Source organism: Nitrospiraceae bacterium (assembly GCA_021373015.1).
In the GTDB taxonomy this organism is placed as follows: domain Bacteria; phylum Nitrospirota; class Thermodesulfovibrionia; order Thermodesulfovibrionales; family UBA1546; genus JAJFTJ01.
Genome location: JAJFTJ010000018.1, coordinates 1 through 57,671, shown reverse-complemented (window position 1 = coordinate 57,671; position 57,671 = coordinate 1). Strand labels below are relative to the sequence as shown.

The window sequence follows — 57,671 nt, the reverse complement described above, 5'->3', positions numbered from 1 at the left end:
ATAATTACGGGCCGATGATGAGCTATATTTCTGTTACAAAACCAGGAATTGCCAGAGGACCACATGAACATACCTATCAAACAGATTATTTTTGTTTTTTAGGCAAAGCAAGGTTGTTTTTATGGGATAACAGAAAAGATTCGAAGACCTATATGAACAAGCAAGTTATTGAAAATGCCGACGGGCTTACTGTAATTGTGCCTCCCGGTATTGTACATGCATACAAAAATATCGATACTACAGACTGCTTAATAGTTAATTTTCCTGACAAGCTTTTTGCAGGATGGGGAAAAAAGGAAGCAATTGATGAGATTCGGCACGAAAACATGCCAGAGAGTCCATACAGATTGGAGTAAATAAAAGCAATGAAAATATTAGTAACAGGCGGCTGCGGATTTATCGGTTCTAATTTCATCAGATATATTTTAAAAAAATATCCTGATTATCGTGTTGTGAATTTAGATCTGCTGACTTACGCAGGAAATCCGCAGAACCTTTTAGAGATAGAGAAAAACGAACGATATTCATTTATACACGGCAGTATCGAAAAAAAAGAGCAAGTGCTGAAGGCTTTGGATGGAGTTGATTGTATTGTTAATTTCGCAGCAGAAACTCATGTTGACAGATCAATTGCCGATGCTAACCCTTTTTTAATGACTAATATAATCGGTACTTACACCCTTCTCGAGATTGCTATGAAAAAATCGATTAAGAAATTTGTTCATATATCAACGGATGAGGTTTATGGCAGTCTGGGGAAAAGCGGCAAATTTACAGAAGATATGCCACTCAAGCCGAATTCTCCTTATTCAGCATCCAAGGCTTCGGCAGACCTTTTGATAAGGGCTTTTTACGAAACCTACGCATTCCCGGTTGTTATAGTAAGACCGTCAAATAATTACGGATATTACCAGTATCCTGAAAAATTTATTCCCCTAATGATAACGAATCTTTTGCTTGACAGACCGATTCCTGTTTACGGAAAAGGAGATAATGTAAGAGACTGGCTTTTTGTGGAGGATAACTGCAGCGGCATCGATGCAATAATCCATAATCCGCAGGCAGGCGAGATATACAATATCGGCGGAAACAGCGAGGTAAAAAATATTGAACTTGCAAGGATGATTCTTAAGATTATGGGAAAGAGTGAAAGCTGGATTAATTTTGTGAATGACAGACCCGGGCATGACTATAGATATGCGCTTGATAATTCGAAAATAAAAAAAATGTATGGCTGGAGTCCAAGAGTAAAGATAGAGGAAGGAATTCTAAAGACTGTCCAATGGTATAAAGACAACAGGAACTGGTGGGGACCATTAAAGACCCGCCTTGAGATGGAGAGCAAGGGTTTCTGGGGAAAAAAATGAAGATACTGATCACCGGCGCAAGAGGCATGCTGGCGTCGGATTTAATCCCGCATTTAGAACAAGCCCATGATGTTATCCCGTTCTCTGAATTTGAACTTGATATAACCGATCTGGACATTTTATCTATTAAAGCAAAAGAGGCCAAACCTGAGTTGATAATAAACTGCGCTGCTTATACAAAAGTGGACGATGCGGAAAAAGAAAAGGATCTTGCCCTTAATGTAAACAATCTTGGCGCAAAAAATATCGCGTTGATATGCGCTGAAAGAAAAATTCCTTTATGCCATATCAGCACTGACTATGTTTTCGACGGAAATAAGAATGCTCCATACAGCATATATGATAAACCTAATCCTATTAATTTTTACGGAAGAACAAAACTTGAAGGCGAACAACATATCCAAAATATTCTGAAAGATTTTTATATTATAAGAACAAGCGGACTTTACGGCATACATGGCGCAAATTTTGTATCGACAATAATGAAGATTGCCAAAGTACAGTCCAATATAAAGGTGGTGTCTGATCAAATTACCGCTCCAACATCCACGCTTAGTTTAGCTCAGGGCATTAAAATTCTGATAGAAAGCAGTAAGTTTGGACTGTATCATCTGACTGATGACTCGAAAGACGGTATAAGCTGGTATGATTTTGCAAAAGAAATTATTTCGGAGGCAGGCATAAATTCATCTGTAATACCTATAAGCACTGAAGAATTTCCAAGACCAGCAAAACGTCCTAAATACTCAGTGCTTGCAAATGATTCGATTAAAAATACTGTTGATTTTCATCAGATACAGCGTAAGACTGCTTTGAAAAAATTTCTAGAAATAAGAACATAGGCTTATTATTCATCTACTGCTTTATTTTACCGAACCTGTTAGACATGAACATTCCTAATATTATCATAGCCAGCAAAGCGTGTTCCTGATACCATGGTGTGTTAAATGAACCTGCTATTATCGGGACGCTCAGGCTTCCAAAAGCAGACAACCAAATCCATTCTTGGCTGCATAATTTTCGGGTTTTTATAAGCTCAATAGCAATTATTACGATAAAAAAGAGGAATGAAAATAAGCCAAAAATCCCTTCCTCAACCAGCTTGTTAAGAAAAATATTGTGAGCATGAGGCAGCTTATTCCATGGAAGCTTTGCAGGTTCCTTAAGCTGAAGTTCTTCAGTTTTAATGCTCGAAAAATTACGCGGACCAATACCAAACAAAACAGAGTCGCCGAGCTTAATTCTTTCAATTGCAACTTTCCAGAAAAAAACTCTTACATTATCATTGGGATCAAGTTTTTGTGACCGTGCCATTTCAATGGTTTTTTCATAAAATCTTTTTTGCTTGAAACTATCCGGAGAATAAACTGCCATGAGAAAGGCTGCTGATAATAAGATTGCCAAAGCAAAAAATAACATTTTCTTTTTTAATAGGAGTATCGAAACAAGCAGTGTTATGGCTACAGCCAGAATCGATCCTCGGCTTGCCATAAAAACTAGAGTAAAAATCATAGCGGCAAATATAATTAACCATAAAATTTTATTTGATTTTATTGGGGCTTGAGAAAAACCCTGCGGTTTAGTCGCTAAAATTGAGAATGGAATCATTAGAGCTATTCCAAGATAAATTGAAGATTGGGTTACTATTCCAGCAGAATGAAATTCCAAATATTCTCTTACTCCTTTGTGCGTTTCGTAAATACCCCAAATTATTGCCAATAAGACGCCTGAAGTTATGCAGATTGCTGATATGTACTGCTGTTTTTTTGAGTAGTTGTTTTTATATATGAACCAAAAAATACTGCACCATAAGATTGTGTCATTAAGCCCCTTGAATTGATTTTTATATGGAATATTAATCAATGTGCTTACTAATGAAGAAACCAGCATTAAGAGCAGAGGTATTTCTATTAATGAAATTTTATTAAAAGGAGAATTTTTAGAAGTAAACTTTCTGCATATCCATGTTAATCCGAAAAGCACTGCTGCTATTGTTTTGGGGGATTCCATTGTAGGAATGACAAAAAGCAGGATACAAAGAAAAATGAATTCTATTTTTTCCAAAAAGTTATCAATATTTTCAAGCTTCAATTTTAACAACCTCCAGTTATTATAAAGTTTACTTAGCAATGATCGAGCTGTATAAGCTCTCAATTTTATCAAGCATTATCTCATCTGTATATTTCTCATGTACAAGTCTTATTCCATTCTGCCCCAATCTATTTCTCAGCTCAGAATTATTTAAAAGTTTAATTACAGCTTCAGATAAACTTGATGGGTCTCTGGGCTCTACAGACAATCCGGTTTCCCCGTTAATTATAACCTCATTTATAGCTTTGATGTTGCTTGCAATAACAGCCTTCCCCATAGACAGAGCCTGAAGAATAGATTGAGGAACCCCTTCATTTGAATATGAAGGATGAGCAATGATATCCAGCGATGCAATTATCTCTGGGATGTCTTCTCTGTGCCCAAGCATGATAACATTATCATTAAGTGAGAGAGTGATTATCAAGTTTTTTATATTATTTAGTTGAGGCCCGCTGCCTGCTATGTAAAATTTAGTGTTGGGAACTGCTTTCAAAATAGCAGGTATTGACTCAAGGAAATACCTGTGTCCTTTCCAACTCCTTAAAACACCTATCATACCAACGGAAAAATCGTTTTTTTTGTTAAAAGACGGCTTTACTTTTTCCGGATCAAACCGATCAATATTAATGCCTGTCGGAATGGAAACGATTTTTAAAGGATTAAATTTATTGTTTTGAACCATCTGTCTTCTTATTTCTTCGCCAGTTGTAATAACAGCATCAGGCAGAATATTGTAAAGGAAACGGCTGAGAAAAGACCTGCTCACAGGAGTAGATAAATGGCGTGTTCTTATCAAGACTGGTTTTTTTGTTAAGAATTGGATTCCTGCTGATGCTGCCCAACTGTCTTTTGAACTGTGAGTATTGATTATTTGAGGGCTGAATTTTTTTATTATACGAACAAATTTTACTAATGAAAAAGGATTGGCTTTGCTGAAATCAGAATGATAAACCTCAAGTCCTGATTCTTTTGCCTTTTTGTAGATACAGCTCCATTCAGGCGCAGCTATTGCAACATGACTGCCTCTGCGAATCATTCCCAGAGACTCCTGCAGGATTCGTATCTCCTGCCCCCCCCATCCTGTTGATGCTTCTGTGTGAAGAATTTTTAACATTGGATACCCATTATTTATTATCAAATAATTTTTTATAGAAATTGTTTTATGTATAAAACCAGCCTGTGCTTAATTTTACAGGCTAAAATCTGACAAGGATTCGTTAGACGTCTCTGAATTGATTGCAGTATAATACACCATGCTGCAAAAATAATACATGCTGAATAAATTGTATACTGCTTAGATTTCTGGTAACTTTTAAGGATGCACAGTTCTGAATATTTATGATAAGCGGAAATATATTTAAAGAATACGACATAAGAGGCATTGCAGGCGCAGAGCTTAATAAAGACAGTGCGTTTTTAATAGGCAGGGCATTCTGCTCTTTCTTAAAACAATTAAATTCCGAGGCACATTCAGTCAGCGTGGGCAGGGATGTCAGATTAAGTTCCGAGGAACTTTCTTTAGGTTTAATTGATGGAATAACTTCATCAGGAATTGATGTAATTGATTTAGGGGTCTGTCCTACCCCTCTCCAGTATTTTTCGCTTTTCCACCTTGATCTTGACGGCGGGGTTATGATAACAGGAAGCCACAATCCGCCTGAATACAATGGTTTTAAAATAAGCATTGGCAAAGATACAATCTACGGAGCAGATTTACAGAAACTAAAAAAAATAATTAATAAAAGCAGTTATATCGCTGGTAATAGAAAAGGTATGATAAAAAGATTCGATGTGATAGCTGCTTATAAGAATTTTGTATCAGAACATTTTTCATATTTGAACAGCAGCAAATTTAAAAAAATAAAAGTAGTAATTGATGCCGGCAATGGAACAGCCGGTGTTATAGCCCCTGAAATTATTGAGAAGACAGGGTGCGAGGTTATTCCTCTATATTGCGAACCTGACGGAAATTTCCCGAATCATCATCCTGACCCTACAGTAATCGAAAACATGCAGGATTTGATTGATATGGTTAAACGCACAAAGGCTGACATTGGGATTGGATATGACGGAGATGCTGACCGCATAGGAGTTGTAAACACTGCAGGAGAAATTATATGGGGAGACCAGCTCCTTGTAATCCTCGGTCGGGAGCTTTTATCCGAAAATCATGGTGCAAAGATAATAAGTGATGTAAAATGTTCTCAGGTTTTATTTGATGATATCAGGAAGCACGGCGGACTGCCGATAATGTGGAAGACAGGCCATTCGCTTGTCAAGCAAAAGATGAAAGATGAAGGAGCGCTCCTTGCAGGAGAGTTCAGCGGACATATATTTATTAAAGACAGATATTTTGGATATGATGATGCTGTATATACAACAATAAGATTAATCGAGATAATTAAAAAATCCGGTAAATCAATTGAAGAGCTTCTTTCTGATCTGCCGAAGATGTATTTTACTCCTGAGATCAGGCTTGATTGCGCTGATGATAAAAAAAAGACTGCTGTCGAGGCAATAACATCGAAATTTATTGAGTATAAAAAAACAGACACTTCACCGCATAAGATACTTGATATCAATACGATTGACGGGATAAGGGTTGTATTCGAAAAAGGTTGGGGATTGATAAGATCCAGCAATACCCAGCCTGTTATTGTTATGCGAATCGAGGCATTAGACGAAGACAGCAAGAATGCTTATGAAATATTTTTAAGATCGGAATTTGACAAGATAATGGAGGCTATGTGAAGGCATTACTGCTTGCCGGTGGAGGAGGAACAAGGCTCTGGCCGTTATCCAGAAAAAATTACCCAAAACAGTTCTTAAAGATCAATGGCGATAAATCTCTTTTAAGACAGACTGCTGACAGGCTTCTGCAAACAGTTTCTCCGGAAGATATCGTTATCCTTACGAACAGCGACTATAAGTTTTATGTAAAATCCGAACTCCCGGAATTCAATAATATTATTCTCGAGCCTGAGGGAAGAAATACTGCGCCAGCAATCGCCCTTGGCATGAAGTACTGCATAGAAAAACTCGGGGCTGCTGATGATGAAGTAATATTTGTGACACCGTCTGACCATATAATCAGACCTGAGAGGAAGTTTGCTAAATATATGAAGCTTGCCGAGGCTGCAGCGCGTAAAGGCTGTATCGTTACATTTGGAATTAAACCTGACAGGCCGGAGACCGGCTATGGATATATAAAAGCCAAAAAGCAAAGGACAAATAAGATTAATGATAATATTCTGGAGGTAGAACGTTTTGTGGAAAAACCGGATATCAAAACCGCAAAAAAATATATGGCGTCAGGAAATTATTTCTGGAACTCAGGAATGTTCGCCTTTACCATAAAAACAATGATGAATGAGATGAAAATGTATGCGCCTAAAATAATAAATCTGATGAAAAACCCTTTCGATAATATGATCAACGATTTTATTAAAATGCCTTCGATCTCCATAGATTATGCAGTTATGGAGAGATCTGAAAAGGCTTGCATCATTCCTCTTGACATCTATTGGAACGATATAGGTTCTTGGGATTCTGTATATGATCTTCTTGAAAAAGACAGAACCGGGAATGTTAAGATCGGCGAATCTATTTGTATAGACACAGATAACTCTCTTATCATCGGCAATAAAAAAATGCTGACGACTATAGGCATGAATAATTGTCTGATAGTCGAGACCGACGATGCTGTGTTGATAGCAAAAAGAGGAGATGCTCAAAAAGTAAAAGAAATAGTGAAAAAACTAAAAGACAGCAAGCGCAAAGAAGCTGACGAACATGTCACTACATACCGTCCATGGGGAAGCTATACAATTCTTGAAGAAGGCATAGGATATAAAATCAAAAAAATTATTGTTAATCCTTTTGCGAAACTAAGCCTTCAGATGCACAATCGCAGGTCTGAACACTGGGTTATTGTCAAGGGAACAGCAAAGGTGACTTTAGGCGACAGAGAAATGCTTGTGCATGAAAATGAATCAGCATATGTTCCAAAGACAACTCCTCACAGACTTGAAAACCCGGGAAAATCTTCATTAGAAATAATTGAGATTCAGAATGGCGAATATACAGGAGAGGATGATATTATAAGAATGGAAGATATTTATGGAAGGGAATCTTAGGAGATAAATATGAAACGAGCTTTGATTACTGGAATTACAGGGCAGGACGGAGCATATTTAGCTGAGCTTCTTCTTGCTAAGGGCTATGAGGTTCATGGAATAAAACGCAGAGCGTCTTTGTTTAACACTGACAGGATAGATCATCTTTATCATGACCCTCATGATAAAGGATTGAAACTCAGCCTCCATTATGGAGACCTTACAGATGCAACGAATCTTATAAGGATAATTCAGGAGGTTAAGCCAGATGAGATTTACAATCTTGCTGCGCAGAGCCATGTAAAGGTTTCTTTTGAAACTCCTGAATATACTGCTAATGCTGATGCCCTTGGCACATTAAGGCTGCTTGAAGCAATACGCATATTAAAGCTTGAACAAAATACAAAATTTTATCAGGCATCTTCATCCGAACTTTATGGAAAGGTACAGGAGATTCCTCAGAATGAAAAAACTTCGTTCTATCCCCGCAGCCCGTATGCAGCGGCAAAACTCTATTCATACTGGATAACTGTAAATTATAGGGAGGCGTACAATATTTTTGCGTGCAATGGGATTTTATTTAATCATGAATCACCGTTACGCGGTGAGACTTTTGTCACGAGGAAGATAACAAGGGCTGTTGCCCGTGTTGCTTTAGGTTTACAAAAAAAATTATATCTTGGCAATCTTAATTCAAAGAGAGACTGGGGACATGCTGCCGATTATGTTGAGGCAATGTGGCTTATGATGCAGCAGACTGAACCTGAAGATTTTGTGATTGCTACAGGTGAAACACATTCAGTCCGGGAATTTGTTGAATTGGCCTTTGCTGAAATAGGAGTGCATATAAAGTGGGAAGGCGAGAGTATAAATGAAAAAGGCGTGGTAAGGGCTGTTGATTCACCCTTAAATAAAATGTCTTTGAAAACAGGAGAAGCACTAGTTGAAATTGATCATAGATATTTCAGGCCTACAGATGTTGATATCCTTCTTGGCGATCCATCAAAGGCTAAGAAAAAACTTGGGTGGAAGCCCAAGGTTACCTTTATAGAGCTTATCAAGATGATGGTTGCTGCTGATATTGAAGAAGCAAAAAAGGATATGCTCTGCAAAGAAGAGGGATTTAAGGTTTTCAATCACAACGAATAAAGCTCGAATTTTGTTATTAATATTTCTTAATTTATAAATAATCTTAATAAGTTTTAATAATAAAAATTGTCTTGCTGTTAAACATGAGGAGAATATTTATGAAAAGCTTACTGATGAAACGCATACTTGTAACTGGCGGAGCAGGCTTTCTTGGGTCACACTTATGCGGACGGCTTTTAAACGATGGGAATGAAGTACTCTGTGTGGACAATTTTTATACAGGGCGCAGAGCAAATGTCGCCAGTCTCATTGCCAATCCATTTTTTGAAATTATACGACATGACATTTGTTTCCCTTTATATATAGAGGTTGATGAAATATATAATTTGGCATGCCCTGCATCTCCAGTCCACTATCAATTTGATCCTGTGCAGACAACAAAGACCAGTGTGCATGGCGCAATTAATATGTTGGGGCTGGCAAAAAGAATAAAGGCAAAGATATTACAGGCATCAACCAGTGAAGTATACGGAGATCCCAAGGTATATCCTCAAAAAGAAGATTATTGGGGGAATGTTAATCCTATAGGGATAAGATCTTGTTATGATGAAGGGAAGAGATGTGCAGAAACGCTTTTTTTCGATTATTACAGACAACATAGCATAAAAATAAAAGTGGCAAGAATTTTTAATACCTATGGACCGCATATGCATCCAAATGACGGCAGAGTAGTCAGCAACTTCGTTGTGCAGGCATTAAGGGGAGAGAACATAACTGTATACGGCAAAGGGAGCCAGACAAGAAGTTTCTGTTATGTTGATGATTTGATTGATGGATTGATTAAACTTATGGACAGCCCTGATGATCTTACAGGGCCTGTGAATTTGGGAAATCCTGTGGAATTTACAATCCTTAAACTTGCAGAGAAAGTTATCGAAATGACTAATTCAAAATCAAAGATAGTGTTTAACCCTCTACCTCCTGATGACCCTACACAAAGAAAACCAGACATATCCTTAGCAAAAGCGCAGCTTGGATGGGAGCCAATCATTAAACTTGAAGAAGGGCTGAGAAAAACTATAGATTATTTTGAGAAGTTTTTATAGGACAGATATTGATTTTTATTAATCTTGAAAAAACAATAATAGACATACTACCTGAATTTATCAGCCGTCGCATTAAGGGAAGAAAAAATCTGCAAAAAATCCTGGCAAATACCGGATGGCTTTTTCTTGATAAGGTTGTGCGGATGGGAATTGGTTTATTTGTTTGGGTATGGATTGCGAGATATTTGGGGGCAGAACAATTTGGAATTTTAAGTTACGCAATGGCTTTCGTAGCTTTGTTCGGGGCTTTTTCAAATTTAGGCATGGATGGAATTGTTGTCAGGGATATTGTTAAAGAGCCAGAACATACGAATGAAATACTCGGCAGCACATTCATTTTAAGGATCGTTGGAGGCTTATCCGCACTAGTTTTAACAATCTTGGTTATATCATTTATGAGACCCAACGATACACTGACAATCTGGCTTGTTGGAATTATTTCAATCGGTTTTGTTTTCCTGTCATTTGATACTATTGATTTGCACTTTCAATCACAAGTTCAGTCTAAATATACTGTTTATGCGAAAAATGGCGCTTTTATTATAGTTAGCATAATTAAAATATATTTAATACTAATCAAAGCTCCGCTAATAGCATTTGCGTGGGCTGCCCTGGCTGAGATAGCAATAGGTAGTTTGTTCATGACAGCTGTTTATCGAATTAATGGATATCACATATTAACGTGGAAGATAAATACTAGGATAATGAAAGAATTGATCAAATATAGTTGGCCTTTGATTCTTTCTGGTGTAATGATAGCAATCTATATGAAAATAGATCAGATCATTTTAGGCGATATGTTGGGCAATGAAGCAGTAGGGCTTTATGCTTCCGCTGTACGTATTTCTGAAGTTTGGTATTTCGTCCCTGGAACTATTGTAAGCTCTGTTTTCCCTTTTATTGTACATGCTAAGCATGAGGGTAAAGAGATTTATTTTAAAAAAATTCTACAGCTTTATAAAATTTTAATCTGGATTGCCTTAGTTGTAGCCATCATTGTTACATTTTTAGCAAATGATATTATCATGGTTTTATATGGTGCAAAATATGCAGGCGCTGGGACAGTCCTTGCAATCCATATATGGACAGCTGTATTCGTTTTCTACGGGGTTGGTAAAAATGTTTTTATACAATGCGAAAATATGCAATTTTTTAGTTTTATTTGTACTGTGTTAGGAGCTTCATTGAGCATTATATTAAATATAGTATTAATCGGTAGATATGGGGTAGTAGGTGCGGCAGTAGCTGCTTTATGTGCTCAGACATTATCTGCAATCGTTATCCCATCTTTTTACTATAAAGATAGAATTAGTGTAAAATTGTTTTTTAAGTCTTTTTGTAATATATCAGAATTATGGAAGATGAGAACATTATGAACAGCGTTAACCCTAAAATATTTATAGCTGGACACAAAGGGCTTGTTGGCAGTGCAATTTATAGAAATTTACTGACAAAAGGATATAGCAATATTTTTATCCGGCAGCGCTCCGAATTGGATTTGTTAAATCCAACAGATGTAAATAAGTTTTTTTCCACCGAAAGGCCAGACTGGGTCTTCTTGGCTGCAGCAAAAGTGGGAGGTATTCATGCTAACAACACATATCCAGCTGATTTTCTTCTGGATAACCTGAAAGTACAGAACAATGTTATTGAAAGTGCTTGGAAAAATGGCATTAAAAAATTACTGTTTCTTGGTTCTAGCTGTATCTATCCTAAAATGGCGCCGCAGCCTATAAAGGAAGAATATTTGCTGACTTCCGAATTGGAAACCACCAATGAAGCATATGCTATAGCGAAGATTGCAGGAATCAAACTTTGTAATGCCATGAACAGGCAATACGGCACTGATTATATATGTATTATGCCCACGAATCTTTACGGCTTAAATGACAACTACCATCCTGAGAACGCCCATGCTCTCCCAATGCTGCTGAGAAGATTTCACGAGGCAAAACTTAATGGAGATGAAAATGTCGTTGTCTGGGGAACGGGTAAACCACGGAGGGAATTCCTGTTTGCTGATGATCTTGCAGAAGCTTGTGTTTATCTAATGGAAAAATACTCTGCTGTTGACATTGGAGAAATGATAAATATCGGAACAGGTAAAGACTGTACAATTGCCGAATTGGCAAATTTAATAAAAGAAGTAGTAGGATTTAAGGGATCAATTAAGTTTGATACGACTAAGCCTGACGGAACACCGCAAAAGCTTCTGGATGTTTCTCGTATTCACGCGCTCCGATGGCATCATAAAACCTCTTTGAAAGAAGGTCTTCAAAAAACTTATCTGGATTTTCTTAACAATAGAGAGCTGAGAAGGTAGATGAAAATAGGTTTTTATATCCAGTGGTCTAAAGGTTCTTTGAATTCACGTGGTAACGTACTTGGGGATGAGCTTTTTGCTGAGTCAATGTGCAAGACGCTGCTGCAATTTCAAGGAATAGAATCATGCGAACTTTTTGCCCCTAATTATTTGCCCAAACATAAACTTGATGTAATGATCTATCTGAATGATGTTAAACCTAACAACCGATGGGCGGCAAAACACTTGCTTTATCTCCAAAATGCATATGGAGAAGGTTCTGATAAGGCTCTTGCCCGTTTTCAGCAGATTGGATATGACGGCTACATTTTTGTGTCTAATAAACTGTGCAATATGCAAAAGCAAAAAGGCTGTCCAGCAATCTTCCTCCCTTTTGGCGTGGATGTTAATATGTTTCAGCCGCATAAAAAAAGCCTCAGATATGATTATGATGTTTCCTATATTGGTAACGATATAAAGGGTGAAAAGAGAACCCTTTTATATTTATATCCTGCTGTTGATTATAATTTTGGTCTTTATGGCAACTGGATGCCATCGCTTAGACAAAAACTGTTATTTAAACGACTTCCATATCAAAAAAAATTTGCCAGCATTTCAAAAGGTAAGATTCTACAGAATGAAATTCCCCTGCTATATTCCAGCGCAAAGATTAATTTGAACTGCACAGCTCAGGATTGTGTGGACTGGGATGTGATTACTCTGAGGACATATGAAGTACTTGCTTGCAAGGGTTTTCTTATTACTGACATTGTACCTGTTGCTGAGCGAGAGCTTAAGGACTGTGTGATTTTTACGAATGGCGGAGACGATCTCAAAGAAAAAATTGAATATTATCTGGCAAGACCAGAAGAACGTGAAAGAATTGCCCATAATGGATATCATTATGTTATTGAAAATGCGACTATTACTGCCAGAATGAAAACTCTAAATGCATTTTTAAGGAAAATACTATGAAAATTCTTTTTGTTAATGCGCCTGTGATTCGTTCTGCGCACTCTTCACCTGATAACGATTTTAAGATAGAGGGATTTGTTTTTAAACCTGAATATAGAAAGTTTCCATGCGCTTGGGAGTTTTATAGGCTTTTGAAAATTTTTGGCATTGGGAGGAGTGTGCGTTATGGTGTAAGAGCAGGTTCAAGATGGCCATGGACTATGAAAGTTCCTGCTGGAGCCGTTCATTTTCCTTTTATAATGGGTTATGCGGCTTCGTATCTTAAAATGCATATGTTTGAAGTTGCTATAATTGATGCTGTTGCAGATGAGGAATATTCTTATCAAAGATTTATTGAAAAGGTTAGGAACGAATCAGCTGACATAGTGGTTATTGAATGTTCCACCCCGACTATTGACATAGATCTCTGGGCTGGGAAAAAGATATCAACTTTTACAAAAGTATGTCTTGCAGGACCACATCTTACTGAACATGCTGAGAAAATTAAAAAGGAACATCCTTATATAACATATCTGCTTAAAGGAGAATATATAAAAAGCTGTCTGGAAATGGCCCAAACTAAGCGAGTTGGCATATATGAATCAGAAGTTGTTGATAATCTTGATTCTATTCCATTCCCATTTCGGGATTATAAGGCTGCAATTAAGTATTATGATCCGACTATGCCGACACCTCGCCCACAGTTGCAGATTTATGCTAGTAAGGGGTGCCCCTTTAAGTGCACTTTCTGCATGTGGCCGCAAACTATGTATAAAGGCAAGGTCTCACTTAGAAGTCCAGAGCGAGTTGCTGAAGAGATCAGATTGTGCATTGATAAATACGGTTACAGAAGCATTTTTTTTGATGACGATACCTTTAATGTTGGTAGTGAACGAATAAGTAGACTTTGTGATGAGTTGAGAAATATTGGTCTGCCATGGACAATGATGGGAAGGCTGGATTGTTCTGCTTCATGGCTTTACGACAAAATGATTGATTCAGGATGTGTAGGAATGAGGTTTGGGGTCGAAACCTTTAACAGTCAGGTTCTAAAAAATATTCGCAAAGGCTTTGAGTCAACAGCACTCATTGATAATCTGGCGCATATAAGCAAAAAATATCCTAAACTCATGATCCATCTTACTATGATGAAGGATCTTCCTGGGCAGACTGATGAAATTCATTTATCAGACATGAAGATTTTAAAAGATTTGGGTTATAGCACAAAAAATATTTACCGCAGCTATCAGCTTTCCTCATGTGTACCATTCCCTGGTACTGAAATGTATCAAGAACTAATCCAGAAAACTGGTAAGGAGCAGTTGGACAATTTTCAATTGTATGACGGCGGCAAGGATACGATAATGAAAAAACTGAAAAAATTAAGGCAGTAGATATGAAGATTTTATTAACTGGATCTACAGGTTACGTAGGAAAAATCATCAAGACGCACTTTGAGAAGAAATACGATATAACAGGTGTAAGCTCTTCTTGTCTATGCGATAAAAAACAGATTCAATGTGATTTAACTGATCAAAAAACTGTACTGCAATTGGCTAACAGTATAAACCCTGACATAATAATTCATGCGGCAGGCAATAAAAATATAGCTTATTGTGAAAAAAATCCAGAAGATGCATTTCGAATAAATTGCAATTCTATTAAGAATATTGTAGCGGCTTTTGGCAGACAAAGCAGGATTATCTATATATCAACTGATTATGTTTTTGATGGACAAAGAGGGTATTATAAGGAACATGACCAGCCAAATCCTGTTTCTGTATATGGCAAAAGTAAATTATGCGGTGAGTCAGAAAGTGTACGGATAGGAAATAACAATAGCTTTACAATTCTAAGGCTAAGCGCATTATATGATTTACAAGCAATTTTTCCAAGATTCCTTTTTGAAAAATTATCCAATAATAAGTTTGTAGAGTGTTTTACGAATGTTAAATATTCTCCAACGTATTACAAAGATTTCTTGGTTTTGCTTGAAAAAATAGTGAATAACAAAGAAATAACAGAAAATATTTTTCATGCTTGTGGTGAGGCAATATCAAGATATGATTTTGCACTTGCCTTTGCTGAGGTGTTTGGTTTTAATGAAAAACTTATAACTGGAATTTCAAAGGAGAATAACACAATGTTTTTATTTCCAGACTTGTCAATGTCAAATGAAAGGACAAAAGCTATTTTAGATATTAAGACAACTAGTCTGAAACATTCTCTGCAGGAAATGAAAATGGAGTTAACTAAATGAAAGCGATGATCCCTTACAAAAAAATTGAAGATAGCAGAGGGAAGTTTCTTGGAATTGTGAATTCCGGAGATTGGGAAGAAATAAATTATATTGAGACAATGCCTGGTGAAGTGAGAGGGGGGCATTATCACAAAGAAACCAGAGAACTTTTCTATATAATAGAAGGTGAGATTGACATTGAAATTAAACACTTACATAAATCTGTGGAAAATAACTTTACTGTAACTTCAGGTTCCATATTTATAATAGAGCCTTTTGAAATACATACATTTATCTGTAAAACTAAATGTATGTGGATTAATGTGTTATCCAAGAAAATAGACGACCAGTTTTGTGATATTCATCGTGTGTTATAAGGATGTTAAGAATAAATGACTGATTGGCGATTAAAAACTCCTGTTGCGTTTATTATTTTCAATAGACCTGATACCACTGAGAAGGTCTTTGAGGCGATTCGTATGGCAAAGCCACCCAAACTTTTGGTGGTCGCAGATGGTCCTCGTGCGGATAAGTATGGAGAAGCGGAAAAATGCAAGGCTGCTCGCGCAATTATCGACAAAGTGGATTGGCCTTGTGAAGTTTTTGCCAATTATTCAGATTTAAACATGGGCTGTAAGAACCGAGTGTCTAGCGGGCTTAATTGGGTTTTTGATACCGTTGAAGAAGCTATTATTCTTGAGGACGATTGCATTCCCCATCCCACATTTTTCAGATTTTGTGAAGAACTGCTTGATTATTATAAAAATGATACGAGGATAATGTCCGTCAGCGGAGATAATTTCCAGTTTGGAAAACACACAACCCGTTACAGTTATTATTTTTCCCGTTATAGCCATGTATGGGGATGGGCTACATGGAGACGGGCATGGAAGCACTATGATGTAAAGATGGGATTATGGCCTGAGATTAAAGATGACGATTGGCTTTCAAATATCCTTTCTGGACGTCGGATTATCAAGTACTGGAGGGATAATTTTGAATCAGTCTATTCAGGGAAAATTGATACATGGGATTACCAATGGACATTTGCATGTTGGTTACAAAATGGAATGTCGATATTACCTGCATTTAATCTAATATCAAATGTCGGTTTTAGCTCAGATGCAACGCATACTAAGAGACAGAGTATTTTCTCCAATATGGCTGTTTCTGAGATGAAATTTCCAATAATCCATCAACCTTTTATAGTAAGGGATTCACGAGCTGATGCATTGACCGAAAAACTTATGTTTAGAAAATCATTTTTATTAAAAGTGGCATCCAGGTTACGTTATGCCCTTAGGTAAAATATGAAAGAAAAATGCCCTGTATGTAATAGTATGCGTGAAGTTAAATTTACTGCTCAGATACTTAAGAAGTACAATGTCAATTATTTGTATTGTCGTAAATGCGGATTATTACAGACAGAAAAACCATACTGGCTTGATGAGGCATACAGCAATGCTATATCGAACGCTGATACGGGATTGCTGACTCGCAATATAAATATATCAAAAAAATTGAGTGCTCTTTTATATTTTTGTTTCGACCGTGACGGCAGGTATCTTGATGTTGCAGGTGGTTATGGAATTCTAACGCGCTTGATGAGAGATATTGGGTTTGATTTTTATTGGGCAGATCAATATTGTCAAAATCTTTTTGCACAAAAGTTCACAATAGCTGAAGCTGAAAAGTCTTTTTCTGCGATCACTGCTGTTGAGGTTTTTGAACATCTGAACGACCCTATACAATTTATTCGGAAGTGTTTGTCGCAAATGTCTACAAAGACTATTATTTTTTCAACCGTATTATTTGAAGGCGAACCGCCAGCTCCAAATGATTGGTGGTATTATTCTTTTGCAACAGGACAGCATGTCTCTTTTTATCAAAGACGAACCTTGTTTGCCATTGCAGAAAAGCTTAATCTTCGCCTTTACAGTAATCGGTATATGCATATTTTTACTGATCAGAATATTTCAAATTCGAAATATCATTTACTTATGAGTCCTATTTCAAAGGTGCTCTCTTGGTATGTAAGTTTACGTCTTGATTCTTTGACCATGTCAGATCATATAAAAATAATTAATGAGTAAAATGATACTAGTTGCCTACGATCATCAAATATTTTCATGGCAGAAATACGGAGGGATATCTCGTTATTTTTATGAAATTTCATCACGAATTCAAAAATTGGATAATTACAAAGTAAAAATTTTAGCGCCATTGTATGTTAATCGGTATTTGAAGGATAATCCTCTCCCTTATGTTGTTGGTCTGCCTTTTCCCTGGATTCCAAAATCTGGTAGAGCAATGCAGATTATTAATGCTCCAGTAGTACGATGCCTTCTCCATAGGAAAAAACCTGATTTAGTTCATGAAACATATTTTTACGAAAAAAAACTTTCCCCTATAAAATCTCGAACTGTTATTACTGTTCATGACATGATCTGCGAAAAATTCTCTCAATATTGCAGACCCTCAGATAAAATGAGCCAAATAAAAAAAGAAGCTGTTAAAAGAGCGGACCATATCATATGTGTTTCAGAGAACACGCGTAAGGATATGATTGAATTATTGGGCGTTGAGTTTAATAGAACATCAGTCGTATATCATGGCTGTGCCATTCCGACAGCAATGGATACTGACTTATTAATAGCAGCTGATAGACCATATATAGCTTATGTCGGGTTAAGGGGAGGGTATAAAAATTTTTCAAAATTGCTTCATGCGTATTCGTCATCTGATTTCCTCAAGAATAATTTTGCAATAATATGTTTCGGGGGCGGTCAATTCAGCAGCAGAGAGCTTAAAGAAATTTCCGACCTTAAAATTCCGCTCAACGCTGTTATCCATTTAGATGGAGACGATAGTACACTGGCTCGAATTTACAAACAAGCAGAAATTTTTGTTTATCCTTCACTTTATGAGGGATTTGGCTTTCCTCCATTGGAAGCTATGTCATTTGGCTGTCCGGTAGCCTGCAGTCATACAAGTTCTATGCCGGAAGTTTGTGGAAGCGCTGCAGAATATTTTGATCCGTATGATATTGAATCAATACAACTGGCAGTTGAAAAGGTTGTTTCATCTCCTTCTCGCAGGAATGAACTTGTCCTTGCAGGATATACGAATGTGCACAATTTTTCATGGGATAAATGTGCTAAAGAGACAGCAGAAATATATAAAAGCCTTTTATGATGTTGTGTCTTAGGACATTCTTATCTAAATCTCAAGGCATTTATGATAAAATCTTTTATGCCTGTTTATAACGATAAAATAACTATTATTACTGTTGCATATAATTCTGAGAAAACAATTGAAGATACCATCTGTTCAGTTCTTTCACAAACTTATCCCAATATTGAATATATCATTGTAGACGGAGCATCTAAAGATGGGACTCTGGCTATTGTTAATAGATACCGCAGCCGAACAGCTAAGATAATTTCAGAGTCGGATAAGGGAATTTACGATGCTATGAATAAAGGCATCGGACTGGCGACTGGAGATATCGTAGGATTTTTGCATTCAGACGATGTTTATTTTAATAATGACGCAATCGCTGATATTGCACAAACATTTCAGGAAAAGAATACTGATTCAGTGTTTGGAGATATGGTTTATGTTAACAGATACAATACAGAAAAAATAATAAGATATTATCGAGCTGATGATTTTTCAACAGATAGGTTTGCTTTTGGCTGGATGCCTCCTCATCCTACTTTTTTTGTAAAGCGTCAATTTTATCAAAAATACGGAGTATTTCAAGATGACTACCGTATTGCAGCTGATTTTGAGCTGTTGGTAAGATTTCTGTCTACATACAGCATAACATACACATATATTCCCAAGACGCTTGTTAAAATGAGAGTGGGTGGAACTAGCACGAGGAGTTTGGCAAGCACTTTAATTTTAAATAAGGAAATTCTTAGAGCATGTGCTGAAAATAATATAAAGACCAATTATTTCAATGTTTATAGCAAATACCTAACTAAGGTTTTCCAATTAATCAACAGGCCAAAATGAAAATTTTGATAACAGGTGCAAACGGTTTTATCGGCAGAAGGGTTTGTCAAATTTTTGCTGAGAAAGGACATTTTGTCAGGGCTGCTGTAAGGAATAACAGCTTTGTTCATTTGAATGCTAATATTGATGTTGTGCATGCCAGTGATATAGACTTTTCCAATGCCTGGAAATCTGTACTCACTGGAGTGGATGTAATTGTTCATCTTGCTGCCAGAACTCATGTTATGAACGAGACATCAAAATATCCTCTTGCTGAGTACCGCAAGGTAAATGTTGAAGGCACACGCAGGCTTGCATCCATGGCTGTACAGGCAGGCGTGAGACGGATAGTTTATGTCAGCACTATTAAAGTAAACGGTGAGAGTACAGGTGAGAGAGCATTCAGAGAGTATGATATTCCTTCTCCTCAGGATCCTTATGCTATATCAAAATGGGAATCAGAAGAAGTGCTCCGTGATTTTTCAGTACGCCATGGTTTGGAAGTTGTAATAATAAGGCCTCCCTTAGTGTATGGTCCAGGTGTAAAAGGCAACCTGTTGAAATTGATGAAATATATTTACCATAGGTATCCCATACCTTTTGGCGGGATACAGAACAGACGCAGTTTTATATCTCTTGACAATCTCGTCGATGTGCTTATCTTGTCTGCTACAAACGCTGTTTGCAACGGGCATACTTTTTTGGTCAGTGATGGTGAAGATATCTCTACGACTGCTCTTGTCAGCAAAATTGCAGAAGCTATGGATATAAAAACTAATCTGATTAAATTCCCATATAAAACTATTTCTCTTATCACGAAAGTTTTCCCGTCATTACAATACATTTCTGACAGACTTACCAGCTCGCTCGCTGTTGACAACTCAAAATTCAAAAGAATGTTTGACTGGATTCCCCCTCAGACAATTCAAGACGGAATTAAAGCTATGGTTGCCTGTTATACTGAAGGGAGAGGATGCAATGTCAGCTAAGCGATTATTTGATCTTATACTTTCTGTGATAGTATTCATTTTGATACTAATCCCCATTGCAGTTATTGGTATGGCTGTTAAATTAACATCAAAAGGACCTGTGCTTTTCATTTCAAAAAGGTTAGGCCGCTGCAATTCTATATTTAAAATGTATAAATTCCGCACTATGCTGACGAATGCTCCGCTTGTTCCTACACATCTAATTGACAACCCTGAAAAATATTTGACTCCAATAGGGAGTTTTTTGAGGAAAAGCAGTCTTGATGAGCTTCCTCAGATTATTAATATACTGAGAGGAGAAATGAGTTTTATCGGACCAAGACCAGCATTATATAATCAAAATGATTTGATCAAACTGCGCACTGAAAAAGGTGTTCATGAACTTATGCCAGGACTTACAGGCTGGGCACAGATAAATGGGAGAGATGATCTTCCGGTGCCGGTTAAAGTAGAATTTGATGAATTTTATAAAAAAAATCGAAGTTTTATTTTTGACATAAAAATATTGTTCAAGACCTGCATAAAGGTTCTTAAAAAAGAAGGGATAGCTCATTGAATTATGACTGAAAAATCTGATAGTCTCTTGCAGCCAAGCCCTGTGAAAAGAAAGGCCTTTTTTTTATTATCCGATTTTTTTATTATCACTTTGTCTTTGTATGCTGCATTTCTCATTCGCTTTGAGTTTGATGTCACGTCAATTTACAAAGAAATTTTTTTTAAAGCTCTTCCTTTATTTATAACAGTCAAGCTGGCTTTATTCAGCTTGTTCGGCCTTTATAGAATAACATGGAGATATGTAGACATATACGAGCTCGGCAATATCTATATTTCCACTGTTATGTCAGAGTGTATTTTAATGGTGCTGATCCTTATTCCCTTTGAACCTCAACTTACTTTCTTAAACTTCACATATATCGCTGGTTTCCCAAGAAGTATTTTTTTGATTGATATGATGGTAAGCTCTCTGTTCCTTTCAGGATTAAGGATCTCCAAGCGTCTGTATCTGGAAAAGATAGCTAATAAAGGAAGCAGACGCAAGGGAATTAAGACCGTAATATTAGGCAGCGGAAGAACAGGCGAAATGATTATAAGAGACATAGAGCAGAGAGGCTACTCAGACTTTTATCCAATAGGGCTTCTTGATGACGATAAGCGTAAAGTCGGCGGATATATACACGGCATAAAGGTGCTTGGATCAACTGAGATATTAAAAGAAGTGATCACAAGATATCACGCTGAGGCAGTGATCATTGCTATTCCCTCGCTGAATCACAAGGCATTGAAAAATATTTATCAATCTTCAAAGGAATGCGGGATTAAGAATATAAAGATAGTGCCTCGGATTTACGATTTCCAACGTCCGGATATAAACCTGAAGAACCTTGAAGATATAAGCATAGAAGACCTTATTGGCCGTCAGACAGTTGCAGTTGATCATGCTGGTATCAATGCTTTCATCAAAGGGAAGTCAGTGCTGATAACCGGTGCAGGAGGCTCGATCGGCTCTGAGATCGTGCTGCAGGTATGTTCATTCGATCCTGAACGGGTTATTCTTTTTGATATTGATGAGACCGAACTCCATTCCATGAGCTGTAAAATCAAAAGGGCTTTCCCAGAGGTTGAGGACAGATGTAATTTCATTGCAGGAGATATAAGGGATGCAAACAGGCTTGATGAAATCTTTAAAACACTCAGGCCGAATATTGTTTTCCACGCAGCAGCTTATAAACATGTTCCGATGATGGAGTCCAATCCTAAAGAGGCGATAAAGGTAAATGTGTTCGGAACATATTCTTTGGCCGAAACCTCTGCTCGTTTCGGAGTTTCAAAATTTATTCTTATATCTACAGATAAGGCTATAAGACCGACAAGCATTATGGGCGCGTCAAAAAGAATTGCGGAATATATATGTCAGGCATTCAATAAATCATCAGAAAAAACAGAGTATGTTTCGGTCAGATTTGGAAATGTTCTGGGAAGCAGAGGAAGTGTATTGCCGCTTTTTCTTGATCAACTGAAACATGGAGGTCCTCTAACTGTAACTGACCCGGAGATGAAGCGGTATTTTATGACTATTCCCGAAGCAGTTTCACTTGTGCTTCAGGCATCTGCCATAGGGAATGGGGGTGAAGTCCTTGTGCTGGACATGGGCGAGTCTGTAAAGATCGTAACGCTTGCCGAAGAACTGATAAAGCTTCACGGGTTAAAACCTTACATTGACATTGATATTACCTTCACCGGTCTGAGACCAGGGGAAAAATTGTTCGAGGAGATTCTCACGGCTGAAGAAGGCACAATGACGACAAAACATAACAAAATATTCATAGCCAAGAACAGCGAAATGTTAACCCTTGATGAGATTAAAGCAATCCTTAAGGAATTGGAGCGTATTAACATAGAAGCATCGATGAGCGACAGCGTGATGGTCAGAGAGACCCTTAAAAAATATGTAAAGCACTATTCTTCTGACGGGCAATAGAGTTAAGCGCTGGGTTGCATGGGATATTTTTAAAAAATACATACACTTCTTGACTTTTTTCTGCTGAATATTGTTTAATACTAAGCTCGGAGGTAGGAAAATTATGTATGCGATAATAGAAACAGGCGGAAAACAATTCATGGTATCTGAAGGCGACAAGATAGTTGTTGAGAAATTGTCCGCTGATAAAGGTTCAGAAGTAAAAATAAAGACAGTCCTGGCATTCTTTGACGAAAAAAAACATAAAGTCGGGGACCCTTACATAAAAGGAGCTTCTGTTAAGGCAGAGGTTTTGGATTCGGGCAAAGGCGAGAAGGTCATAATCCACAAGCAGAGAGCAAGAAGAGTTTACAGAAAGACAAACGGCCATAGACAGCCTTACACTACTTTAAAAGTTAAAGAGATTTCAGCAGGAGGATAACATGGCTCATAAAAAAGGCGTAGGAAGTTCAAGAAACGGAAGAGACAGCGAGTCGCAGCGACTTGGCGTTAAAATATTCGGCGGTCAGACAGTTAAGGCAGGCAACATAATTGTCAGACAAAGAGGTACCAAGTTCCATCCTGGACAGAATGTCGGCAGGGGAACTGACGATACGCTTTTTGCAAAGATAGACGGCAAGGTTACATTCGAGAGAAAGAATCGCACAACCCTGAAGATCAGCGTTTATCCTCTGGCAGAAGCTGCTGTTTAAGCTGATTAAAAAATAGACTTATACTCTAGCGTAACATCCTAAGTTATCAAAAATTTATCTGCTTAATAATTTTCCTTCCATTTGATTACAGGTACATATCTTTCTATAGCAGTAGAGACTCTTTCCATAACAGGAGCTCCAATAGTTGGTCCTCCCCATAAAGTGAATTTTGCACTCCAGATTGTACCGCCTGATGTCAAATGGCTTTCCCAAATATCTCGAGTCCCAGATGTTGAACTTTCATACATGTTGGAAAACACAACGCCAAATCTGGGATGTGCCGCTAATTGGACAAAGCTTGTATCATCACCTGTGGTTGTAATGCCGCCCCATGCAGCTCCGGTCCATTGTCTTCGGCTGAGCAAAGAGCCGTTTCCCCACAAAAGCCAAATTCTGCCTGCATTCACCACCGCGGTTTCATACACGAGATCAAAATTTCTGCTTGAATCTTCAAGGCTATTATCATGTTGAGTGCCATTGGCATCCCAGGCTGTACTGTTCCATAGCGAGGTTATCAAATCGCTACCGCTGTCCTGTATCCCGAGCATAATATTGTTTGAATAAGGATCAGATGCAAACCTCAACCACCTAACAGTGTGATTACCAATGTTTGCTATCCTCTGATTCGTAGCAGCGCTTAAACTTGTACCATTCCAAATTCTATAGCCAATATATCTATTCTGAGTGAAAAGGGGGCTCGTACGCGTGCCCCAGACAAACATTGCCCTTCCTGACAGCTGCTCGTATCCAACATGTATTGCTTTGGTAGTGGACGAGGTGGCCTCTGTATCCCAGACCCCCGCAGCACCCATATTGTCCCAGCCTGCTCCAGTCCATCTCATACCATAAACATCTGCATTACTATCAAGCACGATCATGGCAATTTCGTTGCTGCTGGCCAGTGGATTTCTAGCAAGCTCAATCCAATTCGGGCTGCCGGTTGTAGGAATATTTATATTGCCGGCTATTGACCAGTTGGCTCCATCCCATATTCTGTAGTCAGGATCAGCAGTACCATCGTTATAAACCACGATCGCTCGGTCTCTGTTGGTTTCGTATTCAATGTCAAATCCTCGATAATTAGCATCCGTGGTGCCGACGTTCACCAGAAGTGTTGTCGCGCTCCATGTAGAACCATTCCATACCTGTACCCGTATGTCGCCGTTTGAGCTTAGCGTTCCGAGGATAGCCTCATTTCTGGTACTGGCGAACTTGAGAATTATATATTGAATATTCGCGGGAACAGGTGTGGCTGTGCGTTCAGGCCCCCACTCAGCTCCATCCCAGAGTCTAAAATATGGTGTTCCATCCCCATTAAGTTTTGCATAAACAACCATTGCTCCGGGATTTTGCAACGATTTTTCTACGACGCGCTGTATGGAAGTTAGCGCGCTTGTGATTGTCCCTGTAGAGCGAATTAAACATTCATCCTGAGATACTCTTGTGCTGCCTGTATGGCCAACAGCGCCAGTGCCTCGTATCGCACCGGTAAAACATGGTGCGCTGAAGGGTGCGCAATTTGCTGCAACAGAAGATGTTGCGGAATAGATAATGCTCTCGGCATCAATCCTTATTCTTCCATGGGCTGCAAAGCCGGCTGTTGATACAACCGGAATTACAGTATCTGTATTTGCGATGCCTGAAGACAAAGTTGTTGCTGTAGTGTAATTTGTTCCGGTTATGGCAAAGCTTCCTGCTCCTAAGGAACCTGATGAAAGCGCGTTGCATGCTGCTCCTTTTTTGAATTGCAATATTGCGCTTTCCAATCCTCCCTCTGCAATAAAAAACGCCTGTGTTCCCTGTTCTTCCTGCAGGCCGATATTGCTTCCTGTTGTAACGAGTGAGACTGCTGCTGCAATAAAGAGTGAAAAAATCATGAGTGCCAAAACTGCTGCGATTAGAGAAAAACCTGACTGATTATAAAATTTAAAATAAAAATTCATACGATAAAGATTTTCATGTTTTTGTTTTCAATTCTCTCTATCAAAATAACCTAGCATTGGATTATACTGAAATTAAAATATCCTACTGAAAAATCTCCCGCCATTGGATTATTTTAATGGAACCGCCGGGGGTGCAGATACTCAGATTATCTATTTCGTGAGTGTTGGTGCTGCCGCCGGTTGAACCTGTGAATGAGAGCCACCAGCTTACCGGCACAGTTGCCTGTCCAGCTTGGGCTTTTGCATCATAGGGTGCGATGAGCATGACATAGGCAGTGCCTCCGCCTGTAGTATCCCGCTCAACAGACACCCATGCGTTTATGCCATTGCGGTGGTCTATAATGATACGATAACGATGAGGCGGGGTTGCCCCGCTGTTGTTATCAACCTCAGGCGTTAGGGTGGCGGTGCCAACATGGTAGCGATAATTGTTCACTCCTGACAAGAAGCCTGATCCAGATCCACGTATAGAGACAGAATCAACCCGAGCTCCAGGACCGCCGACACGACCTTCACTCGGATTGGAAAAGTTCCCATACTCATCAACCCCAATCCCGAGCCAGCCTCCGGCGAATCCTGGTATATCTGCTGGTGCGCCGCCGGCTATATTTTTCTGAGCGTAACCCAAAGACCCGCCGTAAGCGCCCGGAACAGGAACGACTGAGCTGTCTGAGAGCACGACTGCAATTCCGTCAGCGCCGGTTCCGCCGTCAGCAAAATGGTCAAATTCTATAATGATCATGTTCCCAGCACCTGGGAAAACGAGATTCAAAGTAGCCATCGTAGCGACATTTCCACTTGCGTCTGTCAGGCGTAAACGGTTGCTGACAATGGCTGGATTGCCGAATGAACCGCTGCTGCTGGAAACAATCCAGTTTGTCCCGGGTGAGCCGTTAGCGCGGTTAAAGTCGTCGACAAAGCAAATATCAGCTGCTGCTTCTACAGGTATTAAAAGCAGGAGAAAAATCGGAATTATTAAGCTCCTAAAAAAATGTTTTTTCATAGCATTAAATTTCTCATTGCAATGGCATTATTGCGCTCTGTACGCTCCTTATTACATTTCCAGAAAAAATGTTTGCTACTGTTCCTTTTGATGTTGTAAGAACGCTTATTGTGGACTGATAGATTGTCCGTGTGCCATTATGATCGATCCCATTTGAAGTGCCATTGTCATCATAAGCTAGTCGTATGCATCCATTAGTGCCTAAACATGCTGTGCATCCTGCGCCGCATACTGTTGTATTGCTTCCAATGCCTTTATAAAAAACATCTTCTATATTGTTTCCGGTGGCCTCATTTATCCTGATAAAGCCTGAGGCTGCAAAATTCGCTGTTGAGTTGACGCATATTGTTGTGGCAGCAGTGAGGCATTGATGAGCTGTGCGCAAATTACGGGCTGTGGTTGTTGTTATCGATGTGTTCCAAGAATACATAAGAACAACTGTATTTGCAAGATGAGCTATTGCAGCACTGCTGTCTCTTCCCCTTGTGCCTCCTGTGAATGTTGTTGCTGTCGATTTTGTTGTAAAACTTATTTTTTCACAATTTGATGAACCAGCATTAATATCTGGAGTCGGGTTTGTTGTTGTATCGCATAACATTATCCAATAACGGGTTGGATCACCGGGGTTGAAGATAAAACCGTCTGTGGAGGAGACATTTATCGGGCCTGTAGTAGAGTTATTTATAGCTGCTGTAAGCGTTGGCACAGACACGGTGAAAGAGCCTATCCCAAGATTGACAGCAGGACTTACACCGTAATTCGGAAAGTTGTTTCTCTTGACTGCGTATTGAAGCCCTCCGTCAGCAATGTAAAACGCCTGTGTTCCCTGTTCTTCCTGCAAGCCGATATTGCTTTCTGTTGTAATCAGCGAAACGGCAACAACTGCAAAAAGAACGAATATCATTAGTGCAATGATTGTTGCAATAAGTGACAAGCCGGAATTAGAATTACAATATTTCATGGCAGATTTCTTAAATATATCATTGAAGTAATAGAAACTGTTTGATTATTAATTAACACAGATATTCCGGGAGTTCCTGCCCATCCTATCTGAACTCGTCGTATTTGTCGCGGATTTGCAGGCGATGAATTCGATGTTCCATTAGCAAGTATATATTGAAAATTTAAGGCAGTCACATTGTTGGCAAGTACGTTTTCACCAGCAGGGAAACAGCTGCCTTGCCCTCTCATTATATTTGTGCCTAAGAGTCGGAAACTTACTATAGTGTTTTCAGTATTCGTAAAACAGAATGAGTTAGCTGTTGCTGTTGTTATTGTAGCATCAATAAATCCGTCGCCGTCAGAATCTCTTCCCAAACTATTGGTATTCCTTATCTCTCTTGTCATCCTTTCCATTGCTATTCTTGCCTGATCAAGTGCTTCTTTGCGGTTGTCAGTTATAAAAAATGCCTTGATGCCGGTTGAAAGGGAACTTGCTACAACATAAGCGACAATGCCTATGAGAACCATTGTGATTATAAGTTCAATAAGTGAAAAACCTTTCTTGTTAGATGCAAGTTTTTTCAAATTGTTTTGAATTTTTAGTTTTCATATCAATAATTCGTAACCACCGTTACTAGAGCAACAGAACCGATTATTGAGTTTGTAACGGTTACTGTGATTCGCTTATAGTCAGATAATCCTACATCTGTATTTAAGGCCACAGGATCAGCATAAGCGACAGTTACCGTAGTTGTAAAACTTACCCCGCCCCATGTGCATGTTTCTATGTATCCGTTATAGTCATCGACATCATTAAATGGTGCTGCAGAAGTGCCTGTACATTGAGTTCTGCTTTCAACTCCATCAAAGCCTAAGGCTGTGTATGGGTTTGGAGGAATTGGCATGACATTAGCCCACTGTTTTGATTTTATTTCTTCCATTAAGTCTTGCGCAATATTTGCTGCGCTGACCTGAACCTCTGCGTTCACTCCTTGTTTTGCTCCTTGTCCGAGCAAGATTAAAAGCGCTGGTATTGCGATTGAGACGATTATTATTATCAGTATTATCTCGATTAAGGTAAAACCGCTTTTGTTTTTATGATAATTTTGAACTTTTCTTTTTGAATTTCTAATTTTCATAAACCCGTCCAGTGTTTGCTTCTATATTTATTGTTTTGTTCCCGCTGTAATTGACAATTACTGTCTGGCTTGCAAGTGGATTACCTGTTGCATCTACTGGCTTGCCGAGAGAGTCGAACGCTATGGTGGGGACAGAAGGGGTAAGTGTCACACTGCTATAATTACTGCATTGGCTGCTATTAAAATTAACTACAAAACTTCCTGCACCATCGTTTGAACAAGGATCGCCAGAGCTTTTTGCAATAGTGGAAGTCACAATATTTGAATATACGGTGTATCCATTACCATTAAACGTAATTCCAGCTCTTGTCTGGTTTGAGATTGCAAGTTTTTGAGTATATCTGATGTCAGAAAAAACTTTTCTTACAGCGCTGTTTAGTTTGATTGCATCAAAAGGATTTCTGAGAAATACAACAGCAGAGAGAATGGCGATGAGAACTATCACCATCACGCTTTCTATCAGCGTGAAACCCGCTTCGCGGCTTTGTTTTGAACCGCTGTTAAAGGTCATGATAAATTGTAACATAACTGGAGATTTGACAAAAGGAGTGCTGATATAGTTTAATATTATCCTCTTTTGGGCGGATAGCTCAGCTGGGAGAGCGCAGCCCTTACAAGGCTGATGTCACAGGTTCGATCCCTGTTCCGCCTACCATTTTTCAACGGTAGTAAAAAGCTGGGGTGGTAGTTCAGCTGGTCAGAACGCCGGCCTGTCACGTCGGAGGTCGCGGGTTCGAGCCCCGTCCACCCCGCCATACCTTTTCTTTTGGGAAAATTTCGATGAGTTATTTTGTTTATATTATTCAGAGTCTGAAAGATAATTCCTTATATGTTGGGCAGACAAATAGTCTTCAAGAACGGATTAATAGACACAATCAAGGTCATTCCAGATATACAAAACCTAAGCGTCCATGGAAATTGCTGTATTCTGAAGAATTTGAATCCCGCTCTCAGGCTGTTAAAAGAGAAATTGCTCTCAAATCTTTACACAGGAAAGATATGCTTTTGAATTTGATTGGTTCAGCTGGTCAGAACGCCTTCAGGTAAAATAGTGGTAGGTCGTCCCGATTTGATCGGGATCCACCCCGCCATTTCTCTCACTAAGTTAAAATCCTGCTCAGGAATGTACGAGTTCTTTCTGTTTTTGGATTCGTGAATATTTTTTCAGGTCTGCCTGTCTCTATAATATCGCCTTTATCAAACACAACAACTCTGTCAGAAATCTCTCTTGCAAAACCCATCTCGTGAGTTGCTATCAATGTTGTCATGCCTTCATTAACAAGATCTTTAATTACAGATAAAACTTCTCCTGTCATCTCAGGGTCAAGCGATGATGTTGGCTCGTCAAAGAGCATTGCCTCTGGTTTCATTGCGAGCGCCCTTGCAATCGCAGCGCGCTGCTGTTCGCCTCCTGAAAGCTCATCAGGATAACTGTCTGCTTTTTTTTCGATGGTTATTCTTTTTAATAATGCCATTGCATTTTCTTCTGTCTCTTTTTTATCCAATCCGAGAACTCTGACAGGCGCCTCGATTATATTCTCAAGAACAGTCATGTGCGGAAAAAGATTGAACTGCTGAAAGACCATTCCCACTTTTAATCTTATTTTTCTGATAGTCTCAAGGTCTTTGCTGCTTGGTCTCAGACGGTTAATGGAATGCAGTTCAATATCATCGATTATTATCTCGCCTTCCTGAAAATATTCCAGCGCGTTAATGCATCTTAAAAAAGTGCTTTTTCCGCTTCCTGAAGGACCAATGCAGGCAATCACTTCGCCTTTGTCAATCTCGAGATTTATTCCCTTAAATAGATGGTTCTGGTTGTAGTATTTATGGAGATTTTTCACTGTAATCATCTTTTTGACCCCTTGAGTTTTTCTTCCAATTTCCTTGCAAACATAGAAAGAGGATAGCTCATCGCAAAATAGAGCAGGGCTGCAATTAATCCAAGCTCAAAAAATCTCAATGTCGTTGCTGCAAGTATGCTGTATGTCTTTGTCAACTCTACCATTGCAATAACAGATACCAAAGATGAGTCCTTGAACAGAGCTATGAAATCATTAGTTACTCCGGGCATTGCTATCCTGAATGCCTGAGGAAGAACTACACGCCTGAGAGCCAATGACCTTGTCATCCCAAGAGACAATGCAGCTTCCATCTGTCCTTTGGGGACAGCGCTTATGCCTGCCCTGTAAAGTTCTGCTTCATATGCTGCATAGTTCATCCCAAGACCTAGAAATGCCGCTAACACAGGACTTAATGATATTCCTATATTCGGAAGCCCGTAATACAGGATATAAAGCTGTATTAACAGCGGTGTTCCTCTGTAAATCTCTATATAAGCTGCTGCTAAAGAGCTGAAAGGATTTCTTGCATAAAGCCTTAGTATTGTCAGGATAAGTCCGAGTGTTATTGCCAGTGCCATTGATGTGACTGATATAATAATTGTTATTCCAGCTCCTTTAAGTAAAGACGGCAGGAATGTGTATATTGGGGATTTTCGGGTTTCCTCGAGATTTTCATATATAGATGATTCTTTGAGATTCAGATATAATTTTTTCTGAGCCTCATTCCACATATCCCATTTTTGATAAATCTTTTTTAGTTCGCCTGTTGTGATGAGTTTCCTGATTATCCTGTCGATCTCAGCTTTAAACTCTGCATCGTTTTTTCTGATTGCAATGCCGTAAAACCCTTCTCCTACAGGGGAGCCGATATATTTTAGCTTTGGATTTGGTTTTGCATAATATGCAGCAATCGGAAGGTCAAGAAGTACTGCATCGATTCTTCCAAATGCAAGGTCTTCGTATGGCTCTACCTGACCTGAATAGATTTTCACATCAGCGCCTTCTATTGCATTAAGCATCTCGTGCGCTGTTGTGCCTGAAAGTGTGCCTGCTTTTTTACCTTTTAGGCTGTTTAAGCCTGTTATTCCTTTTTCATCTTTTCTTACGACAAGCTGTTCTGTGTAAACATAATACGGAATGGAAAACAATATTTTTTCTTTTCTCTGAGGCGTTATCTCGATTCCGTTCATTGCAAGATCAAAATCTCCCCTGCCAAGGGCAGGTATCAGGCTGTCCCATGCATTTTGCGACTGTCTTGCTTTTACGCCGAGCTCTTTTGCGATTGCATCGGCAATATCAACCTCAAAACCAATGAGCTTTGATGGGTCATCTTTGCTTGGGAACACATATGGAGCGCCGCCTTCAGAATCAGAACCCCAGAGTATATATCCTCTTTTTTTGATCTTTTCCAAAGTATTTTGATTTGAATTAACAGGGGTTATCCAGTAAATAATGGCGATAAGACCGATGATCAAAGATGCAATTCTGAGAAAATTTTTCATGGCACATATATTATCAAAAAATTTACGGATTAGGGAATGAAGATTTTAATGCTTGTGTTTTAAGAAAGAGGTGCCTGTTCTAAATCTTGAATGTTTTAAAGATATTTTTCCCTTTTATGAAAATGACAAAACCGATAAGGATAGTTCCGACTGAATCAAAAATATTTATTCCTGTCAGAAGATGGCAGAGGCTTGATATAAACAAAATTCCTGCTAGATACATCGTGATATTCATGAATTCTGCATCGTCGAATATAAAAGCGGAATTTAATTTTTTTGCAATCTTGATCTTGCCGTCTGATAGTACATATATTAATAATGCTGAGAAAACTGCTATTCCTATTCCGCCGAGGCTTTTATCAACAATATGTCCACGGAAAATATTTACGATGCCTATTATCGCAAGAACAACTGCGATTATATAATAAATAACGCCTGCTGTTTTGAGAGCCTGCTTCTCAGAATCTAAAGGTTCGATATAGCTGTCAGTCGACCTCTGAACCATATTCCAGATTACAGCGCTGTATATCATCTCGATGAATGCTTCGACACCGAACCCTATGAGAGTTAAAGAACTTGTGATGAATCCGAATGAGAGGGATAGAAGTCCTCTTGCCAGATTGAAGATTATTGTGCCGATGAAGAGTTTGTTTGCAGACTCAAACTGTTCTTCTTTTCTCTGTGCATAACCCGGTATATATTGCCGTTTATCGTCCATGTGTTTTATTTTACAATCATTCCTGCATATCCCACAACCTGATCATAGTCTCCGCTGACCTCGCCGGATGTGGAGTATTTAATGAGTTTCCCTTCTCTTGCTCCCAGAGCTTTTGCTGCAAATAGCATTATAGCTGCAGGCAGATAACCGCACATTGTAATTTTTTCTTTTATAACTGTCTCATACAACCCTTCAGGATTAATTGTCTTTATCATGTCCAGCGCCTTCTTATCCTTCTGCCTGGCAGTTTCCTCTGACACATAGTGGCTCATGTCTGAACTCGCTAGGATAATTACAGGATAGTTTATTTCTTTGATTGCCTTTGCGATCCCTTCTCCAAGTACGCGGCATTCATTTACAGATGCCGACATTATCGCAATCGGGACTATCTTAACATCTTTTTTAAAATGGACAATAAAAGGCAGCTGCACTTCAAGCGAGTGTTCAAATGTATGCGCCTGAGAGTCGGATGCAATTTCAGGAAGATGGCGCAGTATTTTATTGGAGAGTTTTTCATCAATCTGGAGAACTCCGGTTGGGATCTCCCATTCTCCTGACGGCATCATAGCAGTCTTAGCGCCAAGACCTGTGTGGTTAGGCCCAAGAAGTATGAATGTATCGGGGAATTTTATTGAAGAAAATACCTCGCCTGCAACAGAGCCGGAATATATCAGTCCTGCATGAGGAGAAAGAATACCAAGAGCATCTTCTTTAACCGCATTTTCATCAATATACCGGCTTACCTGCTGGCTCAGGTTTGATGCTGTGCCTTGATAAAACTGTCCTGCTACTGCCGGGGTTCGTCTCATATCTAAAATGATTCTTCTGTATCCAGATACGGCCTGTCAGTATAATCCGTGAATCTTGTAAAATGCGGAAAGAATGTGAGGTTTATTGTGTCTGTCGGTCCATTTCTCTGTTTTGCTACTATGATTTCTGCTTTGCCCTTATCCATTGTTTCTTTGTTGTAGAATTCATCCCTGTAAAGAAAGATTATTACATCAGCATCCTGTTCAATTGCGCCTGATTCTCTTAAATCCGACAGATTCGGTTTTTTTATCTGTCTCTGCTCAACTCCGCGGTTGAGCTGGCTTAAAGCTATTACAGGCACATCAAGTTCTTTTGCAAGGGCTTTTAAAGAGCGTGATATCTCTGATATCTCCTGCTCTCTGCTCCTCTCGGACCAGCCTGTTCCTCTCATTAACTGCAGATAGTCAACTACTATAAGACTAAGCGCTTTATATTCCATCTTCAGACGCCGTGCCTTTGCCCTCATCTCGAGAACGTTTATGTTAGATGAATCATCTATGAATATGGGAGCTTCGGAAAGTTTGCCTGCAGCATTTGTCAGCTGGCTCCACTCATCTTTTTTTATGAATCCTTTTCTCACCCTATTAGAGTCAACCATGGCTTCTGAACACAACATTCTCATTGCAAGCTGTTCCTTGGACATCTCAAGGCTGAATACTGCAACATGATCTTTAAGTTCAACGCCCACATGTCTTGCTATATCAAGACTGAACGCTGTTTTCCCCATAGAGGGTCTTCCGCCGACTATGATCAGGTCCCCCCTCTGGAATCCGGATGTAAGTTCATCAAGGTCTTTAAATCCTGACGCAACTCCTGTTATTGCGGATTTTTTATCGTAGAGGTTTTCGATTGTCTCGAAACTTCCTTTAAGCAGACTTTTAAGGCTCGAAAAGGACGCCTTGATGCGCTTGTCTGATATGTTGAAGATTATTCTTTCCGCCTGGTCAACAAGTTCGTCGGCATCAAAATTGCTTTCATATACCTTTCCTGCAATTTCTGATGCTGATTTAATAAGCGCTCTCAAAAGTGATTTTTCATGTATTATCTTTGCGTGGTATTTTATATTTGCAGCTGTAGGCACCTGGCTTGCAAGCATTGAGAGATATGCTTCTCCGCCGACAAAATCAATATCATTTCTTTTCCTCAGTTCATCAGTTACTGTTATTATGTCAATTGGCTCGCTTTTTTCGTAGAGTTGGATCATCGCATCGAAGATCTTTTTGTGGCTGTCCTTGTAAAAATCTTCACGCGTTATTATCTCGATTGCCTTTGAAAGGGAATCGTTCTCGACCATTATTGCGCCCAGAACAGACTGCTCTGCATCGATATTCTGCGGCGGAACCTTGTCTAATGACGCTTCTGTGTTTCTCATTTCCTGTTAATTGCCCATAGGTATTACTGAAATATTCAGTTGAGCATTTACTTCTGAATGGATTTTAATATTAACAGTGTATGTACCGAGCCTTTTAATTGGTTCTTCAAGAGATATCTTCTTCTTATCTATAATGATCCCCTGATTTTTAAGTTCAGCGGCAATATCCATTGGTGTGATCGAGCCGAACAGTTTGTCCTCTTCGCCAGCCTTTGCTTTTATTGATATGTTGAGCGCAGATATCTTAGCAGCAAATTTTTCTGCCTCGGATTTTTCCTTTTTCGATTTTTCCTCTATAACTTTTTTTTGGTGTTCAATAGACTTTACATTTGATGTAATTGCCTCAACAGCAAGCTTCTGGGGAAGAAGGTAATTTTTGGCATAACCGTCTTTGACATTGACTATATCGCCCATTTTGCCCAGATTTTTAACATTTTCTTTAAGAATAACTTTCATCTGCAGATCTCCTTTTTTATGAACTTCAATTTCTTGATTGCGATGGGGAAACGATTTCTCCAGCTACTATAATTCAACCTATGACAAAAATCAAGGACTACAATTTTCCAGTCATCTAAATGGGACAGGAGTGAAAGTAATGATGAATATTATTATAGAAATCCAGCCGAGAATACGTCTTTTCTTGTCCAGAGAATTTTCCCATAAAAGCACTGGAGGATGTTCCAGCCCCAGGATAATAAGAAGAATTCCCCATATAAGCCATCCCTGCCAGAAGAATACACCAAAAATAATAAGAATGAGGATTAAGATTCTAGATATTGTAAAGTGTTTTTCGCCCAGTATTCCAAATGCAATATGTCCCCCGTCAAGCTGTCCGACAGGAATAAGATTCAGGGCTGTTACAAAAAATCCGATCCAGCCTGCAAATGCAACTGGATGCAGGAATATGTCTTGCGAATCAGAAAGGCTGCCTAGTATGAGCTTTGAAAGAAAGGTGAAGAGCAGTGAGTCCCCAAGTATCAGTCCTTCTCCATGATCGATAATTGGTTTTATTTCGGACATTTGAAGACCGATAATTACTGCAGCAAGAGAGACGATGAATCCTGCGATAGGACCCGAAGAACCTATATCTATCAGAGCCTGCCTTGTTGTTATTGGTGATTGGATTTTTATGAATGCGCCCATTGTGCCGATAAGCGTAGGGGCTGGGATAAAATAGGGCAGGGTAGCTTTTACATTATGTTTTTTTGAAGCAATATAGTGTGAGAGTTCGTGGCAGAGCAAAATAAACATCAGGGACAGAGAGAACGGAAGACCATTTAAGATTTTTAAAGGCTCTCGTATTATATCTTCAGCCTTCTGTATCTGCAGAGCTCCGACCAATAGAGTGGACAGAAAAGTGATTATGAACAGAAGTATGTGGAGATAAGGAAGTTTTTTTATAAGAGCGCTCCTTTTAAATCATATTCAAAGGCTTCCGTTATCTTAACATCTACAAACTGTCCGGGCATTGTCTTATTAGATTCAAGGGTATTCGTATCTTTGTCAATAACAATTACTCCATCTATTTCAGGTGCATGAGAATAAAGTCTCGCGATCAAAGTTCTGTCGTAAATTTCATCTATCAGCGCTCTGAATCTTCTGTCAAGAAGAATCTGGTTTTTTGCAAGTGATATATCTGCTTGATGTCTCAGGAGAGTTTCGAGCCGTTTGTTTTTTATCTCTTCTTTGATATGCCCTTTTAATCTGTATGCAGGAGTCCCTTCTTCTTTAGAATATTTAAAAGCGCCGAGTTTTTCGATTTGTGTTTCTTCAATAAAATCAATCAGTGAATTAAATTCTTCTTTTGTTTCAGAAGGAAATCCGACGATCATTGATGTTCTTAATACAACATCGGGAATATCTTTTCTTATGGATTTGATGAGATCAAGATAATTTTTTTTTGTGCCTTTGCGTCCCATTAGTTTCAGTATCCTGTTTTCTGAGTGCTGAAAAGGTATGTCGAGATATTTGCATATCTTGTCTTGGTCAGCGATTACACTGAGCAGTTTATCGTTGATAGATTCAGGATACAGGTAAAGCACTCTAACCCAGAAGTCCCCGTTAATCGAGCATATATCCTCTAACAAGGCAGCCAGGTCATATCCTATGTTGTTTTTGTAACATGCAGTATCCTGTGCAACCAGTATGAGTTCTTTTTTGCCTCCTCTAATAAGCAATTCTGCATTTTTAAGAATCATATCAGGAGAAAAACTTCTGTGACTGCCTCTGATTGACGGGATAATGCAGTATGTGCATTTTTTACTGCATCCTTCGGATATCTTCAGATACGCATAGGGAAAGTCGTTCATGAGATATGTTGCCTTCTGATCTTTCACACTGCAGGTTTTTGTCGGGCTTGATATCTTTTTGCAATATTCAATTATCTTGTCTTCTTCGCCTACGCCGAATATTGCATCAGCTTCAGGCATTGTTTTTATCAGCTCGTCTTTATATCGTTTTGCAAGGCATCCAAAGACAATAAGTTTTTTTGATGATTTTTTTTTAAGCTCTCCCATTTTGATGATTTCGTCAATTGATTCTTTCTTTGCATCATTGATAAATCCACATGTATTAACCAGAACGATATCTGCTTTATCCGGAGTGGGAACATATGTAAATCCGCTGCTCACAAGTTTTTTGATAAGACAGTCAGAGTCTGTAAGATTCTTTGGACAGCCAAGACTTATTATCGAAACTTTATCTGACATTGCCGCGCATTTTTTTTGTTGCAAAATATATGATGAAATAACTGATTATGGCTGATGCAAAACCTAGAATGAAGTTGCCTAAGAAGAAAGGCATAAGCAGTGGCTTGAAATCTTTAATGAGAAGAGCAAGTGAGATATTTGACCAGTCAATATCAGGTATTATTTCACTGAAGCCAAGACATTTTGCTCCTATCCATGTTCCAAGGGAATAGATAGGAATTATCGTCCATGGATTTGTAATAAAAACCCCTGTGATGGTAACAACCTTGTTGAATCTGAACAGCCATGAAAAAGCCAGCCCCAGTATAGTGTGTAATCCAAGCAAGGGTGACATCCCTAGGAAAACGCCAACAGCAAATGCCATAGCCAGTCTGCGAGGAGAATCCTTGATCGTAAGGATATTTAATAATTTCTCTCTAAATGCCAAAATGCTGGTATCCTTGTGCGTGAAATGGTTTTGCCCTGCCTTTTGAATCTATGATAACTCTGTTTTTTTTTGTTATGTCTCCAATATATATTGCATTTATTTTTTTATCAGCAGGCGCTGTAAAAAGCAGTTCATAGTCTTCACCGCCTGATACTGCAAGTTTTAATGGATCTAGTTTAAGACAAGCAGCGGCTTTTTTTGCCTGGTTCGAAATTGGTATCTTGTCCAGATACAGTCTGGCTCCTGTACTGCTTTCATTACATATTCTTGTCAGGTCTATGAATAGTCCATCGCTCAGGTCGATCATCGAAGTTGCATATTTAGAAAATTTGACAGGATCTCTTGCTTCGGGCATAAGATGCCTTTTAAGCAGCGGAATCAGGGTTGCTGTTTCTATTTTTAAGCCGGGGATTTTTATGTTTGATTTTTTGTTTTCTATTAATACTGATCTTTTTATTTTTTTTAGTATTTCGAGACCGCATGCTGAATCGCCTAGGCAGCCTGTTACATATATTCTATCGCCTAATCTTGCACCAGAACGTTTCACTGGATTATCTGCATATCCGATCAATGATGCTGCAATAGAAATATGTTTTTTTGAAGATGACAGATCTCCTCCAATAAGAGCTATCCCATAAAATTTGATTGCAGCCTTGATCCCGTCAAAAAATCTGTCAAAGAACAATCTGTCTGTGCTTTTATCCAATGCAATATCGAGGATGAGATATTTCGGTATTCCTGCCATTGCAAATATGTCGCTGACATTAACCGAGACAAGCTTGAATCCGAGCTGATAAGATGTCATGAGTCGTCTGTCAAAATGAATTCCCTCAACCATCATGTCACTTGTAATCAGCAGATTCCTGTTGTCGGGTTTTATTACTGCGGAGTCATCACCAATGCCTGTTGAAACTCCTTTGGCAGGTTTCCCGAATTTTTTACGTATTGTTTCTAAAAGAGAAAGTTCACCAATTTGGGATATCTTCATAAAAAAACCAGCGCTACAGAGAGCGCTGGTTTTTTCTCCTTTTAACGCCTTTCAACGCATGCTTCAGCACATCGTTCATTGTATCAGCAAATAGGAACTGGACATCTTTTTTTACATATTTAGGGATATCCTCAAGGTCTTTTTTGTTTCTCTTCGGTATTATTATTGTCTTTATTCCCATTCTTTTTGCTGCAAGCGCTTTTTCCTTAAGCCCGCCGATTGGGAGAACTCTTCCCCTGAGCGTTACCTCGCCTGTCATTGCAATATCTTTTCTTACAGGCTTGCCGGTCAGAGCAGATGCTATTGAGGTTGCCATTGTTATTCCTGCTGACGGCCCGTCTTTTGGTATGGCTCCAGCAGGAACATGGATATGTAGATCAGTTTTAGAAAAAGTCTCATCATTTATACCAAGCGAGCGCGCCTTGGACCTTACATAGCTTAGAGCTGCCTGCGCTGATTCCTTCATTACATCACCAAGCTGCCCTGTTAGCGTGAGGCTGCCTTTGCCTTTCATTGTAGTTGCCTCGATATAAATAATGTCGCCGCCTGCTTCTGTCCATGCAAGTCCTGTTGATACGCCGATCTCGTCTTTTTCCATCTCTTCTTCTCTCAGATATTTCTGCACACCAAGGTATTGATTAATGTTTTTGGCTGTTATTACGAATTGTTTTTGCTTGTTTTCTGCTATTTTTTTTGCAACCTTTCTGCAAATATGCGCTATTTCTCTTTCAAGATTTCTTACCCCTGCTTCCCTTGTATACTGGGATATTACTGCAAGTATGGCGCTGTCGGTTATCTTCAGTATTTTCTCTGTTATGCCGTGCTCCTCAAGCTGTTTTGAGAGAAGATAGGTTTTTGTAATAGCAAGTTTTTCCTCTTCTGTATAACCGGACAGGAAGATAATCTCCATCCTGTCTCTTAATGGGCCGGGGATTGTGTCAACTATATTCCCTGTTGTGATAAACATTACCTTTGAAAGGTCGAATGGAACTGTTAAATAGTGATCCATGAATGTATTGTTCTGCTCAGGGTCAAGCACTTCAAGGAGTGCTGATGACGGGTCTCCCCTAAAATCAGTTCCTACCTTGTCTATTTCGTCAAGCATCATAACGGGATTATTTGTGCCTGCATTTTTTATTCCCTGAATAATCCTGCCGGGCAATGCTCCGACATATGTGCGTCTGTGGCCTCTTATCTCAGCCTCATCTCTCACTCCGCCCAATGACATTCGTACAAATTCCCTGCCAAGAGATTTTGCTATTGATTTGCCCAATGATGTCTTTCCAACACCTGGAGGGCCTATAAAGCAGAGTATGGGGCCTTTCATTTTTTCTTTTCTGAGTTTTCTAACGCTCAAATATTCCAAAATTCTTTCTTTTACTTTTTCGAGGTCGTAATGGTCTTTATCAAGAACCTTTTTTGCTGCTTTTATATCTAAATTGTCCTTTGTTGATTTTGACCATGGCAGTTCAACTAACCATTCAAGATATGTTCTTATAGTTCCTGCTTCTGCGCTGTCAGGGTGCATCTTCTCGAGTCTTTTAAGTTGTTTTTCAGCCTCTTTCTGGACTTTTTCCGGCATCTTGGCAGCGATAATTTTTTTCTTGAACTCTCTAACTTCTTCTCCGCGCTCGTCAATGTCTCCGAGTTCTTTTTGTATTGCCTTGAGCTGTTCTCTTAAAAAGTATTCTCTTTGCGTTTTATCTATTTCGCCTCTGACTTCTGTCTGTATCTTTTGCTGTACAGTAAGAAGCTCGATCTCTCTATTTAATATCTCGCTTACTTTCTTTAAACGCTGGACAGTGTCCATTATCTCGAGCACTTCTTGTGCCTGTTCAGTTTTCAATCCGATATTCGATGCTATTAAGTCAGCAAGTTTCCCGGGATCATCAAGATTTTCGATAACTATTAATATGTCAGGAAGTACATTTTTTCCAAGAGATACTGTCTTGTCAATCTGTTCCTTGACAGTCCTCATTGTTGCTTCAATCTCGATTGTTATTTCCTGCGGCTTGGTTTCGTTTATCTTTTTGATATCAGCCGTATAAAATGGTTCTTCCTGAACAAAATTTGAGGCCTTTGCTTTTGAGATGCCCTGTATGAGTATCTTGACCCTTCCATCTGGAAGTTTCAGCATCCTCATAATAAGTCCTACGGTTCCAACCTTATAAAGATCTTCCGGCTTAGGGGATTCTGTATTAAGGTCTTTCTGTGCGAGCAGCATGATCAGTTTGTTTGTGGTTAATGCATGTTCTATTGCCTTTATGGACATGTCTCTTCCGACAAACAGCGGGAGTATCATGTAAGGGAATACAACAATATCTCTTACAGGGAGAACCGGTAATGTGCCGGGAATTTCTATTTCTTTATTTTTTTCTTCTTTTTCTGCAACGTTTGCCATTTAAACTCCTGTTTGTTATTTATTTCTTTGAAAGGCTAGAGGTTATATTAAGCAGGTATTCTCTGAATGCTTTTGAGATTCCATGATTTTTGAGCGCTAACTCAACAGTTGCTTTGAGATATCCAAGCTTGTCGCCTGCGTCATATCTTTTACCCTTGAAAAGATATCCATATATATCCTGTTTTTCAAGCAATTTTCTAAGGGCATCTGTCAGCTGTATCTCATTGCCTTTGCCGGGCTCAAGTTTTTCTAGAATATCAAATATTTCAGGTGTCAGAATATATCTGCCGATAATTGCAAGATTTGAAGGCGCCTCTTCTTTTAAAGGTTTTTCTATCATATTTTTAATCTTGTAAGTTCCATCTCCGCATGAGATTCCGTCGATAACTCCATATTTATGTACATCTGATATTGGAACTTCTTCCAGTGCAACAACAGAACACCCATGTTTTTCATAAATCTTAATCATGTCTTTAAGAAGTGTGTCGTCAGGGTCTATAATATCATCGCTTAGGAGCACAGCAAACGGCTCATTTTTTACGAATGGTTTTGCGCATAAAATTGCGTGGCCAAGACCAAGCGCTGCTTTTTGTCTGATATAGGCAAAGCTTATATGATTGAGCCTCTGTATTTCATCAAGCAGAGAATGTTTGCCTGATTTTTTCAGATTATCTTCGAGTTCATACGCAGAATCGAAATGGTCTTCTATTGCGCGTTTGTATTTTCCTGTTATTACTATAAAATCTTCTATGTTGCATGCAATTGACTCTTCTACCGCATACTGAATCAGAGGCTTGTCAACAATAGGAAGCATTTCTTTTGGTGATGCCTTGGTTGCCGGAAGGAATCTCGTGCCAAGTCCTCCGGCAGGCAGTATTGCTTTTTTGATTTTTGTTTTTTCGGTCATGAATATTTCCTTGAAATAGAATATCAGTAAGATTATAACACAAGGTATACTTGTTTTTTTATATTCAAATAATATAAAATGGCTAGTTGCAAGCCATGACTATCAAGATTTCTTAAAGTACTGGAAAATAAAAAAACTGTCTGTTAATATTTTACAATCGATTTTTTGAGTAGTAATCTTTAAGGAGGGATGAATGGATTTTAATGGCCAGATTGCAATCGTAACAGGCGGCGCCCGAGGGATTGGAAAGGCAATCTCTGAGACACTTGCAAAAAAGGGTGTGAAGCTGGTGATTGCTGATATAAGTCTCGATCAGGCAAAACAAACTGCAGATGATATCAGTAAAATCGGCGTCGAGACAATGCCTGTCAGGCTGGATGTTTCCAAATCAGATGAGGTTGTAAAGATATTTGAGGATGTTGTTAAAAAATTTGGAAGAATTGACGTGCTTGTTAATAACGCAGGGATTACAAGAGACAGTATTCTCATGAGAATGAAAGAAGAGGATTGGGACACTGTTATTAATATTAATCTTAAAAGTGTTTTCCTCTGCACAAGAGAAGCAGTCAGGGTTATGATGAAGCAGAGATACGGAAGGATTGTGAATATTGCATCTGTTGTTGCAATGATGGGCAATCCGGGTCAGGCAAATTACAGCGCTTCTAAGGCAGGGATAATCGGACTGACAAAAACTACTGCAAGAGAGTATGCAAGCAGAGGCGTGACTGCAAATGCAGTAGCTCCAGGTTTTATAACTACTGCTATGACAGATGCCCTTACAGAAGAAGTAAAATCAGAGATGAAAAAAGCTATCCCATTGGCGAGATTTGGTACGGTAGAGGATGTTGCTGCTGCTGTTGTATTCCTTGCATCACCTGATGCAGGTTATATAACAGGCCAGGTTTTGAATGTCAATGGAGGTATGTATATGTAGGTAACAAAAAAAGATATTGTCTTAATTGTCTCAAATAGAACTAAATTTAAAAAATATTCGGAGGTGCTTTACATGGTTGAAGAAAAGGTAAAAGAAATTATAGCAAAACAGCTTGGAGTTAATGCATCAGAAATAACACCAGAGTCATCTTTTGTAGAGGATCTTGGGGCAGATTCCCTTGATACTGTTGAACTGGTTATGGCATTTGAAGAGTCATTTAATATTGAAATACCTGATGAAGATGCAGAAAAGATTGCTAAAGTAAAGGACGCAGTAGAGTACATAAAGAAAAAACAGTCATAATGGATAAAAGAAGAGTTGTTGTAACCGGTGTCGGGCTTATAACACCGGTAGGCATTGGTGTAGAGCAGAGCTGGCATGCCCTGCTTGAGGGCAGATCAGGCATCAGGAAACTGACCAGATTTGATGCCTCTACATTCCCTACTCAGATTGCTGGAGAGGTGGAAGGCTTTAATCCCGAAGACTATATTGAGCCTAAAGAGGTCAAAAAAATGGATCGTTTTATCCATTTTGCAATCGCAGCCTCTAGTATGGCAATGAAGGACTCAGGATTAAGCATAACAAAAAGCGATGCTGAGAGGGCAGGAGTTATTATTGGATCTGGTATTGGCGGCCTGCCTGCGATTGAGCACTACCATGAAATCTACTTAGAAAAAGGGCAGAGAAGGATATCGCCTTTCTTTATTCCCATGCTTATTATAAACCTTGCTGCTGGACATGTTTCTATGAAATATGGAGCAAAAGGGCCGAATTCTGCTCTGGCTACTGCATGTGCAAGCGGAAGCCACGCAATAGGCGATGCATTTAAACTGATTCAGTGGGGTGATGCAGATGTGATGATAGCAGGCGGATCTGAATCTGTTATAACTCCTTTGGGTGTTGGCGGTTTTAATGCAATGAAGGCTCTTTCTATTCGCAATGACGAACCTGAGAAGGCAAGCAGACCCTTTGACATAGACAGAGACGGTTTTGTTATGGGAGAGGGCTCAGGCATGATGATACTTGAAAGCCTTGAATATGCCAAGGCAAGAGGAGCAAGGATATATGCGGAGATAGCAGGGTATGGAAGAACTTCAGATGCATATCATATGACAGCTCCAGCTCCAGAAGGTGAGGGCGCAGCAAGATGCATGTCTCTTGCTTTAAAAGATGCAGCAATCAATCCATCTGATATAGATTATATAAATGCCCATGGAACATCAACAAAATACGGGGATGAACTTGAGAGTATTGCTATAAAAACAGTATTAAAAGAACATGCATATAAAGTTGCGGTAAGCTCAACAAAATCCATGACTGGACATCTTTTGGGCGCTTCAGGAGGAGTTGAGGCCGTAATTTGTGCTCTGACGATGAGAGATAATACTGTTCCCCCTACAATAAACCTTGATAATCAAGATCCTCAGTGTGATCTTGATTATGTGCCTAACAAAGCAAGAAAAATGGAAATCAATATTGCAATGTCAAATTCTTTTGGCTTTGGCGGCACAAACGCTTGTCTGGTTTTAAAAAGATTTAAGTCTTAGTTCTAAATAAATTCATCCTTATGTCTTCTTCATAAACATTCCAAAATATTCCAAGTTTTGTCTCTTGTGTGCTTAATTATTATGACCCCAATATTTTGTAAGTACATTTCTTGGAACAATCGTTCCACTTACAACACTGCTTATTACACTAATATGGACTATTGTTTAAACTAAATGACTTGATTGGTGCATTCCTGGACTTATCTGTATAAAACAATTGGAAGACTGTTTACCTGAAATGAAGGCTTGATTCTGGAAAATACAAAATTGTATAAAAATGCAATTTTGTTGTTGACAAACCTGTAGACATATGTTATAAATTACACAAGATGGTTAAGCAGCCAACAGAAGATACACTAAAAATGCTCTTCTCATCATCTATAAGAGCAGACTTGCTGGCTCTTCTTTTAAATAGTCCGGCCGAAAAATTCTATGTTAGAGAAATAGCAACCCTTATAAGAAAAAACCCATCTGGTGTTAAAAGAGAACTTGATAACCTTGAGAAAATGGGTCTTGTATTTAGTCATAAGGTTGCCAATCTTAGATACTTTCAGGCTAATAAGATGTCCCCATTATTTTCAGAGCTCAAGAATCTGATTGCTAAATCACTAGGTCTTCCCGGAGCATTAAAAACTCTCGTTAGAACATCTGGAGCAAAGGCAGCGTTTATTTACGGCCCATATGCTGAAGGCGAAGACGTAGGCGCTGTTGATTTGATGATTATAGGAGCATCTACAAATAATATAGCCGCAGGATTAAAAGAGCTGGAAGATAAGTTTGATAAGAAGATTAATTACCATTTGATGGATGAAGCGGAATACAAAAGCAAGAAAGAAAAAACTGACGTTGATATGGAAAAACTTCTTGCAGGAAAAAGAGTCGTGCTGGTAGGCAGACTTTAGATTAAATAAAAGCTTTTCCCGTTTGAGTCGTTGGCTCGAAGAGGGATGGAGAGGGGGTGACAACCATGGCAGCAAAGAAAAAAGCAGCAGCAAAGAAGAAAAAGAAATAAGTTTGGTTTAGGTTTTTCTTTTGGGCTGGAGCTGAACTCTCCAGCCCTCTTTTTTTCCCTTAAATGGTGCTGCTACACTCCTAAGATACTGATTCTGGCAAAAAAATCAAGTTAAATCTTAAAACTCATTGAAAATAAAGGATTTTTTTATGAATATGCTGCTGTATGGGCATATTCGGCTTCCACATCCGATATTATTTCCCAGCAATCAGTTGCAGAAAGAAGTTTTTTAACAAACTTCACGTTTGTAGAATGCCCTGCCTTGTTTGCTACAATATGTCCGTAAATTGGATACCCTATTAGTGATATATCCCCGATCAAATCAAGGATTTTGTGCCTTACAAACTCGTTATTGAATCGAAGTCCAGTTTTATTCAGAACACCCTCGTCGCCCAGTATTACAGCGTTATCATATGATCCGCCTTTTGCAAGACCATTTGCCCTTAGATGTTCAACATCCCGCATAAAACCGAATGTTCTTGCAGGCGCAAGTTCTTTTACAAAATTTTCTTCATTCAGTTCAATCGTCATAGTTTGTTCTCCGAGCAGTGTGTGGTTGAAGTGAATTCTGAATGTAATCTTTCTTCCTTCGTAAGGGAAAGCAGCAATCTCAGAGTTGCCGTCCTCAAGAATCACAGGTTTGAGAATTTTTATATAAGGTCTTTTCTTCCCCTGTTTAGCAATACCAGCTTTGAGCATTATGTCAATAAGCCCTGTAGAACTTCCATCAAGTATTGGCACCTCAGAACCGCTAAGCTCAATCATCAGGTTGTCTATGCCAAGACCAGCAGCAGCAGCAAGAATATGCTCTACTGTCTTGATCCTTGTGCCATTGGAACCTAAGGTTGTTGCAAACGCAGTATCACTGACTGAGAATACAGAAGCCCTAACCATTACATTTTTGTCAGTTCTCTGAAAGATTATTCCAGTGTCTCTTGGCGCTGGTTTAAGTTTTACGGCAACATGATTACCTGTGTGAAGGCCGATGCCGTCAAAGGTGATTTCCTGTTTTATAGTCCTCTGTAAGCGCATAACAATTTTTTATATGCAAATTAGATGCCAGAGGGAAAATCAAGATAAATAAGGATTCTTTATAGAAAAAAGTGTAGTGCAAATACATCAATGTCTTATTATCAACACAAAATCAAAGTGAAGTTAAACTTCTCCTCCAACAACTATCTCTGGAATACGCAAAGTAGGCATGGCATCTCCAACAGGCACTCCCTGATTATCTTTTCCACAGGTTCCGATTGAGAAGCCAAGATCAGTGCCGACCATATCAATAGATTTAAGTATCTCTGGACCATTCCCTGTGAGAGTTGCGCCTCTTACAGGTTCTCCAATCATTCCGTTTTCAATAACATATCCTTCCTGAACATCAAAAACAAAATCTCCATTCACTGTGTTAACTTGACCGCCGCCCATTTTTTTGACTAAAAGGCCTTTAGATGTTGATTTTAGGATATCTTCCGGGTCTGATTTCCCTGGTGCAATGAACGTATTTGTCATTCTTGGTATTGGTCTGTTGTGGTAGGATTCTCTTCTGCCATTTCCTGTTGAGACGGTTTTATCATGCATTGCTGTGAGCCTGTCATGCATGTAATTTACAAGAACTCCTTCTTTTACAAGCACTGTGCTCTGTGATTGGCTGCCTTCATCATCAAATCTGAATGAGCCTCTCTTATTGGGTAAAGTAGAATCATCAATCACAGTTATAAAAGTGGATGCTACATGATTTCCTAATTTATCTGAATAAACAGACAGTCCCTGTTGTGCAAGATCAGCCTCCAGTCCGTGTCCTATTGCTTCATGAATCATTGTCCCGCCGGCCTCGGATGATATTACAACAGGCATTCTTCCTCCAGAAGCTCTTTTGGAGGTAAGCATTCTGATCGCTCGTTTAGCTGCTGTTAAAGCGAGTTCTTCAATATTTACCTTCTCAAACAGTTCAAATCCTATAAGACCTCCTGCAGGTTCATAGCCTGTCTGCACTATCCCATTGTCAGATGCTATTACATTCACGAATACCGTGGTATATATTCTTTCATCTTCTGCTATAAAGGCATCTTTTGAAGACCCGTAAAGATGAGCTATCTGAACTTTCTGTACAATGTCTCTGTAAACGGTTATTACCTGCCTTATCCGTTTATCAAAATTACGTGCAGTCTTATTTGCAAGACGCACAAGTTCAATTTTTTTAGCGGCTGGAACATCCTCAGGCAGAAGTTTTATTTTGAACTTTATATCAGGCTTTTGTTTCCTGAGATCAATAGAAATATCTTTTCCGGAAATTGTCGATACATTTATGAGGCTTTGGGCAAGCTCCATGAGTGTTTTTTCAGACATCTCATTGGTATATGCATAATAAGTTTTGCCTTTTAGAATTAGCCGTATTCCGGCTCCTGAATCCTGTCCTGAGAAAATCTTATCAATCTTATTATCCTCAAGCTGTATTGAGACCGGTTTCCTGTTTTCAACAAAAACATCAGCATACTCTCCGCCGCAAGAGAGAGTTTTTTTCAGAATCTTTAACAGGAGGTCATTATCGAGCATAATTATTACCTTTTGAAACACTATTATAACATCAAAGAAAGTTTTACTAGAGCCAAATATCTTTCTCATATGGTAAAATTTCATCGATAATTAAAGCAAAAGGGAGAATAGCTCGGATGATAGGCGTAATAGGCGGAAGCGGTGTTCATGAGATAAAAGGCATTATTATCAAAGACAGCAAAAAAATTTCAACGCCATACGGAGAGCCATCCGACCTTTATAGAATTGGAGAAATATCAGGTGTCGAACTTGTTTTTCTTCCAAGACACGGGACTTCTCACCACATCGCACCACACAAGATTAATTACAGGGCTAATCTCTGGGGTTTCAAAGAACTTGGAGCAGAGAGAATAATATCAGTGAATGCTGTTGGAGGAATAAACCCAGACATGTCTCCGGGAGATATTGTTGTGTTGAGCCAGATCATTGATATGACATCAGGAAGGGAATCCACATTTTATGACAAGGAAGAGATCATTCATGTTGATTTTACAGAGCCGTATTGTCTTGAGATGCGAGGCGCAATAAAAGACGCAGGAGAAAAGACAAAGATTCCGATAAAACCAGGCGCAACTTATATGTGCTCCAATGGACCGCGGCTTGAGACAGCGGCAGAGATAAGGGCATTTTCAATATTAGGCTCTGATGTTATTGGAATGACAGGAATGCCTGAGGCAGTACTTGCACGAGAACTTGGAATATGTTTTTCAGGGATTGCTGTTATTACTAACTATGCCGCAGGAATTTCAAAAAAAACCCTTACCACTAAGGAAGTTGTTGATACAATGCAGGCATCTTCTGAAAAAGTTAAGAAGATTTTAAAAGAGGCGGTTTCTCTTATTCCAAAAAAAAGAAATTGCAGATGCAAAGATGCGCTGAAAGATGCGAAGATGTGATATATGGAAACCATTCTTATAGTTGAAGACAAAGAATCAATGTCTGAGATGCTCAATGAAACCCTTAAGTCCGAAGGTTATAAAACTATTATTGCTTCAGACGGAAGCGAAGGAATCAAGAAAATAAAAGAAGAGAGAATTGACCTTGTGCTCACTGATCTGAAACTTCCTAAAAAGAGCGGGATAGAGATATTGAAAAGCGCAAAAGAAGAAAATCCGTTCCTTCCTGTTATTGTGATGACAGCATACGGTTCTGTTGAGACTGCTGTGACTGCAATGAAAGAAGGGGCATTTGATTTTATTACAAAACCCTTTGATACAGACCATCTTCTCCTGTTAATAAAGCGCTCTCTTGAAACACAGAGGCTGATGACAGAGAACATGCTTCTAAAAGAGGAGTTTTCATTAAAACTCGGGCATAAAAGAATAATAGGAAAAAGCCAAAATATAGTGGACATAGCGCAGCATATACAGAAGGTTGCTCCAAGCAAGACAACTGTATTAGTGCTTGGCGAAAGCGGAACAGGAAAAGAATTGTTTGCAAGGGCGATACACAATCTCAGTCCGCGCATAGAATATCCCTTTGTTCCTATTAACTGTTCAGCAATCCCACGAGAACTTATTGAATCTGAATTGTTTGGTCATGAGAAGGGTTCATTCACAGGAGCTGATTACAAGAAAATCGGAAAATTTGAGCTTGCTGACAAGGGAACAATATTTCTTGATGAGATAGGCGAGATGGATATATCGCTGCAGGCAAAGATTCTTAGGGTACTGCAGGAAGGAGAGATAGAGCGCATCGGAGGATTAAAATCCATAAAGATAGATGTCAGGATTATTGCAGCAAGCAACAAAGACCTTGAAAAATGCGTTAATGAGAAGACATTCAGGGAAGATCTTTTTTACAGATTAAGCGTGTTCCCTGTCAAGATTCCTCCATTGAGGGAAAGATCCGAAGATATTCCTTTGCTGGTTGATTTTTTTATCAAAAAATACTGCGTTGAGCTGAAAAAAACTCTCAAAAATATTTCAGGTGAAGCGCTAGATATGCTTGTAAAGTATGTATGGAAAGGGAATATAAGAGAGCTAGAAAATACAATAGAGCGTGCCATAATATTGTGCGACGGCAAAACTGTGATGCCTGAGCATATATCATTAAATCCCATTCCTCTTGATGCAAGGCTCGCTAATCTTCCAATGAGCGGAACCCTTGAAGAGACTTCCAAGGAAGCAACAAGGATTGCTGAAACAGAGAGAATAACTAAGGCATTAAAAGAAACAAATGGGAACAAGACAAAGGCAGCAGAGATTCTTAAAGTGAGTTACAAGACTCTTCTAACAAAGATAAAAGACTATAATATAGTCTGAAAAATCAGACGGAGGTATACGCGTAATGTCAGGACATTCCAAATGGTCGCAAATTAAACACAAGAAAGCCAATACAGATTCAAAGAGAGGAAAGGCATTCACCAAGATTGTTAAAGAAATAACTATTGCTGCAAGACTTGGCGGAGGCGATGCTGACGGCAATCCGAGATTAAGGCTTGCGATAGAAAAGGCAAAAGAAGTGAATATGCCCCATGACAATGTTAAGAGAGCAATTATGAAGGGAACTGGAGAACTTCCAGGCGTCTCATATGAAGAATTCATATATGAAGGATATGGACCGTCAGGCGTTGCAATGATTATTGAGGTCATGACAGACAATAAGAACAGGACTGTGCCTGAGATAAGGCATATCATGTCAAAATACGGCGGGAGCATTGGCGAGACAGGATGCGTTTCATGGATGTTTGAGAAAAAGGGATACATACTTGTGAATAAATCAAAGGCATCCGAAGACAATCTGATGTCAGCTGCGCTGGATACAGGCGCTGAGGATATGAAAAACGATCCGCAGGAAGAAAATTACGAAGTGATTACTGCGCCTGAGGATATGAATACTGTTAAGAAAGCCATAGAGAAAGAAAAAATTCTTATAGAATCTGCTGAAGTAACAATGCTTCCAAAAAACTATGTTGTGCTCGAAGAAAAATCTGCCGAACAGATGTTAAAGCTGATGGATTTACTCGAAGACCACGACGATGTGCAGAATGTCTATGCAAATTTTGACATCCCTGATGAAATTGCAGAAAAGATGGAAAAGTAGCTGAAGCAGATATTAAACCTCTTTTTTAAAGAGGTATTGCACATTTTTTAAGAAGGGGAAATTATGGACAACAAATTTTTTAACGCTATTGCTCCATACCTGTCTTTTATCGACAATGGAGGCATGTTCAGGAAACCTTTCAAATGGCTCTACATGATTATCTCTGCTATCAATATTATCTGGCCGATTTACATTCTTTATATTGCTCTAGACAGCAATATATTTCATTCTGCCGGCAAAGTGGTATTTGTATTTATTTTAATGTGGCTTACTATTGCTTTTGCAGGTTGGATGAGCTTTCAGCTTTGGTGGAACAGGAGCAATAAAGTGGAACAGACTTCTTCTGGAAGTAATGACTTCGTTGCAACTCCGGTCTTCTCCCATTTTATCCAGACCCTTGGAGAATGGGCTGGAATATGGGTTGGTTTTGTCGGTTTTGTTTTCGCGCTTTTAGCCACAATAATATTAGGGCAGCAGGGCGCTTATATTGGACAGATGATGGGGCTTTCGTTTTTGAAAACAGGAGTTTGGTCTATCATCCTTATGCCTGTTTATGGCTTCCTGATAATAATACTCGCCAGATTTTTTGCAGAACAGTGGAGGACAGTGGTTTCAATAGCTATTAACACGAAAAGATAAGATAGAATTATAAATGCTGAAAAAATTTCATTCCATTAAATAGTTTGCAAGATCAAGGGGACTGTTTGCTGTTAAGTCCCCTTAATATTTATTCTATGCTTATTAAGTGGAGTAGAGCTACAGGCAAAGATGCAAAATGTCAAACTCCTTGCATTGCCTTAACATTCACATTTATTTTATAGTGATAAAAAATTTTAAATGTAAGAACCAAAATCTGCTTGTTAAGAAGATCGCTAACAGTGCACTGCACTAGTCTTGTTAAACAGGAAAATGAAGAGGAGCCATTTATAATGAAGAACAAGGGCAAAATAGCAGTGCTGACTCACAGCAAGGACAATTTTAAGGATTACGGTTATCTTTTAAAGCTTCTTTGTGATGAATGGGAAAAAACCGGCATAAAAGTAAGTGTTCTAATTGGTGTTAGCTGTCTCGAACCAGCAGACGCATTGATACTTCATACTGACCTGACAAAAGTGCCCGATGAATATCTGGCTTTTAGTAAGCATTACCCTCTTGTTATAAATGAAAGAGCTGCCGATATCTCAAAACGCAGAGTCAGCAAAAACCTAGTCAATGCAGCGGATTACTATGATGGCCCTGTGATTGTAAAAACTGACAGAAACGCAGGCGGATTACCAGAACTGCTTGGTTCAAAGCCTAGCTTAAAAGAAAGGATAAAGCGTAAAATTACAAGAACTCTGCCCTTTAGACTAACTGGACACGTTGATGCTAATGCTTATCCTATTTTCGCGAAGCCTGATGATATACCAAAATCTGTATGGCGTAATCCCAGCCTAGTTGTAGAAAAGTTTTTACCTGAAAAAGAAGGCAATTATTATTGCCTGCGGCAGTGGATTTTTTTCGGTGATTCTGAAATAAGTCAACGCTGTTTTTCATATAAACCAATAGTCAAAGCCAATAACGTAGTCAGCAAAGAATTCGATCTGCCGATACCTAAATCTCTGCGCACGTTAAGAACAGAGCTAGGATTTGACTATGGCAAGTTTGATTATTTAGTGGTTAATGGCGAGGCTGTTCTGCTTGACGCAAACCGGACGCCTACTATAATTTCTGGAAACATTGCTGAGAGAGTGAAAACCAACATTAAACATCTTGCGAATGGACTAAACTTTTTTAGGGGCTTATGTACTTGAATGCTATTACTCAAACAATTAAACCTTCTTTGACAATAAGTCAGATCTATGGGAATGATCTTTTCTTTTCCCCATCTGTATCCCCAGGAGCTTGCAGATGGCTGACAGACGATCCCGCGGCACAGGCAATGTCTTCGGGAGGTCTGCTAGTAATGACAGGTGATATGCCCACACTATGTGATTCCTCTGTATCATCACCTGATTCTTTAAAATTATTGACCGATGCAGGATTAGCGCTGCCAGAAAAAATTATTAGCTATTCATCCTCTAAAGAATATCTGGATACTCTGCGAGATATTTATACCAGCGGACAGAAGCTCGCACTCCAATATATCCATCTGGAATCAGAAGTGCCAGCTGACCGATATTGGGTACATCCAGAAAAAATATCATTTCTTAATAATAAAGCTAATATTGAGAAATTGGTAGAACAAGCATATCTTCCCAAGCGCAAAATATTGAAATCTTCAAAGCCAAATTTTAAAAAATTAGTATCCGAACTTCCTGCTGTGATAAAGTCTGTAACTAATGAATCATCTGGAACCGGCACTGATGTTATGATATGCCGAAATTTTGAACAGTTGTCCTATGCTGAGAATTTATTCAGTACATGCTCGCATTTTGTATGTGAAGAATATTTAGATATAGTCAGAAATCTATGCCTTAACTATGCGGTCACTGCTTCCGGAGAGATCAAATATCTTGGTTGTGCAGAACAGATAAGTGACAGCTACGGGAAATACCACGGCAACTGGATCGATAGTAAAATCATTGTGCCAGAGTCAGCTGTTAAGACTGGATTAGAGATTGCCCGCGAAGGAATGTTGATTGGGTATTGGGGTTTTGTTGGAATTGACATGGCAGTGCTTGAAAATGGAGACATCAAAGTTTTCGATCTTAATTTTAGAGTCAACGGATCCACAAGGGCTTTGCTTCTTGCTGACAGCATACTCAGAACACATGGCAAACAAGTTATTAGGCTCAGGACATGGAAAAAAATAAATCTCAGTTACAGGGATTTGCTGAATCTGATATATAAGGCTATGCACAAAAACATATTAATGCCGCTGTGCAGTTACGACCCGGAGGTCTGCGGGAATGATGGGGCTTCACCCCGGCTTACTGGAATGTTATTAGGATCTTCACGCGACGAGGTTATTGATATTGAAAAAGAACTTGCATATCTAGGTCTTGAATGAAAATTTTTCTTAAAAAATTTTTGAACTTTTTCCTGCCTGAATTCGCCTATCTATTGGTTCTGTCAATAATAAAAAAAATGCGCTTGAAACTCCAACCGATCAGAAATCTTATTTTCTATTATAAAAATGATCTTTATGAAACAGGAGATCTCCCTGCTATTTTCGGATATATTTCTTTAAAAACACGCAGATTAATCGGCAGACATGAAAAGACGATATTAATATCCGCTCTAGGGCTTGGCGAGATATTAAACAGTATTAATTTAATAAGAGAAATAAAGGTTATTTCCTCTTATCAGATAGTAGTTATAACCCGTAATCCAAGAGACGTCCGGCGTATAACTCAATCCGCAAGGTTAGCCGTTATCGTTCTGCCTTATCTTTTTTGGGAATGGCGTCCAATTATTTTATACTGGCTCAGCAAACTTAAACCGTCTCTAATATTGTGCTTTGAAACTATGGAACAGCTTAGTTCAAAAATTCTAGAACTCGCAAAAACTAGCTATAATGCCACGATTGTTTTAGCCAACTATCATTACACCGAACAATATTCATTACAAGGTAATGTTATACAGGAAGATAAGCACAGACTCAAATATCTGAATTTGGCAGGAGCAGTTTCTGATGAAGCTAGGGACTATCTTCTCAGCTGCGGGATTCCTTCAAACAGTATTTTTATAACCAATAATCTGAAGTTTGATTCTTCAAAACATAATGTGGATATAGAAGAGCGCGAGAGGATACGGCAGCAACTTGGAATCTCTTCGGAAGAACAAGTCTTGATATTCGGTAGTGTACATATAGGCGAAGAAGCAATTTTATTGAGCGCATTCAAAGAAATAATAAAACGTCCAGGATTAGATAAAATAAGGCTTATCATTGCTCCAAGATATCTCAGTTATATAGACAAAATTACATCATCCATCAAAGACTTTGATCTCTCAACAGTTCGAAAAACAGATCTAAATAAGATGCTTCAACAAAACTCTCCAGTAATAATATTAGATACCCTAGGAGAATTAAAAAAAATATACTCAATCGCTGATGTTGTCGTTATTGCAGGAAGCATGCTGCCGCACTTACAAGGCCAGAATCCAATTGAACCAGCAAGTATGGGGAAGCCCGTTATAACAGGGCCTTACATGGAATCTTTTAAAGACATAATGACAAAATTTCTCAACCATAAAGCAATTATTCAAATAAACACGACTGAAGACCTTGCAGGCGAGATAACTTTTCTGTTTGAACATGCTGAGATCAGAGAGCGTCTTGGCGCTGCTGCTAAAGCTGTTATTAAAGAATGTAGTGGTGCAACGACAAAGTATATAGATAGACTTGGCAGAATGCTCAATACATGGGTAACTCTTTTCGTATAAATAAAACAACGACAGAGAAAAAATCAATCCTCTCTGTCGTTTCATTTTTATAACGACTTCTCAAAATTATTATTTCTCTATACTGTGTTTGCCTGGACCGATAAGCATTAGACTGAAAAAAACAATGCCATTTTCAATGGCGTGAGATGCAGTCTGAAGAGAATCTCCTCTGCCAATATGCATTACGGCAGCAATCGTCATTGTGAATGTAAGAAGAATGCATGCAGGCACAAAAAAGAATCCAAAGATAAGACAGATGGCTCCGAAGACCTCTGCAAAAGATGCCATAAATCCCCAGAAAACAGGAGCGAAATCCACGTTGATATATTTCATGGCAGAGCCGACTTTTATCCATTTTTCAGGGCCGGCTAAAAGCTTAGGCAGACCATGATACATGAACATTGCTCCGAGACCAAGCCGCATTACCAATAGTCCAAGATCGCTATATTTGCTTAATGAGTTTAAAAACATTTTATCCCCCTTGTTTATTAAAAATTCTTTAGAAGATATTAACAGATTTTTCAGGTTTTTGAATTAAAAAATAAGTATAATAAAAACAATGTTGATATACGGTCTGAATCCAGTTGTAGAGGCTTTGAAAGCAGGGACAAATGTGCAGGAAATTTATATTTCTTCAGGCAGAAAAGATAAGAATTTTTTTATAGAAGAGAAGGCAAAAAACAAAGGTATTGCAGTAAAGATTGTAAGTCCGAAATTTTTCGATTCTTTTCCAAAAGGCAATCAGGGAATTGCAGCAAAGACAATACAGAAAGATTATGTTTCAATTGAAGAACTGTTTCAAATACCTTCTAAGAAAAATCAGATTCCCTTTTTCCTGATTCTTGATGGTATAGAAGACCCGGGAAATCTCGGCGCTATTTTGCGTTCTGCTGATGCAGCAGGAGTTCATGGGGTGATTATTCAGGAGCACAGATCTGCAGGATTGAGTCCTGCAGTAGCAAAGACTTCTGCCGGAGCTTCCGAGCATGTGCCTGTTGCAAAAATAAATAATATAAAACATGCAATGTCAGAGATGAAGGATAATGGAATAACTGTGATAGGAGCAGAAGCCGGATCTGAAGTTGCGCTATGGGATGCTGATCTGAATATCCCACTCGCTGTTGTTGTAGGGTCTGAAGGAAAAGGGCTGAGAAAAACAGTTACTGAGCAATGCGATTTTATTGTGAGTCTCCCTATGAAAGGAACATTAAATTCACTTAATGCTTCTGTTACTGCCGGGATTATATTTTTTGAGATATTGAGACAAAGATTAAGCAAGAAATAGATTTTGAGAGTAAAGCTGAGATAAACAACAATATTCTTGCATTTCGAAAATTGACCATGTTATACTTTAACCCTTAAACTACTCAGTTTAGAAAAAAGGCAGGTGGAGTATTGTCTTTTGCCTGTTTTACGCTTTTTGACAAAATATCTAATAGAATTGCCACCGTAGCTCAGCAGGCAGAGCAGCTGATTTGTAATCAGCGGGTCGGGGGTTCGATTCCCTTCGGTGGCTCCATTTGATTTTTGAAAATATAATTTTCGTGGGGGAAGTGAAGCTCCACAATGCAGTCGGAGAGGTTCCCGAGCGGCCAAAGGGAGCAGACTGTAAATCTGCCGGCACTGCCTTCGGAGGTTCGAATCCTCCCCTCTCCACCAGTATAGTTTTTTTATAATGAAAATTATTTTTAATATTTTATAAATTGCGGGAGTAGCTCAGTGGTAGAGCGTCAGCCTTCCAAGCTGAGGGTCGCGGGTTCGAATCCCGTTTCCCGCTCCAGTGACTAGAGCTTTTTGGGGGGCAATGCTTTTGGAATTGCCCATGTAGCTCAGTTGGCAGAGCACGTCCTTGGTAAGGACGAGGTCACCGGTTCAATCCCGGTCATGGGCTCCAGGAACGGGATACGCAGTTAAAAATTTTCTAAAGGAAGATTTGGGCAAAGGAGGCAAAAATGGCAAAGGCAAAATTTGAGAGGACCAAACCTCATTGTAACGTAGGGACAATAGGTCACGTAGATCATGGCAAGACGACCTTAACAGCAGCAATAACCAAAGTACTGTCATTTGCAGGCAGGGCGCAATT

General features: G+C 38.9%; 59 protein-coding genes and 6 tRNA genes (1 of these 65 running past the window's edge). 42 read left to right on the top strand and 23 right to left on the bottom strand.

The window, feature by feature from the left end; genetic code table 11:
* The 3 genes in view from LLF28_07475 to rfbD are tightly spaced (at most 9 nt apart) and all read left to right on the top strand, a layout consistent with a single transcriptional unit that may run on beyond the window.
* A protein-coding gene (locus LLF28_07475) for a dTDP-4-dehydrorhamnose 3,5-epimerase family protein (GenBank protein MCE5195267.1) crosses the window boundary here: on the top strand, positions 1–356 show its 3' portion. 103 nt of this gene lie to the left of the window's left edge; the window shows 356 of its 459 coding nt (coding positions 104–459); its start codon lies off the left edge, out of view; the stop codon is at positions 354–356.
* 9 nt (positions 357–365) lie between these two features.
* On the top strand, positions 366–1,367 hold the full coding sequence (gene rfbB, locus LLF28_07470; protein MCE5195266.1) for a dTDP-glucose 4,6-dehydratase: 1,002 nt from the start codon (positions 366–368) through the stop codon (positions 1,365–1,367).
* A complete protein-coding gene (rfbD, locus tag LLF28_07465; GenBank protein MCE5195265.1) occupies positions 1,364–2,209 on the top strand; it encodes a dTDP-4-dehydrorhamnose reductase in 846 nt (281 codons plus the stop codon). Before rfbB ends, rfbD begins: the two co-directional genes overlap by 4 nt.
* 13 nt (positions 2,210–2,222) lie before the next feature.
* On the opposite strand, the gene LLF28_07460 is transcribed toward rfbD, so the two are convergent.
* On the bottom strand, positions 2,223–3,458 hold the full coding sequence (locus LLF28_07460) for an O-antigen ligase family protein (GenBank protein ID MCE5195264.1): 1,236 nt from the start codon (positions 3,456–3,458) through the stop codon (positions 2,223–2,225).
* Between the two features lie 28 nt (positions 3,459–3,486).
* Positions 3,487–4,572: a glycosyltransferase family 4 protein gene (locus tag LLF28_07455; GenBank protein MCE5195263.1), complete on the bottom strand. Its 1,086-nt coding sequence runs from the start codon at positions 4,570–4,572 to the stop codon at positions 3,487–3,489.
* Between the two features lie 224 nt (positions 4,573–4,796).
* On the opposite strand from LLF28_07455, the gene LLF28_07450 reads away from it, so the two are divergent.
* The 19 genes from LLF28_07450 to rpmA all read left to right on the top strand — a co-directional run bounded on the left by LLF28_07450 (position 4,797) and on the right by rpmA (position 23,425).
* Positions 4,797–6,209 (top strand): phosphomannomutase/phosphoglucomutase, encoded by a 1,413-nt coding sequence (locus tag LLF28_07450; GenBank protein ID MCE5195262.1) that lies wholly within the window; start codon positions 4,797–4,799, stop codon positions 6,207–6,209.
* Positions 6,206–7,594: a mannose-1-phosphate guanylyltransferase/mannose-6-phosphate isomerase gene (locus tag LLF28_07445; protein MCE5195261.1), complete on the top strand. Its 1,389-nt coding sequence runs from the start codon at positions 6,206–6,208 to the stop codon at positions 7,592–7,594. The genes LLF28_07450 and LLF28_07445 overlap by 4 nt, the downstream gene beginning before the upstream one ends.
* Positions 7,595–7,603: 9 nt before the next feature.
* The gene (gmd, locus tag LLF28_07440; GenBank protein ID MCE5195260.1) at positions 7,604–8,722 is read left to right on the top strand and encodes a GDP-mannose 4,6-dehydratase; all 1,119 of its coding nucleotides are present in this window, start codon (positions 7,604–7,606) and stop codon (positions 8,720–8,722) included.
* Positions 8,723–8,820: 98 nt separating this feature from the next.
* Positions 8,821–9,768: an SDR family oxidoreductase gene (locus tag LLF28_07435; GenBank protein ID MCE5195259.1), complete on the top strand. Its 948-nt coding sequence runs from the start codon at positions 8,821–8,823 to the stop codon at positions 9,766–9,768.
* Positions 9,769–9,776: 8 nt separating this feature from the next.
* Positions 9,777–11,144, top strand: coding sequence for a flippase (locus tag LLF28_07430; GenBank protein MCE5195258.1), 1,368 nt, complete (start codon positions 9,777–9,779; stop codon positions 11,142–11,144).
* Positions 11,141–12,091 (top strand): GDP-L-fucose synthase, encoded by a 951-nt coding sequence (locus LLF28_07425; protein ID MCE5195257.1) that lies wholly within the window; start codon positions 11,141–11,143, stop codon positions 12,089–12,091. The genes LLF28_07430 and LLF28_07425 overlap by 4 nt, the downstream gene beginning before the upstream one ends.
* On the top strand, positions 12,092–13,045 hold the full coding sequence (locus tag LLF28_07420; protein MCE5195256.1) for a glycosyltransferase: 954 nt from the start codon (positions 12,092–12,094) through the stop codon (positions 13,043–13,045).
* Positions 13,042–14,418, top strand: a complete 1,377-nt coding sequence (locus LLF28_07415; GenBank protein ID MCE5195255.1) for a B12-binding domain-containing radical SAM protein — start codon at positions 13,042–13,044, stop codon at positions 14,416–14,418. The genes LLF28_07420 and LLF28_07415 overlap by 4 nt, the downstream gene beginning before the upstream one ends.
* Positions 14,419–14,420: 2 nt before the next feature.
* Positions 14,421–15,284, top strand: coding sequence for an SDR family oxidoreductase (locus LLF28_07410; protein MCE5195254.1), 864 nt, complete (start codon positions 14,421–14,423; stop codon positions 15,282–15,284).
* A complete protein-coding gene (locus tag LLF28_07405; GenBank protein MCE5195253.1) occupies positions 15,281–15,640 on the top strand; it encodes a cupin domain-containing protein in 360 nt (119 codons plus the stop codon). The genes LLF28_07410 and LLF28_07405 overlap by 4 nt, the downstream gene beginning before the upstream one ends.
* A gap of 15 nt (positions 15,641–15,655) precedes the next feature.
* A complete protein-coding gene (locus LLF28_07400; protein ID MCE5195252.1) occupies positions 15,656–16,570 on the top strand; it encodes a hypothetical protein in 915 nt (304 codons plus the stop codon).
* Between the two features lie 3 nt (positions 16,571–16,573).
* Positions 16,574–17,356 carry a methyltransferase domain-containing protein gene (locus LLF28_07395; GenBank protein ID MCE5195251.1) on the top strand — a complete coding sequence of 261 codons (783 nt, stop codon included), beginning with the start codon at positions 16,574–16,576 and terminating at the stop codon, positions 17,354–17,356.
* A 1-nt stretch (position 17,357) separates the two neighbouring features.
* Positions 17,358–18,458 (top strand): glycosyltransferase family 4 protein, encoded by a 1,101-nt coding sequence (locus tag LLF28_07390; protein MCE5195250.1) that lies wholly within the window; start codon positions 17,358–17,360, stop codon positions 18,456–18,458.
* 42 nt (positions 18,459–18,500) lie between these two features.
* On the top strand, positions 18,501–19,286 hold the full coding sequence (locus tag LLF28_07385) for a glycosyltransferase (GenBank protein MCE5195249.1): 786 nt from the start codon (positions 18,501–18,503) through the stop codon (positions 19,284–19,286).
* Positions 19,283–20,254, top strand: coding sequence for an NAD-dependent epimerase/dehydratase family protein (locus LLF28_07380; protein ID MCE5195248.1), 972 nt, complete (start codon positions 19,283–19,285; stop codon positions 20,252–20,254). Before LLF28_07385 ends, LLF28_07380 begins: the two co-directional genes overlap by 4 nt.
* Positions 20,244–20,810: a sugar transferase gene (locus LLF28_07375; GenBank protein ID MCE5195247.1), complete on the top strand. Its 567-nt coding sequence runs from the start codon at positions 20,244–20,246 to the stop codon at positions 20,808–20,810. The genes LLF28_07380 and LLF28_07375 overlap by 11 nt, the downstream gene beginning before the upstream one ends.
* A 3-nt stretch (positions 20,811–20,813) precedes the next feature.
* Entirely contained in the window at positions 20,814–22,733 is a 1,920-nt protein-coding gene (locus LLF28_07370) for a polysaccharide biosynthesis protein (GenBank protein ID MCE5195246.1), read from the top strand.
* Between the two features lie 103 nt (positions 22,734–22,836).
* Positions 22,837–23,154 carry a 50S ribosomal protein L21 gene (gene rplU / locus LLF28_07365; GenBank protein ID MCE5195245.1) on the top strand — a complete coding sequence of 106 codons (318 nt, stop codon included), beginning with the start codon at positions 22,837–22,839 and terminating at the stop codon, positions 23,152–23,154.
* 1 nt (position 23,155) lies between these two features.
* The gene (rpmA, locus tag LLF28_07360; GenBank protein MCE5195244.1) at positions 23,156–23,425 is read left to right on the top strand and encodes a 50S ribosomal protein L27; all 270 of its coding nucleotides are present in this window, start codon (positions 23,156–23,158) and stop codon (positions 23,423–23,425) included.
* Between the two features lie 62 nt (positions 23,426–23,487).
* Here the strand turns inward: rpmA and LLF28_07355 are convergent, their stop codons facing one another.
* From LLF28_07355 to LLF28_07330, 6 genes are all read right to left on the bottom strand, one after another.
* Positions 23,488–25,302 (bottom strand): hypothetical protein, encoded by a 1,815-nt coding sequence (locus LLF28_07355; GenBank protein MCE5195243.1) that lies wholly within the window; start codon positions 25,300–25,302, stop codon positions 23,488–23,490.
* A gap of 148 nt (positions 25,303–25,450) precedes the next feature.
* A complete protein-coding gene (locus tag LLF28_07350; protein MCE5195242.1) occupies positions 25,451–26,110 on the bottom strand; it encodes a hypothetical protein in 660 nt (219 codons plus the stop codon).
* Between the two features lie 274 nt (positions 26,111–26,384).
* On the bottom strand, positions 26,385–27,332 hold the full coding sequence (locus LLF28_07345; protein ID MCE5195241.1) for a hypothetical protein: 948 nt from the start codon (positions 27,330–27,332) through the stop codon (positions 26,385–26,387).
* Positions 27,329–27,898: a type II secretion system GspH family protein gene (locus LLF28_07340; GenBank protein ID MCE5195240.1), complete on the bottom strand. Its 570-nt coding sequence runs from the start codon at positions 27,896–27,898 to the stop codon at positions 27,329–27,331. The genes LLF28_07345 and LLF28_07340 overlap by 4 nt, the downstream gene beginning before the upstream one ends.
* A gap of 26 nt (positions 27,899–27,924) precedes the next feature.
* Positions 27,925–28,452 (bottom strand): hypothetical protein, encoded by a 528-nt coding sequence (locus tag LLF28_07335; protein ID MCE5195239.1) that lies wholly within the window; start codon positions 28,450–28,452, stop codon positions 27,925–27,927.
* On the bottom strand, positions 28,442–28,963 hold the full coding sequence (locus tag LLF28_07330) for a prepilin-type N-terminal cleavage/methylation domain-containing protein (protein ID MCE5195238.1): 522 nt from the start codon (positions 28,961–28,963) through the stop codon (positions 28,442–28,444). Before LLF28_07330 ends, LLF28_07335 begins: the two co-directional genes overlap by 11 nt.
* Before the next feature lie 68 nt (positions 28,964–29,031).
* On the opposite strand from LLF28_07330, the gene LLF28_07325 reads away from it, so the two are divergent.
* From LLF28_07325 to LLF28_07315, 3 genes are all read left to right on the top strand, one after another.
* Positions 29,032–29,107: transfer RNA gene (locus tag LLF28_07325), tRNA-Val, on the top strand.
* Between the two features lie 23 nt (positions 29,108–29,130).
* Positions 29,131–29,207 (top strand) — tRNA-Asp (locus LLF28_07320).
* 25 nt (positions 29,208–29,232) lie between these two features.
* Positions 29,233–29,499: a GIY-YIG nuclease family protein gene (locus LLF28_07315; GenBank protein MCE5195237.1), complete on the top strand. Its 267-nt coding sequence runs from the start codon at positions 29,233–29,235 to the stop codon at positions 29,497–29,499.
* A 53-nt stretch (positions 29,500–29,552) separates the two neighbouring features.
* Here LLF28_07315 and LLF28_07310 read toward each other — a convergent pair whose 3' ends face one another.
* The 12 genes from LLF28_07310 to galU all read right to left on the bottom strand — a co-directional run bounded on the left by LLF28_07310 (position 29,553) and on the right by galU (position 42,129).
* On the bottom strand, positions 29,553–30,305 hold the full coding sequence (locus tag LLF28_07310; protein ID MCE5195236.1) for an amino acid ABC transporter ATP-binding protein: 753 nt from the start codon (positions 30,303–30,305) through the stop codon (positions 29,553–29,555).
* Entirely contained in the window at positions 30,302–31,798 is a 1,497-nt protein-coding gene (locus tag LLF28_07305; protein MCE5195235.1) for an ABC transporter substrate-binding protein/permease, read from the bottom strand. The genes LLF28_07310 and LLF28_07305 overlap by 4 nt, the downstream gene beginning before the upstream one ends.
* Positions 31,799–31,877: 79 nt before the next feature.
* A complete protein-coding gene (locus tag LLF28_07300) occupies positions 31,878–32,516 on the bottom strand; it encodes a hypothetical protein (GenBank protein ID MCE5195234.1) in 639 nt (212 codons plus the stop codon).
* 5 nt (positions 32,517–32,521) lie between these two features.
* Positions 32,522–33,325, bottom strand: a complete 804-nt coding sequence (gene amrB / locus LLF28_07295; GenBank protein ID MCE5195233.1) for an AmmeMemoRadiSam system protein B — start codon at positions 33,323–33,325, stop codon at positions 32,522–32,524.
* A gap of 2 nt (positions 33,326–33,327) precedes the next feature.
* The gene (gene dnaB, locus LLF28_07290; GenBank protein MCE5195232.1) at positions 33,328–34,698 is read right to left on the bottom strand and encodes a replicative DNA helicase; all 1,371 of its coding nucleotides are present in this window, start codon (positions 34,696–34,698) and stop codon (positions 33,328–33,330) included.
* 6 nt (positions 34,699–34,704) lie between these two features.
* Positions 34,705–35,154: a 50S ribosomal protein L9 gene (gene rplI, locus LLF28_07285; protein MCE5195231.1), complete on the bottom strand. Its 450-nt coding sequence runs from the start codon at positions 35,152–35,154 to the stop codon at positions 34,705–34,707.
* A gap of 111 nt (positions 35,155–35,265) precedes the next feature.
* The gene (locus LLF28_07280) at positions 35,266–36,039 is read right to left on the bottom strand and encodes a site-2 protease family protein (GenBank protein ID MCE5195230.1); all 774 of its coding nucleotides are present in this window, start codon (positions 36,037–36,039) and stop codon (positions 35,266–35,268) included.
* Positions 36,040–36,095: 56 nt separating this feature from the next.
* Positions 36,096–37,406, bottom strand: a complete 1,311-nt coding sequence (rimO, locus tag LLF28_07275; protein MCE5195229.1) for a 30S ribosomal protein S12 methylthiotransferase RimO — start codon at positions 37,404–37,406, stop codon at positions 36,096–36,098.
* Positions 37,396–37,833 (bottom strand): DUF2062 domain-containing protein, encoded by a 438-nt coding sequence (locus tag LLF28_07270; protein MCE5195228.1) that lies wholly within the window; start codon positions 37,831–37,833, stop codon positions 37,396–37,398. The genes rimO and LLF28_07270 overlap by 11 nt, the downstream gene beginning before the upstream one ends.
* Positions 37,823–38,821 (bottom strand): thiamine-phosphate kinase, encoded by a 999-nt coding sequence (gene thiL / locus LLF28_07265; GenBank protein ID MCE5195227.1) that lies wholly within the window; start codon positions 38,819–38,821, stop codon positions 37,823–37,825. Before thiL ends, LLF28_07270 begins: the two co-directional genes overlap by 11 nt.
* 13 nt (positions 38,822–38,834) lie before the next feature.
* Positions 38,835–41,222, bottom strand: a complete 2,388-nt coding sequence (lon, locus tag LLF28_07260; GenBank protein ID MCE5195226.1) for an endopeptidase La — start codon at positions 41,220–41,222, stop codon at positions 38,835–38,837.
* Positions 41,223–41,241: 19 nt separating this feature from the next.
* Complete coding sequence (gene galU, locus LLF28_07255) at positions 41,242–42,129, bottom strand: UTP--glucose-1-phosphate uridylyltransferase GalU (GenBank protein MCE5195225.1); 888 nt, start codon at positions 42,127–42,129, stop codon at positions 41,242–41,244.
* 193 nt (positions 42,130–42,322) lie between these two features.
* Between galU and fabG the strand changes: the two genes are divergently transcribed.
* From fabG to LLF28_07235, 4 genes are all read left to right on the top strand, one after another.
* Positions 42,323–43,063, top strand: a complete 741-nt coding sequence (fabG, locus tag LLF28_07250; protein MCE5195224.1) for a 3-oxoacyl-[acyl-carrier-protein] reductase — start codon at positions 42,323–42,325, stop codon at positions 43,061–43,063.
* Positions 43,064–43,135: 72 nt separating this feature from the next.
* Positions 43,136–43,366, top strand: coding sequence for an acyl carrier protein (gene acpP / locus LLF28_07245; protein ID MCE5195223.1), 231 nt, complete (start codon positions 43,136–43,138; stop codon positions 43,364–43,366).
* Positions 43,366–44,610: a beta-ketoacyl-ACP synthase II gene (gene fabF, locus LLF28_07240; protein ID MCE5195222.1), complete on the top strand. Its 1,245-nt coding sequence runs from the start codon at positions 43,366–43,368 to the stop codon at positions 44,608–44,610. The genes acpP and fabF overlap by 1 nt, the downstream gene beginning before the upstream one ends.
* Positions 44,611–44,939: 329 nt before the next feature.
* Complete coding sequence (locus LLF28_07235; protein ID MCE5195221.1) at positions 44,940–45,512, top strand: winged helix-turn-helix domain-containing protein; 573 nt, start codon at positions 44,940–44,942, stop codon at positions 45,510–45,512.
* A gap of 257 nt (positions 45,513–45,769) precedes the next feature.
* On the opposite strand, the gene lpxC is transcribed toward LLF28_07235, so the two are convergent.
* Both lpxC and LLF28_07225 read right to left on the bottom strand, forming a co-directional pair.
* The gene (gene lpxC / locus LLF28_07230; protein MCE5195220.1) at positions 45,770–46,654 is read right to left on the bottom strand and encodes a UDP-3-O-acyl-N-acetylglucosamine deacetylase; all 885 of its coding nucleotides are present in this window, start codon (positions 46,652–46,654) and stop codon (positions 45,770–45,772) included.
* A gap of 123 nt (positions 46,655–46,777) precedes the next feature.
* A complete protein-coding gene (locus LLF28_07225; protein MCE5195219.1) occupies positions 46,778–48,244 on the bottom strand; it encodes a TldD/PmbA family protein in 1,467 nt (488 codons plus the stop codon).
* A gap of 47 nt (positions 48,245–48,291) precedes the next feature.
* Between LLF28_07225 and mtnP the strand changes: the two genes are divergently transcribed.
* The 7 genes from mtnP (at position 48,292) to LLF28_07190 (ending at position 55,588) form a co-directional block, all read left to right on the top strand.
* Positions 48,292–49,071: an S-methyl-5'-thioadenosine phosphorylase gene (gene mtnP, locus LLF28_07220; GenBank protein MCE5195218.1), complete on the top strand. Its 780-nt coding sequence runs from the start codon at positions 48,292–48,294 to the stop codon at positions 49,069–49,071.
* Positions 49,072–49,074: 3 nt separating this feature from the next.
* On the top strand, positions 49,075–50,439 hold the full coding sequence (locus LLF28_07215) for a sigma-54 dependent transcriptional regulator (GenBank protein MCE5195217.1): 1,365 nt from the start codon (positions 49,075–49,077) through the stop codon (positions 50,437–50,439).
* Positions 50,440–50,464: 25 nt separating this feature from the next.
* Entirely contained in the window at positions 50,465–51,220 is a 756-nt protein-coding gene (locus LLF28_07210) for a YebC/PmpR family DNA-binding transcriptional regulator (protein ID MCE5195216.1), read from the top strand.
* A 63-nt stretch (positions 51,221–51,283) separates the two neighbouring features.
* Positions 51,284–51,859, top strand: coding sequence for a hypothetical protein (locus tag LLF28_07205; GenBank protein ID MCE5195215.1), 576 nt, complete (start codon positions 51,284–51,286; stop codon positions 51,857–51,859).
* A 290-nt stretch (positions 51,860–52,149) separates the two neighbouring features.
* Positions 52,150–53,013, top strand: coding sequence for a hypothetical protein (locus LLF28_07200; protein ID MCE5195214.1), 864 nt, complete (start codon positions 52,150–52,152; stop codon positions 53,011–53,013).
* A 152-nt stretch (positions 53,014–53,165) separates the two neighbouring features.
* Entirely contained in the window at positions 53,166–54,212 is a 1,047-nt protein-coding gene (locus tag LLF28_07195) for an ATP-grasp domain-containing protein (GenBank protein ID MCE5195213.1), read from the top strand.
* Positions 54,213–54,289: 77 nt separating this feature from the next.
* The gene (locus tag LLF28_07190; GenBank protein ID MCE5195212.1) at positions 54,290–55,588 is read left to right on the top strand and encodes a hypothetical protein; all 1,299 of its coding nucleotides are present in this window, start codon (positions 54,290–54,292) and stop codon (positions 55,586–55,588) included.
* Positions 55,589–55,657: 69 nt separating this feature from the next.
* Here the strand turns inward: LLF28_07190 and LLF28_07185 are convergent, their stop codons facing one another.
* The gene (locus LLF28_07185) at positions 55,658–56,059 is read right to left on the bottom strand and encodes a DoxX family protein (GenBank protein ID MCE5195211.1); all 402 of its coding nucleotides are present in this window, start codon (positions 56,057–56,059) and stop codon (positions 55,658–55,660) included.
* 88 nt (positions 56,060–56,147) lie between these two features.
* On the opposite strand from LLF28_07185, the gene rlmB reads away from it, so the two are divergent.
* The 6 genes from rlmB to LLF28_07155 form a co-directional block, all read left to right on the top strand.
* Positions 56,148–56,873 carry a 23S rRNA (guanosine(2251)-2'-O)-methyltransferase RlmB gene (rlmB, locus tag LLF28_07180; protein MCE5195210.1) on the top strand — a complete coding sequence of 242 codons (726 nt, stop codon included), beginning with the start codon at positions 56,148–56,150 and terminating at the stop codon, positions 56,871–56,873.
* Between the two features lie 158 nt (positions 56,874–57,031).
* Positions 57,032–57,107 (top strand) — tRNA-Thr (locus LLF28_07175).
* A 55-nt stretch (positions 57,108–57,162) separates the two neighbouring features.
* Positions 57,163–57,247, top strand: a tRNA-Tyr gene (locus LLF28_07170).
* A gap of 46 nt (positions 57,248–57,293) precedes the next feature.
* Positions 57,294–57,368: transfer RNA gene (locus LLF28_07165), tRNA-Gly, on the top strand.
* Between the two features lie 38 nt (positions 57,369–57,406).
* A tRNA-Thr gene (locus LLF28_07160) sits at positions 57,407–57,482 on the top strand.
* Between the two features lie 58 nt (positions 57,483–57,540).
* Positions 57,541–57,671 (top strand): GTP-binding protein (locus LLF28_07155; GenBank protein MCE5195209.1); only part of this gene is annotated, 131 nt, incomplete at its 3' end.

Bases quoted from the DNA above. Each gene is read 5' to 3' on its own strand.
- LLF28_07225 (MCE5195219.1), bottom strand. From the start codon at position 48,244: ATGAGAAAGATATTTGGCTCTAGTAAAACTTTCTTTGATGTTATAATA.
- LLF28_07390 (MCE5195250.1), top strand. From the start codon at position 17,358: ATGATACTAGTTGCCTACGATCATCAAATATTTTCATGGCAGAAATAC.
- LLF28_07370 (MCE5195246.1), top strand. From the start codon at position 20,814: ATGACTGAAAAATCTGATAGTCTCTTGCAGCCAAGCCCTGTGAAAAGA.
- rpmA (MCE5195244.1), top strand. From the start codon at position 23,156: ATGGCTCATAAAAAAGGCGTAGGAAGTTCAAGAAACGGAAGAGACAGC.
- rfbD (MCE5195265.1), top strand. From the start codon at position 1,364: ATGAAGATACTGATCACCGGCGCAAGAGGCATGCTGGCGTCGGATTTA.
- LLF28_07410 (MCE5195254.1), top strand. From the start codon at position 14,421: ATGAAGATTTTATTAACTGGATCTACAGGTTACGTAGGAAAAATCATC.
- LLF28_07420 (MCE5195256.1), top strand. From the start codon at position 12,092: ATGAAAATAGGTTTTTATATCCAGTGGTCTAAAGGTTCTTTGAATTCA.
- LLF28_07375 (MCE5195247.1), top strand. From the start codon at position 20,244: ATGTCAGCTAAGCGATTATTTGATCTTATACTTTCTGTGATAGTATTC.
- LLF28_07335 (MCE5195239.1), bottom strand. From the start codon at position 28,452: ATGAAAATTAGAAATTCAAAAAGAAAAGTTCAAAATTATCATAAAAAC.
- rplU (MCE5195245.1), top strand. From the start codon at position 22,837: ATGTATGCGATAATAGAAACAGGCGGAAAACAATTCATGGTATCTGAA.
- LLF28_07455 (MCE5195263.1), bottom strand. From the start codon at position 4,572: ATGTTAAAAATTCTTCACACAGAAGCATCAACAGGATGGGGGGGGCAG.
- LLF28_07350 (MCE5195242.1), bottom strand. From the start codon at position 26,110: ATGATCATTATAGAATTTGACCATTTTGCTGACGGCGGAACCGGCGCT.
- rlmB (MCE5195210.1), top strand. From the start codon at position 56,148: ATGTTGATATACGGTCTGAATCCAGTTGTAGAGGCTTTGAAAGCAGGG.
- LLF28_07395 (MCE5195251.1), top strand. From the start codon at position 16,574: ATGAAAGAAAAATGCCCTGTATGTAATAGTATGCGTGAAGTTAAATTT.
- LLF28_07330 (MCE5195238.1), bottom strand. From the start codon at position 28,963: ATGACCTTTAACAGCGGTTCAAAACAAAGCCGCGAAGCGGGTTTCACG.
- rimO (MCE5195229.1), bottom strand. From the start codon at position 37,406: ATGTCAGATAAAGTTTCGATAATAAGTCTTGGCTGTCCAAAGAATCTT.
- LLF28_07300 (MCE5195234.1), bottom strand. From the start codon at position 32,516: ATGGACGATAAACGGCAATATATACCGGGTTATGCACAGAGAAAAGAA.
- LLF28_07215 (MCE5195217.1), top strand. From the start codon at position 49,075: ATGGAAACCATTCTTATAGTTGAAGACAAAGAATCAATGTCTGAGATG.
- fabF (MCE5195222.1), top strand. From the start codon at position 43,366: ATGGATAAAAGAAGAGTTGTTGTAACCGGTGTCGGGCTTATAACACCG.
- thiL (MCE5195227.1), bottom strand. From the start codon at position 38,821: ATGAAGATATCCCAAATTGGTGAACTTTCTCTTTTAGAAACAATACGT.
- LLF28_07450 (MCE5195262.1), top strand. From the start codon at position 4,797: ATGATAAGCGGAAATATATTTAAAGAATACGACATAAGAGGCATTGCA.
- LLF28_07205 (MCE5195215.1), top strand. From the start codon at position 51,284: ATGGACAACAAATTTTTTAACGCTATTGCTCCATACCTGTCTTTTATC.
- acpP (MCE5195223.1), top strand. From the start codon at position 43,136: ATGGTTGAAGAAAAGGTAAAAGAAATTATAGCAAAACAGCTTGGAGTT.
- LLF28_07310 (MCE5195236.1), bottom strand. From the start codon at position 30,305: ATGATTACAGTGAAAAATCTCCATAAATACTACAACCAGAACCATCTA.
- lon (MCE5195226.1), bottom strand. From the start codon at position 41,222: ATGGCAAACGTTGCAGAAAAAGAAGAAAAAAATAAAGAAATAGAAATT.
- LLF28_07380 (MCE5195248.1), top strand. From the start codon at position 19,283: ATGAAAATTTTGATAACAGGTGCAAACGGTTTTATCGGCAGAAGGGTT.
- LLF28_07210 (MCE5195216.1), top strand. From the start codon at position 50,465: ATGTCAGGACATTCCAAATGGTCGCAAATTAAACACAAGAAAGCCAAT.
- galU (MCE5195225.1), bottom strand. From the start codon at position 42,129: ATGACCGAAAAAACAAAAATCAAAAAAGCAATACTGCCTGCCGGAGGA.
- LLF28_07385 (MCE5195249.1), top strand. From the start codon at position 18,501: ATGATAAAATCTTTTATGCCTGTTTATAACGATAAAATAACTATTATT.
- LLF28_07435 (MCE5195259.1), top strand. From the start codon at position 8,821: ATGAAAAGCTTACTGATGAAACGCATACTTGTAACTGGCGGAGCAGGC.
- LLF28_07425 (MCE5195257.1), top strand. From the start codon at position 11,141: ATGAACAGCGTTAACCCTAAAATATTTATAGCTGGACACAAAGGGCTT.
- rplI (MCE5195231.1), bottom strand. From the start codon at position 35,154: ATGAAAGTTATTCTTAAAGAAAATGTTAAAAATCTGGGCAAAATGGGC.
- LLF28_07185 (MCE5195211.1), bottom strand. From the start codon at position 56,059: ATGTTTTTAAACTCATTAAGCAAATATAGCGATCTTGGACTATTGGTA.
- rfbB (MCE5195266.1), top strand. From the start codon at position 366: ATGAAAATATTAGTAACAGGCGGCTGCGGATTTATCGGTTCTAATTTC.
- fabG (MCE5195224.1), top strand. From the start codon at position 42,323: ATGGATTTTAATGGCCAGATTGCAATCGTAACAGGCGGCGCCCGAGGG.
- LLF28_07200 (MCE5195214.1), top strand. From the start codon at position 52,150: ATGAAGAACAAGGGCAAAATAGCAGTGCTGACTCACAGCAAGGACAAT.
- LLF28_07415 (MCE5195255.1), top strand. From the start codon at position 13,042: ATGAAAATTCTTTTTGTTAATGCGCCTGTGATTCGTTCTGCGCACTCT.
- gmd (MCE5195260.1), top strand. From the start codon at position 7,604: ATGAAACGAGCTTTGATTACTGGAATTACAGGGCAGGACGGAGCATAT.
- dnaB (MCE5195232.1), bottom strand. From the start codon at position 34,698: ATGAGAAACACAGAAGCGTCATTAGACAAGGTTCCGCCGCAGAATATC.
- LLF28_07190 (MCE5195212.1), top strand. From the start codon at position 54,290: ATGCGCTTGAAACTCCAACCGATCAGAAATCTTATTTTCTATTATAAA.
- LLF28_07355 (MCE5195243.1), bottom strand. From the start codon at position 25,302: ATGATTTTTTCACTCTTTATTGCAGCAGCAGTCTCACTCGTTACAACA.
- LLF28_07315 (MCE5195237.1), top strand. From the start codon at position 29,233: ATGAGTTATTTTGTTTATATTATTCAGAGTCTGAAAGATAATTCCTTA.
- LLF28_07405 (MCE5195253.1), top strand. From the start codon at position 15,281: ATGAAAGCGATGATCCCTTACAAAAAAATTGAAGATAGCAGAGGGAAG.
- lpxC (MCE5195220.1), bottom strand. From the start codon at position 46,654: ATGCGCTTACAGAGGACTATAAAACAGGAAATCACCTTTGACGGCATC.
- LLF28_07195 (MCE5195213.1), top strand. From the start codon at position 53,166: ATGACAGGTGATATGCCCACACTATGTGATTCCTCTGTATCATCACCT.
- LLF28_07345 (MCE5195241.1), bottom strand. From the start codon at position 27,332: ATGAAATATTGTAATTCTAATTCCGGCTTGTCACTTATTGCAACAATC.
- mtnP (MCE5195218.1), top strand. From the start codon at position 48,292: ATGATAGGCGTAATAGGCGGAAGCGGTGTTCATGAGATAAAAGGCATT.
- LLF28_07235 (MCE5195221.1), top strand. From the start codon at position 44,940: ATGGTTAAGCAGCCAACAGAAGATACACTAAAAATGCTCTTCTCATCA.
- amrB (MCE5195233.1), bottom strand. From the start codon at position 33,325: ATGAGACGAACCCCGGCAGTAGCAGGACAGTTTTATCAAGGCACAGCA.
- LLF28_07305 (MCE5195235.1), bottom strand. From the start codon at position 31,798: ATGAAAAATTTTCTCAGAATTGCATCTTTGATCATCGGTCTTATCGCC.
- LLF28_07400 (MCE5195252.1), top strand. From the start codon at position 15,656: ATGACTGATTGGCGATTAAAAACTCCTGTTGCGTTTATTATTTTCAAT.